At 70.6% G+C, this 54,641-nt stretch carries 56 protein-coding genes, 1 tRNA gene and 1 pseudogene (2 of these 58 cut by a window edge); 31 read left to right on the top strand and 27 right to left on the bottom strand.

The features are described 5' to 3' along the window. Positions 1-349, top strand: partial view of a dethiobiotin synthase gene (gene bioD, locus RDV84_RS02910; protein ID WP_309152384.1) — the 3' portion only. Its footprint begins 338 nt before the window's first position; only the last 349 of its 687 coding nucleotides appear in the window; the start codon falls outside the window, past its left edge; it ends in the stop codon at positions 347-349. 234 nt (positions 350-583) lie between these two features. Here the strand turns inward: bioD and RDV84_RS02905 are convergent, their stop codons facing one another. From RDV84_RS02905 to RDV84_RS02895, 3 genes are all read right to left on the bottom strand, one after another. Next, complete coding sequence (locus tag RDV84_RS02905; RefSeq protein ID WP_057946247.1) at positions 584-994, bottom strand: phasin family protein; 411 nt, start codon at positions 992-994, stop codon at positions 584-586. 313 nt (positions 995-1,307) lie between these two features. Further along, on the bottom strand, positions 1,308-1,664 hold the full coding sequence (queD, locus tag RDV84_RS02900) for a 6-carboxytetrahydropterin synthase QueD (RefSeq protein WP_057949942.1): 357 nt from the start codon (positions 1,662-1,664) through the stop codon (positions 1,308-1,310). A gap of 170 nt (positions 1,665-1,834) precedes the next feature. After that, positions 1,835-1,911: transfer RNA gene (locus RDV84_RS02895), tRNA-Met, on the bottom strand. Positions 1,912-2,036: 125 nt separating this feature from the next. On the opposite strand from RDV84_RS02895, the gene RDV84_RS02890 reads away from it, so the two are divergent. The 3 genes from RDV84_RS02890 to bfr all read left to right on the top strand — a co-directional run bounded on the left by RDV84_RS02890 (position 2,037) and on the right by bfr (position 3,730). Then, on the top strand, positions 2,037-2,663 hold the full coding sequence (locus RDV84_RS02890) for an RNA pyrophosphohydrolase (protein WP_057946248.1): 627 nt from the start codon (positions 2,037-2,039) through the stop codon (positions 2,661-2,663). Positions 2,664-2,795: 132 nt separating this feature from the next. Beyond that, positions 2,796-2,999 (top strand): (2Fe-2S)-binding protein, encoded by a 204-nt coding sequence (locus RDV84_RS02885; protein ID WP_057949943.1) that lies wholly within the window; start codon positions 2,796-2,798, stop codon positions 2,997-2,999. Between the two features lie 254 nt (positions 3,000-3,253). Further along, positions 3,254-3,730: a bacterioferritin gene (gene bfr, locus RDV84_RS02880; protein WP_057946249.1), complete on the top strand. Its 477-nt coding sequence runs from the start codon at positions 3,254-3,256 to the stop codon at positions 3,728-3,730. Between the two features lie 461 nt (positions 3,731-4,191). On the opposite strand, the gene RDV84_RS02875 is transcribed toward bfr, so the two are convergent. Further along, complete coding sequence (locus tag RDV84_RS02875) at positions 4,192-4,785, bottom strand: DUF4126 domain-containing protein (protein WP_078999304.1); 594 nt, start codon at positions 4,783-4,785, stop codon at positions 4,192-4,194. Between the two features lie 71 nt (positions 4,786-4,856). Between RDV84_RS02875 and RDV84_RS02870 the strand changes: the two genes are divergently transcribed. From RDV84_RS02870 to RDV84_RS02830, 9 genes are all read left to right on the top strand, one after another. Further along, positions 4,857-5,594 carry a DUF6776 family protein gene (locus RDV84_RS02870; RefSeq protein WP_309152383.1) on the top strand — a complete coding sequence of 246 codons (738 nt, stop codon included), beginning with the start codon at positions 4,857-4,859 and terminating at the stop codon, positions 5,592-5,594. A 3-nt stretch (positions 5,595-5,597) separates the two neighbouring features. After that, a complete protein-coding gene (locus RDV84_RS02865; RefSeq protein WP_309152382.1) occupies positions 5,598-6,041 on the top strand; it encodes a bactofilin family protein in 444 nt (147 codons plus the stop codon). A gap of 32 nt (positions 6,042-6,073) precedes the next feature. Beyond that, positions 6,074-6,856 carry a DUF6776 family protein gene (locus tag RDV84_RS02860; protein WP_309152381.1) on the top strand — a complete coding sequence of 261 codons (783 nt, stop codon included), beginning with the start codon at positions 6,074-6,076 and terminating at the stop codon, positions 6,854-6,856. A gap of 331 nt (positions 6,857-7,187) precedes the next feature. Continuing rightward, positions 7,188-7,562, top strand: coding sequence for an iron-sulfur cluster insertion protein ErpA (gene erpA / locus RDV84_RS02855; protein WP_057946254.1), 375 nt, complete (start codon positions 7,188-7,190; stop codon positions 7,560-7,562). Positions 7,563-7,593: 31 nt separating this feature from the next. After that, positions 7,594-8,538 carry an NAD(+) diphosphatase gene (gene nudC, locus RDV84_RS02850; protein WP_309153673.1) on the top strand — a complete coding sequence of 315 codons (945 nt, stop codon included), beginning with the start codon at positions 7,594-7,596 and terminating at the stop codon, positions 8,536-8,538. Between the two features lie 208 nt (positions 8,539-8,746). Further along, positions 8,747-9,661 (top strand): regulatory signaling modulator protein AmpE, encoded by a 915-nt coding sequence (locus tag RDV84_RS02845; protein WP_078999308.1) that lies wholly within the window; start codon positions 8,747-8,749, stop codon positions 9,659-9,661. A gap of 451 nt (positions 9,662-10,112) precedes the next feature. Beyond that, positions 10,113-10,868 carry an RNA polymerase sigma factor gene (locus tag RDV84_RS02840; RefSeq protein WP_309152380.1) on the top strand — a complete coding sequence of 252 codons (756 nt, stop codon included), beginning with the start codon at positions 10,113-10,115 and terminating at the stop codon, positions 10,866-10,868. Beyond that, entirely contained in the window at positions 10,865-11,881 is a 1,017-nt protein-coding gene (locus RDV84_RS02835; RefSeq protein ID WP_078999311.1) for a FecR family protein, read from the top strand. Before RDV84_RS02840 ends, RDV84_RS02835 begins: the two co-directional genes overlap by 4 nt. A gap of 92 nt (positions 11,882-11,973) precedes the next feature. Further along, a complete protein-coding gene (locus RDV84_RS02830; protein ID WP_309152379.1) occupies positions 11,974-14,838 on the top strand; it encodes a TonB-dependent receptor in 2,865 nt (954 codons plus the stop codon). Between the two features lie 78 nt (positions 14,839-14,916). On the opposite strand, the gene RDV84_RS02825 is transcribed toward RDV84_RS02830, so the two are convergent. From RDV84_RS02825 to RDV84_RS02815, 3 genes are all read right to left on the bottom strand, one after another. Further along, a complete protein-coding gene (locus tag RDV84_RS02825) occupies positions 14,917-15,336 on the bottom strand; it encodes a DUF2752 domain-containing protein (RefSeq protein ID WP_057946258.1) in 420 nt (139 codons plus the stop codon). 24 nt (positions 15,337-15,360) lie between these two features. Continuing rightward, positions 15,361-15,693 (bottom strand): CD225/dispanin family protein, encoded by a 333-nt coding sequence (locus tag RDV84_RS02820; protein WP_057946259.1) that lies wholly within the window; start codon positions 15,691-15,693, stop codon positions 15,361-15,363. Between the two features lie 98 nt (positions 15,694-15,791). Next, complete coding sequence (locus RDV84_RS02815) at positions 15,792-17,675, bottom strand: MFS transporter (RefSeq protein ID WP_309152378.1); 1,884 nt, start codon at positions 17,673-17,675, stop codon at positions 15,792-15,794. 499 nt (positions 17,676-18,174) lie between these two features. Here RDV84_RS02815 and RDV84_RS02810 point away from each other — a divergent pair, with 499 nt between their 5' ends. Next, positions 18,175-19,230 carry an alpha/beta fold hydrolase gene (locus tag RDV84_RS02810; RefSeq protein ID WP_309152377.1) on the top strand — a complete coding sequence of 352 codons (1,056 nt, stop codon included), beginning with the start codon at positions 18,175-18,177 and terminating at the stop codon, positions 19,228-19,230. A 143-nt stretch (positions 19,231-19,373) separates the two neighbouring features. Here the strand turns inward: RDV84_RS02810 and RDV84_RS02805 are convergent, their stop codons facing one another. The 3 genes from RDV84_RS02805 to RDV84_RS02795 all read right to left on the bottom strand — a co-directional run bounded on the left by RDV84_RS02805 (position 19,374) and on the right by RDV84_RS02795 (position 21,199). Continuing rightward, the gene (locus RDV84_RS02805; RefSeq protein ID WP_231784010.1) at positions 19,374-19,973 is read right to left on the bottom strand and encodes a mechanosensitive ion channel family protein; all 600 of its coding nucleotides are present in this window, start codon (positions 19,971-19,973) and stop codon (positions 19,374-19,376) included. 108 nt (positions 19,974-20,081) lie between these two features. Then, positions 20,082-20,402 (bottom strand): hypothetical protein, encoded by a 321-nt coding sequence (locus RDV84_RS02800; protein ID WP_309152376.1) that lies wholly within the window; start codon positions 20,400-20,402, stop codon positions 20,082-20,084. A gap of 170 nt (positions 20,403-20,572) precedes the next feature. Beyond that, complete coding sequence (locus RDV84_RS02795) at positions 20,573-21,199, bottom strand: DUF1345 domain-containing protein (protein WP_078999343.1); 627 nt, start codon at positions 21,197-21,199, stop codon at positions 20,573-20,575. Between the two features lie 305 nt (positions 21,200-21,504). On the opposite strand from RDV84_RS02795, the gene cls reads away from it, so the two are divergent. Then, positions 21,505-22,998 carry a cardiolipin synthase gene (gene cls, locus RDV84_RS02790; protein ID WP_309152375.1) on the top strand — a complete coding sequence of 498 codons (1,494 nt, stop codon included), beginning with the start codon at positions 21,505-21,507 and terminating at the stop codon, positions 22,996-22,998. 160 nt (positions 22,999-23,158) lie between these two features. Here the strand turns inward: cls and RDV84_RS02785 are convergent, their stop codons facing one another. After that, positions 23,159-23,599: a hypothetical protein gene (locus tag RDV84_RS02785; RefSeq protein WP_309152374.1), complete on the bottom strand. Its 441-nt coding sequence runs from the start codon at positions 23,597-23,599 to the stop codon at positions 23,159-23,161. A gap of 246 nt (positions 23,600-23,845) precedes the next feature. Between RDV84_RS02785 and RDV84_RS02780 the strand changes: the two genes are divergently transcribed. Then, positions 23,846-24,121, top strand: coding sequence for a hypothetical protein (locus tag RDV84_RS02780; protein ID WP_078999328.1), 276 nt, complete (start codon positions 23,846-23,848; stop codon positions 24,119-24,121). Between the two features lie 146 nt (positions 24,122-24,267). Here the strand turns inward: RDV84_RS02780 and purD are convergent, their stop codons facing one another. Continuing rightward, on the bottom strand, positions 24,268-25,563 hold the full coding sequence (purD, locus tag RDV84_RS02775; RefSeq protein WP_309152373.1) for a phosphoribosylamine--glycine ligase: 1,296 nt from the start codon (positions 25,561-25,563) through the stop codon (positions 24,268-24,270). 133 nt (positions 25,564-25,696) lie between these two features. Here purD and RDV84_RS02770 point away from each other — a divergent pair, with 133 nt between their 5' ends. Then, positions 25,697-27,154: an alanine/glycine:cation symporter family protein gene (locus RDV84_RS02770; RefSeq protein ID WP_309152372.1), complete on the top strand. Its 1,458-nt coding sequence runs from the start codon at positions 25,697-25,699 to the stop codon at positions 27,152-27,154. A gap of 296 nt (positions 27,155-27,450) precedes the next feature. Here the strand turns inward: RDV84_RS02770 and RDV84_RS02765 are convergent, their stop codons facing one another. After that, entirely contained in the window at positions 27,451-28,161 is a 711-nt protein-coding gene (locus RDV84_RS02765; protein WP_309152371.1) for a hypothetical protein, read from the bottom strand. A 48-nt stretch (positions 28,162-28,209) separates the two neighbouring features. Continuing rightward, positions 28,210-29,814 (bottom strand): bifunctional phosphoribosylaminoimidazolecarboxamide formyltransferase/IMP cyclohydrolase, encoded by a 1,605-nt coding sequence (purH, locus tag RDV84_RS02760; RefSeq protein WP_309152370.1) that lies wholly within the window; start codon positions 29,812-29,814, stop codon positions 28,210-28,212. 275 nt (positions 29,815-30,089) lie between these two features. Between purH and RDV84_RS02755 the strand changes: the two genes are divergently transcribed. The 8 genes from RDV84_RS02755 to RDV84_RS02720 are packed head-to-tail and all read left to right on the top strand — an operon-like array spanning position 30,090 to position 38,130. Then, positions 30,090-30,737 (top strand): CDP-alcohol phosphatidyltransferase family protein, encoded by a 648-nt coding sequence (locus RDV84_RS02755; protein WP_078999769.1) that lies wholly within the window; start codon positions 30,090-30,092, stop codon positions 30,735-30,737. Beyond that, positions 30,734-32,521, top strand: coding sequence for a bifunctional alpha/beta hydrolase/class I SAM-dependent methyltransferase (locus RDV84_RS02750; RefSeq protein ID WP_309152369.1), 1,788 nt, complete (start codon positions 30,734-30,736; stop codon positions 32,519-32,521). The genes RDV84_RS02755 and RDV84_RS02750 overlap by 4 nt, the downstream gene beginning before the upstream one ends. Next, entirely contained in the window at positions 32,518-33,882 is a 1,365-nt protein-coding gene (locus tag RDV84_RS02745; protein WP_309152368.1) for a phosphatase PAP2/dual specificity phosphatase family protein, read from the top strand. Before RDV84_RS02750 ends, RDV84_RS02745 begins: the two co-directional genes overlap by 4 nt. Beyond that, positions 33,879-34,319 carry a hypothetical protein gene (locus RDV84_RS02740; RefSeq protein ID WP_309152367.1) on the top strand — a complete coding sequence of 147 codons (441 nt, stop codon included), beginning with the start codon at positions 33,879-33,881 and terminating at the stop codon, positions 34,317-34,319. Before RDV84_RS02745 ends, RDV84_RS02740 begins: the two co-directional genes overlap by 4 nt. A gap of 41 nt (positions 34,320-34,360) precedes the next feature. Next, entirely contained in the window at positions 34,361-35,851 is a 1,491-nt protein-coding gene (locus RDV84_RS02735) for a TIGR04222 domain-containing membrane protein (RefSeq protein ID WP_309152366.1), read from the top strand. Between the two features lie 13 nt (positions 35,852-35,864). Then, complete coding sequence (locus RDV84_RS02730) at positions 35,865-36,527, top strand: CDP-alcohol phosphatidyltransferase family protein (RefSeq protein WP_057946276.1); 663 nt, start codon at positions 35,865-35,867, stop codon at positions 36,525-36,527. Continuing rightward, positions 36,524-37,156 carry a lysophospholipid acyltransferase family protein gene (locus tag RDV84_RS02725; protein ID WP_078999782.1) on the top strand — a complete coding sequence of 211 codons (633 nt, stop codon included), beginning with the start codon at positions 36,524-36,526 and terminating at the stop codon, positions 37,154-37,156. Before RDV84_RS02730 ends, RDV84_RS02725 begins: the two co-directional genes overlap by 4 nt. A 14-nt stretch (positions 37,157-37,170) precedes the next feature. Further along, entirely contained in the window at positions 37,171-38,130 is a 960-nt protein-coding gene (locus RDV84_RS02720) for a phosphatidate cytidylyltransferase (protein ID WP_231783946.1), read from the top strand. Between the two features lie 258 nt (positions 38,131-38,388). Here RDV84_RS02720 and RDV84_RS02715 read toward each other — a convergent pair whose 3' ends face one another. The 4 genes from RDV84_RS02715 to prmA form a co-directional block, all read right to left on the bottom strand. Then, positions 38,389-39,147, bottom strand: a complete 759-nt coding sequence (locus RDV84_RS02715) for a hypothetical protein (protein WP_057946279.1) — start codon at positions 39,145-39,147, stop codon at positions 38,389-38,391. Between the two features lie 46 nt (positions 39,148-39,193). Beyond that, positions 39,194-39,466, bottom strand: a complete 273-nt coding sequence (gene fis, locus RDV84_RS02710; RefSeq protein ID WP_057946280.1) for a DNA-binding transcriptional regulator Fis — start codon at positions 39,464-39,466, stop codon at positions 39,194-39,196. Between the two features lie 121 nt (positions 39,467-39,587). Then, entirely contained in the window at positions 39,588-40,736 is a 1,149-nt protein-coding gene (locus RDV84_RS02705) for a DUF3426 domain-containing protein (protein WP_309152365.1), read from the bottom strand. 28 nt (positions 40,737-40,764) lie between these two features. Further along, complete coding sequence (prmA, locus tag RDV84_RS02700) at positions 40,765-41,685, bottom strand: 50S ribosomal protein L11 methyltransferase (RefSeq protein ID WP_309152364.1); 921 nt, start codon at positions 41,683-41,685, stop codon at positions 40,765-40,767. Positions 41,686-41,871: 186 nt separating this feature from the next. On the opposite strand from prmA, the gene RDV84_RS02695 reads away from it, so the two are divergent. The 3 genes from RDV84_RS02695 to RDV84_RS02685 all read left to right on the top strand — a co-directional run bounded on the left by RDV84_RS02695 (position 41,872) and on the right by RDV84_RS02685 (position 44,521). Further along, complete coding sequence (locus RDV84_RS02695) at positions 41,872-42,837, top strand: hypothetical protein (protein ID WP_309152363.1); 966 nt, start codon at positions 41,872-41,874, stop codon at positions 42,835-42,837. A 239-nt stretch (positions 42,838-43,076) separates the two neighbouring features. Further along, entirely contained in the window at positions 43,077-44,045 is a 969-nt protein-coding gene (locus RDV84_RS02690; protein ID WP_309152362.1) for a hypothetical protein, read from the top strand. Further along, positions 44,042-44,521, top strand: coding sequence for a hypothetical protein (locus RDV84_RS02685; protein ID WP_425606315.1), 480 nt, complete (start codon positions 44,042-44,044; stop codon positions 44,519-44,521). Before RDV84_RS02690 ends, RDV84_RS02685 begins: the two co-directional genes overlap by 4 nt. Before the next feature lie 1,246 nt (positions 44,522-45,767). On the opposite strand, the gene accC is transcribed toward RDV84_RS02685, so the two are convergent. From accC to aroQ, 3 genes are all read right to left on the bottom strand, one after another. After that, complete coding sequence (gene accC, locus RDV84_RS02680) at positions 45,768-47,135, bottom strand: acetyl-CoA carboxylase biotin carboxylase subunit (RefSeq protein ID WP_057946284.1); 1,368 nt, start codon at positions 47,133-47,135, stop codon at positions 45,768-45,770. A 106-nt stretch (positions 47,136-47,241) separates the two neighbouring features. Further along, positions 47,242-47,727: an acetyl-CoA carboxylase biotin carboxyl carrier protein gene (accB, locus tag RDV84_RS02675; RefSeq protein WP_057946285.1), complete on the bottom strand. Its 486-nt coding sequence runs from the start codon at positions 47,725-47,727 to the stop codon at positions 47,242-47,244. A gap of 67 nt (positions 47,728-47,794) precedes the next feature. Continuing rightward, the gene (aroQ, locus tag RDV84_RS02670) at positions 47,795-48,235 is read right to left on the bottom strand and encodes a type II 3-dehydroquinate dehydratase (RefSeq protein WP_057946286.1); all 441 of its coding nucleotides are present in this window, start codon (positions 48,233-48,235) and stop codon (positions 47,795-47,797) included. Positions 48,236-48,644: 409 nt separating this feature from the next. Between aroQ and RDV84_RS25815 the strand changes: the two genes are divergently transcribed. Together RDV84_RS25815 and RDV84_RS25810 are read left to right on the top strand one after the other, a co-directional pair. Next, positions 48,645-48,833 carry a DUF6053 domain-containing protein gene (locus RDV84_RS25815; RefSeq protein ID WP_425608193.1) on the top strand — a complete coding sequence of 63 codons (189 nt, stop codon included), beginning with the start codon at positions 48,645-48,647 and terminating at the stop codon, positions 48,831-48,833. Beyond that, entirely contained in the window at positions 48,763-48,951 is a 189-nt protein-coding gene (locus RDV84_RS25810; protein WP_425608204.1) for a DUF6053 domain-containing protein, read from the top strand. Before RDV84_RS25815 ends, RDV84_RS25810 begins: the two co-directional genes overlap by 71 nt. Here RDV84_RS25810 and RDV84_RS25805 read toward each other — a convergent pair. The 6 genes and pseudogenes from RDV84_RS25805 to RDV84_RS02650 all read right to left on the bottom strand — a co-directional run. Then, positions 48,880-49,080: pseudogene (locus tag RDV84_RS25805) on the bottom strand (DUF6053 domain-containing protein); the annotation flags it as partial. The gene RDV84_RS25810 and the pseudogene RDV84_RS25805 sit on opposite strands and share 72 nt — an antisense overlap. After that, positions 49,010-49,198 carry a DUF6053 domain-containing protein gene (locus tag RDV84_RS25800; RefSeq protein WP_425606317.1) on the bottom strand — a complete coding sequence of 63 codons (189 nt, stop codon included), beginning with the start codon at positions 49,196-49,198 and terminating at the stop codon, positions 49,010-49,012. The gene RDV84_RS25800 and the pseudogene RDV84_RS25805, both read right to left, overlap by 71 nt. Before the next feature lies 1 nt (position 49,199). Next, on the bottom strand, positions 49,200-49,799 hold the full coding sequence (locus RDV84_RS02665; RefSeq protein WP_082644297.1) for a TlpA disulfide reductase family protein: 600 nt from the start codon (positions 49,797-49,799) through the stop codon (positions 49,200-49,202). 3 nt (positions 49,800-49,802) lie between these two features. Continuing rightward, on the bottom strand, positions 49,803-52,448 hold the full coding sequence (locus RDV84_RS02660; RefSeq protein WP_309152361.1) for a protein-disulfide reductase DsbD: 2,646 nt from the start codon (positions 52,446-52,448) through the stop codon (positions 49,803-49,805). Next, positions 52,445-52,777 (bottom strand): divalent-cation tolerance protein CutA, encoded by a 333-nt coding sequence (cutA, locus tag RDV84_RS02655; RefSeq protein WP_057946288.1) that lies wholly within the window; start codon positions 52,775-52,777, stop codon positions 52,445-52,447. Before cutA ends, RDV84_RS02660 begins: the two co-directional genes overlap by 4 nt. A gap of 91 nt (positions 52,778-52,868) precedes the next feature. Beyond that, on the bottom strand, positions 52,869-53,525 hold the full coding sequence (locus RDV84_RS02650; RefSeq protein WP_309152360.1) for an SH3 domain-containing protein: 657 nt from the start codon (positions 53,523-53,525) through the stop codon (positions 52,869-52,871). Between the two features lie 180 nt (positions 53,526-53,705). Here RDV84_RS02650 and RDV84_RS02645 point away from each other — a divergent pair, with 180 nt between their 5' ends. Then, positions 53,706-54,641, top strand: the 5' portion of a protein-coding gene (locus RDV84_RS02645) for a virulence factor family protein (protein ID WP_057946290.1). Its footprint extends 519 nt past the window's final position; 936 of the gene's 1,455 nt are visible here — the first part of the coding sequence; its start codon is at positions 53,706-53,708; its stop codon lies off the right edge, out of view.

Genomic DNA, 54,641 nt, shown 5'->3' with positions numbered 1-54,641 from the left:
CCAGGCCGACACCGTGGTGGTCGAGGGCGTCGGCGGCTGGGCCGCGCCGGTCAGCGCTCAGCTCGACCAGATCGACCTGGTGCGCGCGCTGAAACTGCCGGTGGTGCTGGTGGTCGGCCTGCGCCTGGGCGCGATCAACCACGCCCGGCTGAGCGCGCGCGCGATCCAGGCCGACGGAGCCGAGCTGATCGGTTGGATCGCCAATGGCATCGACCCGCACATGGCGCGCGCCGACGAGAACTTCGAGATCCTGCGCCGGCGCCTGCCGGCGCCGTGCTGGGGCCGGCTGCCGCATGCGGCGCAGCCCGCCCCGGCGACCCTGGCCGGTGCATTGCGCCCGGTCTTCTGAATCCCGAACTCCTCCTGTAGGAGCGGCGCAAGCCGCGACCGCGGAGTTTCCGCTCGCGTCGCAGATACCGCCGCAGTCGCGTTGCCGCAGTCGCGGCTGGCGCCGCCCCTACCGGGCGCTTCCGATCCTCCGGCCGGGGCCTGCGCACCGTGCAAACGAAAAAACCCGACAGCTCGCGCTGCCGGGTTTCTTCATCGCATCGGGCCGCCGGGAGAGAGGCGGCGGCCGCGAGGCTTACTTGGCGGCCGGAGCGGCGGCCTTGGCCGCGGCCTTGGTGGCCTTCTCGACGTTGGCCTGGGTCGCCTTGGCGGCGGTCTCGACCTGCGACTTGGCCAGCTCGGCGATCGCTTCGTTGGTCTTCAGGGTGCGGCCGAAGGCTTCCTGGCCGGTGCTGACGGCGCGCTCGACGTTCTCGCGAGCCACCTGCACGCCCTTCGGGAACAGGGTCTTGAGGGCGTCGAAGTCGCGGGCCTCGGCGGCTTCGCCGAAGAAGGCGAAGGTGGCGTTGACGCGGTCTTCGATCGCGGCGATCTGCAGGCCGAACACGGCCTCGGCGTTGTCGAGGGCCAGGCGGTTGACCTGAGCGGCCGTGTCCGCGAACTGGCGCGTGGCGGCGGCGAACTGTTCGTTGAACTGCTGGTACATGGCTTAGCTCCTGAAAAGGTGGCCCAGACGGAGGGCGACTGGATTGTGCGATGCAGCATAGACCGGCTTTTGTTGCGCCGCAACATGGTGCCGACCAGCGGTCCTGAATCGTTCAGAAAACCTGCCGGTTCAGTCAGTTACGGGGTTGCTACCTGAATAGGCAAAGCGGCTTCGCTGCGCGGACCTGCGCCGATCCGCCCGGCCACGCTGGCGGGGGCGGATGTCGATACGGTGGCGCGCGCATGACCCGACCCGGAAGCGGGCGCGGCATCGGTTTGCGTCGCAGATGCCGGCGCGAAGCGCCGGCGCCGGGTCACTCGCCGCGGTAGCGGCTGCCGGCGGTGCAGGTCTCGTGGACCACGATTTCGCTCAGCAGCGGCAGCGCCGGCTTGAGCTGTTCCCAGATCCACACCGCCAGCCGCTCGCTGGTCGGGTTGTCCAGGCCTTCGATGTCGTTGAGGTAGTGGTGATCGAGCCGGTCGTGGATCGGCTGGAACGCCTTCTTGACGTCGGCGTAGTCCATCAGCCAGCCGCTGTGCTCGCCGATATCGCCGCGCAGGTGCACTTCGACCCGGAACGAATGCCCGTGCAGGCGCGCGCACTTGTGGCCTTCCGGCACGTTCGGCAGCCGGTGCGCGGCTTCCAGGGTGAAGACCTTGAAGATGTCGATGGCGGGCATGGCGGCGAACGGGTGCGGAGCCGGCGGCGCCGGCGCGTGGAAGACCGATGATCGCGCAGCGCCGGAGCCGGCGCGAACGCGGCGGCGGGATGCAGCGGTGCGGATACGAAAAAGCCCGCTGCGCTGGCGGGCCCTGATTGGTGTTGCGGCGCGTTGTTCTATGGTGGCTATGGGTGGACTCGAACCACCGACCCCAGCATTATGAGTGCTGTGCTCTAACCGGCTGAGCTACATAGCCACGGTGAGCCGCGCATTCTTCATGCCGGGGCCGGTCTTGTCAATCCTTTCGCGGCGTTTTGCCCGGCTTGTCCTCTGGCCGACCCCGTGGCAGAGTCGGAGACAGTGAAATTAGGAGTCCGCATCGTGATCGATCCGGACGGCTACAGACCCAATGTAGGCATCGTCCTGATGCATCCCGATGGCCGCCTGTTCTGGGCGCGCAGGGTGCATCGCGACGGCTGGCAGTTCCCGCAGGGCGGGATGAACAGCGACGAGACGCCGCTGGAGGCCATGTATCGCGAATTGCGCGAGGAAACCGGCCTGCAACCCCATCATGTCGAAGTGCTCGGCGCCACCCCGGGCTGGCTACGCTATCGGCTGCCGCGCAGGGCGGTGCGGCGCAACGACCGGCTGGTCTGCATCGGCCAGAAGCAGGTGTGGTTCTTGCTGCGGCTGACCGGGCAGGAATCGGATCTGTGCCTGGACGTGACCGACAAGCCCGAGTTCGACCACTGGCGCTGGGTCGATTTCTGGTACCCGATCGAGCACGTGGTGATGTTCAAGCGCGGCGTCTACACCAGCGCCCTGCGCCATTTGGCGCCGTTCGCGCGCCATGTCGCCGGCGACCAGGCGGTGCCGATGCCGTGCCCGGTCGCCGATGCGCGGCCCGACCCGCGCCGCGATGCCGGCCTCGGCGGCCGCCAGCACCAGCGGCCGCGCGCGCGGCCCGGCGGGCAGTCGGCCTGCGGCGGCTCCGAACCCGGCGCCTGAGCCGCGGCTCGGCAGGGTCTGGGCGGCTCCACCGGCGGCTTTGCCGAATTGGGCTGCCATTAATTGACAATCATTCTCATCCGTGGCGGAATGGTCGCGCAGCCAGCCGGCTGCCAACCGAAGACCAGCGCCGTGTACGTCTGCATCTGCAACGGAGTCACCGACCGCGATATCCGCCAGGCCGCCGAAGCCGGTTGCCGCAGCGTGTCCGAGCTGACCATGCGTACCGGCGCCGGCGCCAATTGCGGCAGCTGCCTGGACCTGGCCGGCTCGCTGCTGGAGCAGGCGCGCAACGTGCGCGAACTGCCGCTGTCGGTCCTGCAACAGGCCGCCTGACGCGGCCGCGACACGCCGGCGCCGCGGCTGCGGCGGCAGGCGCTCCCGGTCCGGAAACCGGGTTTCAGCCAGCGCAACGTTCCGCCCTACGAATTCCCGAAACGGCCGCCTCGCGCGGCCGTTTTCGTGTTCGCCGCCACAGTCCGCGCGGCTGCGTGCGAGCGATTCGCGATTACCGTTGCGCACGATTCGCGTTTCGTCATGGCCCGCGCGAAAGGGCTACAGTGCCGCCCATCGCAACGCAGGAGCCGGCCATGAAGGGCGACGCCAAAGTCATCGAATACCTCAACAAAGCGCTCTACAACGAGCTGACCGCGATCAACCAGTACTTCCTGCACGCCAAGATGCTGAAGAACTGGGGCCTCAAGGAACTCGCCGAGCACGAGTACCACGAGTCCATCGACGAGATGAAGCACGCCGACAAACTGTCGGACCGCATCTTGTTCCTCGACGGCCTGCCGAACTTCCAGGCGCTGGGCAAGCTGCGCATCGGCGAGAACCCGCGCGAACTGCTCGAGTGCGACCTCGCGCTGGAGCTGGAAGCGATCCCGCTGCTGCGCGAGGCGATCAAGTATTGCGAGACCGTCAGCGACTACGTCAGCCGCAAGCTGTTCGCCGACATCCTGGATTCGGAAGAAGAGCACGTCGACTGGATCGAGACCCAACTGGCGCTGATCGAGCGCATCGGCGAGCAGAACTACCTGCTGACCAAGATCGAAGACGCCTCGTAAGCGCCACCGCAATCGCGCAGGAACCTCGCGTTCCTGCCGCGGCCCGATCCACCCGCCAGCGCACGCCAGCCAGACGGATCGACCGCAAGCCGCGCAAGCGGCGACCTTTCTCCAGCCAGCCGCGGCGACACGCATCGCCGAGCCAGCCAGACGAAACCCAAGCCGCCGGCCCCGCGCCGGCGGCTTTTTTATGGCCGTTTCCGCGACATCCGATGGTTCCGCGCGGCGCTTCGGCGGCGATTCGCGCACAGCGCCCGTCATCGCGTCGCCCCGTCGGCTCCCTGTAGGAGCGGCGCAAGCCGCGACCGCGACAACGCACCTGCTTCGAAACCGACGGTGCCAGCGGTTGCCCCGCGGTCGCGGCTCGCGCCGCTCCTACAGTGGCTTCGGCCATGTCTCTCGCGCATGCAAAAACCGCCGGCTCGGGCCGGCGGTTTTCGGGAGCGGGAACGATCGCGGCCTCAGCCGGCTTCCAGCGCCTTGGGCTCGCGCTTGCGCCGCCGGAACAGCAGCCGCCACAGCCACCACAGCGCCAGGACCAGCACGAGGGTGATCGTCGCCACGATGCCCAGGCTCAGCCAGGGGTGGGCGAAGGCCAGCGCCAGCACCCCGATCACGGCGGCGTCCTCGGTCAGCGAGGCGGTCCAGTTGCTGATCGGTTCGGGCGAGGTGTTGAGCAGGGCGCGCGAGCCGGACTTGAGCAGGTGGCTGGTCAGGGCCACGCCGGCGCCGGCGGCGAGGGCGCCGGCGCCGAGCTCGCCGTCCGGCGAGATCGTCGCGGCGGCCAGGAACGCGCCCACCGGCACCCGCAGCAGGGTATGCAGCAGGTCCCAGCCCGAGTCCACGCCGGGAATCTTGTCGGCGAAGAACTCGCCGACCGTCAGCGCGCCGCACACTCCCAGCACCCACGGCGACTGGGTCGCCTGCAGCGCCGGCGGCAGGTCCAGCCAGCCGAGCATGCCGGCCAGGCCGACCCCGAACACGGTCAGGTAGACCCGGACGCCCGACAGCCAGGCCAGAACTACGCCAACTGCGAACAGGTGCGCATCGGACATCGCGGCATTCCCGTTAAGATTGAAGGTTGAGTATAGGTAAACCGGCGGCTGCGGGCCGTCGACGTCCCCGTATGAGCAAAACGCCGCCGCCCCGCTTCGTCATCGTCCAGCAGCAGCCGGACAAGCGACCTTATATCTGGTCGGCGGTGGGCGTGGCGTGGGCGGTATCGCTGGCCCTGGCTTGGTGGTGGTCGCAGTCGCTGGCCGCGCCGCAGCTGCCCAAGCTCAAGGTCGAGCTCGACCAGACCCGGCGCGAGCTGCGCCAGCGCCAGTCCGAACTGGACAAGCTGGCCCAGCGCGAGGCCAACCTGCAGCGCTCCGACCAGATCAGCCGGGCCGCCAACAAGCAGGTCCAGAGCTCGTTGGCCCAGCGCGAGGAGGAAATCTCCGACCTGCGCGCCGACGTGGCCTTCTACGAACGCCTGGTCGGCGCGACTGCGCCGGCCAAGGGGCTGAACGTGCATTCGGTGGAGTTCCACGCCGAGGCCGGTGGCACCTGGCGGTACCAGATCGTCCTGACCCAAAACCTGAACCGCGGCGCGGTGAGCAGCGGGGGGCTGCAATTCCAGGTCGAGGGGGTGCGTGGCGGCAAGCTCGCCAGCGTGGGTTGGGACGAGTTGCACCAGAAGTCCAAGGCGCCCGCCCAGGACTACTCCTTCCGCTACTTCCAGACCCTCGACGGCAGCGTGATGCTGCCGGCCGGGTTCACTCCGCAACGCATCCGCGTTTCGTTGCGCGGAGAGAACGCCTCGATCGAGCAGCGCTTCGCCTGGAAGAGCGGCGTCACCGTAACGACTGGGGAAACCTGACAGATGTTCAAGACCAACAGCAGCAAACCGGCCCCCCTGCGCGAAGGCCAGGTCGACACCATGATCGGCTCGCACGTGGTGATCCGCGGCGACCTGCAATTCAGCGGCGGCCTATATATCGAGGGCCGCATCATCGGCAAGCTGGTCGCCGTCGACGGCCAGCCGGCCAGCCTGACCCTGGCCGAGAACGGCAGCATCGAGGGCGAAGTACGCGCGCCGGTGGTGGTCATCAACGGCACCCTGCATGGCGATGTCTACGCCAGCGAGCGGATCGAACTGGCGGCCAAGGCCCGGGTCGAGGGCAACGTCCACTACAAGGTGGTCGAGATGACCGCCGGCTCGCAGCTGACCGGGCGCCTGATTCATGCCGACGCCCAGCACGCCGACGCCGCGGCCGCGCTGCCGCCGCCTGAAGCCGCGATTACCGCCGGCGCCCTGGTGGATTGAGCCGGCCCGCCGCCGCCCTCACGCTGGGGCGGATGAGCGAGGACACCAGCCCGACCCGACCCGCGCCCGCCGCCCCGGCGGCCGGCGCCGCGCACCCGTCCCACCGCTGGCGCCTGCCGGCGATGGCGCTGCTGGCCGCGGCCCTGGCCTTCGGCGCCTGGGGCCTGTGGCGCTCGTTCAGCGGCCAGGACGCCCCCGCGCCGGCCCCGGCCGGCGCCGCCGCCGCGACCCCGCGCCAGATGCAGGCCGAACTGGAGCAACTGCGCCAGCGCGTGGCCACCCTGAGCCGTTCGGACGCGATCAGCCGCCAGGCCAACCGCGACCTGCAAAGCGCCCTGGCCGAGCGCGACGAAGAGATTTCCGGCTTGCGCGCCGACGTGGCCTTCTACGAACGCCTGGTCGGCGCCACCGGCCAGCGCCGCGGCCTGACCGTGCATGCGCTGAAGATGCAGGCGCAGGACGGCGCGCCCTCGGCCTGGCACTTCACCACCACCCTGACCCAGAACCTCAACCGCGGCGCGGTCAGCGCCGGCCGGCTGACCCTGTTCCTGGAAGGCACCCGCAACGGCAAGTTGGAGAAGCTGGCCTGGACCGACCTGCGCCAGCAGGCCGACGCGCCGGGCGTGGGCTATTCGTTCAAGTACTTCGAGCAGGTCGAGGGCGATGTATTCGTCCCCGCCGGCCTGACTCCGGTGCGGGTGACGGTGCGGCTGGTGCCGCAATCCGGCGCCGCGGTCGAGCAGTCCTTCACCTGGGCCGACGCCACCCGCGAGGCCGCCGCGACGACCGCCGAGGCCGGCCGCTCCGGGACCTGATCAGGCCCGACGGCGCCGGGCCGCCCATCGCGCGGGCGCCCGCGAGGCGGATCGCGCCTTGGCGAGAATGGCCGCCCACCGCCCACCGCCCACCGCCCACCGCCCACCGCCCACCGCCCACCGCCCACCGCCCACCGCGCCGTGCCGTGCCGTCGCTGGAGGCCGCCCGCAGCCAGGCGCCCATTCCGGCAAATCCGTCCGTCGGCTGCCATTCCGCTGCGGTTTTCGCGCCGCGCCGGCGCGCACGCCACCCGGATTCAGGCCCGGCCGCGACCCGCAGTGTTCGCCTGGCGCGCTTGAATGCGCGGCGTGCGGCCTTATTCTTTAGCGCATGGAAATCGCCACGCTCAACTCCGCGCCGGACTACCAGTCGCTGGAGCGCCCGCTGCAGTTCACCTCCTCGGCCGCGCACAAGGTGCGCGAGCTGATCGCCGAGGAGGGCAACGACGCGCTCAAGCTGCGCGTCTACATCCAGGGCGGCGGTTGCTCGGGCTTCCAGTACGGTTTCGAATTCGACGAACAGCAGGGCGAGGACGACCTGGCGGTGCAGACCGACGGCGTGACCCTGCTGGTCGACCCGCTGAGCCTGCAATACCTGATGGGCGCGGAAGTCGACTACACCGAGAGCCTGCACGGTTCGCAGTTCGTGATCCGCAATCCGAACGCGAAGACCACCTGCGGCTGCGGCTCCTCGTTCGGCGTTTGACCGCGCCCGAGTGAACACCGCCGAGGCCGCCCTGAGCCAAGCCGCGCGTCCGTTCGCCTTCGTCGAGGCCGACGCGGCCTGGCGCGCGGCGCTGGATCGCGCCGATCACCTGCGCACCCAGCCCGAGGCCTTGTCCGAATTGTGGCCGCAGGCGCGGATCGTCGTGCTCGACGCGTCCGGCAACGCCCTGGCCGACGACGACGGCGCGTTGCGCGCGCCGCTCGGCCACGAACTCAGCGACGGCCCCGGCGGCCCGGGCGCGGCGATCTTCCTCGGCCTGGACGGCGAGGGCGGCGCCTGGTTCGCCATCGACGCCGAATTGGTCGCCTTCGAAGCGCCGCGCCGGGTCGATCTGCGCGCCGCCGCCGCGCACTGGCCGCTGCTGCACGCCAGCGTGTTCGCGCAGGCCCGCGCGCTGCAGTTCTGGCGCAACCGCAACCGGTTTTGCGGCGTGTGCGGCGGCGCGGTCGGATTCGAGCGCGCCGGCTGGCTGGGGCGCTGCGGCCAGTGCGGCACCGAACACTACCCGCGCACCGATCCGGCGGTGATCGTCGCGGTCAGCGACGGCGAACGTTTGTTGCTCGGCCGCCAGGCGGCGTGGCCGCCGCGGCGGTTCTCGGTGATCGCCGGCTTCGTCGAGCCCGGCGAATCGCTGGAGCAGACCGTGGCGCGCGAGGTGCTGGAGGAAACCGGCGTGCGCGTGCGCGACTGCCGCTATCTGGGCTCGCAGCCGTGGCCGTTTCCGGGCGCGCTGATGCTCGGCTTCGAAGCGCGCGCCGAGGCCGGCGAACCGCACAGCAGCGAAGAACTCGAGGAAGTGCGCTGGTTCACCTTGGAGGAGATCCGTGCGGCGATCGCGCGCGGCGAACGCGGCGCGGACGATGGCGAGGGGTATCTGCTGTCGCCGAGCATCTCGATTTCGCGCTGGCTGATCGAACACTGGCGCCTGGCCGCCGAGGACCGCTTGCGGCGTTGAGCGGGTTGAGGGACGCGCGGCTGCGGAACGAAAGGCATCGGGCCTGAAGGCCCTCGCACAGGAGCGGGCCGCGACCCGCTGCTTTGTGGGAGGGCCTTCAGGCCCGATGCTTTCGTCTCCGCCGCGATGCCCCCGCAACGCGACCGCGCCTGCACGCGGCCGCGCTAGAATCCGGGGGCCAGATTCGCCACGCCAGGAGCGTCGCCCGATGTCCGTCACGCTGATCGCCGCCGTCGTCGCTCTGGTGCTCGGCCATCTCGCCCAATCGCTGGCCGCGTCCTTGCGTCACTTCGGCTGGTACGACGACTGGCTGCGCTGGATCGACAGCCGCTTCCCCGAAGGCAGCTTCTGGCGCGGGCGCTGGGGCATCGTCATCGCGCTGTTGCCGCCGTTGCTGGCGGTGGGCCTGTTCCAGCTGGCGCTGGTCGAGCCGCTGATCGGCCTGGGCGGGCTGGTGTTCGCGATCTTCATCCTGTTCTACGCCTGGGGCCCGCGCGATCTCGATCTGGACGTCGAGGCGCTGGCCTCCGCGCGCGACGGCGCCAGCCGGCGCGAAGCCGCGGCGCGCTTGTGGCCGGACGGCGCGACGCCGGCGCTCGACGGCGGTTCGCTGGTCGAGGCGGTGTTCCGCAGCGCGCTGCGGCGCTGGTTCGGCGTGTTGTTCTGGTTCCTGGTGCTCGGCCCGATCGGCGCGCTGGGCTATCGGCTGGCGGCGCTGGCGGCCGAAGGCGAAGCCTCGCGCCGGCTGCCCGGCGAAACCCTGGCCGGCGCGCGCACCCTGCTGGCGCTGCTGGATTGGCCGGTGGCGCAACTGTTGACCCTGGCCATGGCCCTGGTCGGCAACTTCGACACCGTGCTCGGCGCCTGGCGCGAAGCCGGCGGCGCGAGCTTCAGCCTCGACAACCGCTTCCTCGGCGCGGTCGCGCGCGCCAGCGTCAAGTGCGAGCTGGCCGAAGAGGCCGCCGACTACGTCAACGAATCCGGCGTGCCGGGCCAGGCCGTGGCGGTCGCCGCCGGCGGCGAGGTGCCCGAGCTGCGCGACGCGATGAGCCTGGTCTGGCGCAGCCTGCTGGTGTGGCTGGCGGTGCTGGCGCTGTTCGTGATCGCCGGCTTCGTCGCCTGAGCCATTACGGAGCGGGGCCGGCGCCGCCGGTCTCGCCGCGGCCCGCCCGTATCCGGGCCATCCGCCCGCTGCCCGTTACGCACGATTTCGCGGAGCTTCGCGCAATTTCCGCACGCCGCCGCACGGCGAGGTAGGGGGGCGTCCGCCGCCCTGCGTTTGACAGTTCAGGTTGCGCGTAAATCGCCAGCCGCGCGAGCCTTCCTTCGTCGGCCACCCCGGCGTCGGAACGCGGTCCTGCCGAGGGGGCTGGACCATTCGCGCGCAGCGATCGGGCGCGACCGGGCCGACGCCTTCGGGCGGCGGCCGCGACGGCAGCCAGACAGCGGCGACAGCGACGAAGGAACGCGCTTTACGCGTACGCGGGAGCCCGGCGCGAAGACCGGGCCCCGTGGCCGCCTAGCGTGCGATCCGCGATCTTGCGCCGGTCATCACGCTTGCGGAGGAGTCGGATTTGGCGAATCGCTACACCTCGGTGTTCCAGCTCGGCTTGAATGAAGCCGGCATGGGCCAGATCGCAATGGCGCCGGTCACCGGCGCGCAGGACCGATCGGGCTTCGAGATGGGCTTCGTTCGCCCGGCCACGGAGGCTGGGCTAGTATCGAAGCAGATAACCGGGGCGTGGGCGAAGGTGGACGTGGGCGAGGAGTCATCGGCGGCGAACCAACCCGCGACCGCGCACCAGGACGGCGACCATTTCGTCGGCTTCCTGCGCGACAACCGCGAAGCGTTGATCGCGTTCCTGCGCAAGTCGGCGGCCTCGCACGAGGACGCGCAGGACATCGCCCAGGAAACGATGATGCGCATGCTGCGTTATCGCGACCAGCCCGCCGACGCGTTGAAGATCCTGATGTACCGCATCGCGATCAATGCGTTGAACGATCGCGGACGCCGGCAGAAGACCCGGCACGCGCCGGAGCACGTGAGCCTGGACGAGGACTATCACGCGCTGCCGTCGCCCGAACCCAGCCACGACCAGCGCGTGGCGACCGAGCAGGAACTGGCGCTGGTGCGCACGGCGATCATGCAGTTGCCGGTGCGCAGCCGTCAGATCTACCTGCTCAACCGCATCAACGGAATGAGTTACACGCAGATCGCGAAACACTGCGGCATTTCTGTAAAGGCGGTGGAGAAGAATATCGGCCGGGCGCTCGCGCTGTTGCGCGCGCGCATGAAGGAAAGCGGCTACGAGACCTTGCAAGAGCCATGAATACGACACAGCCCACATCGACGAACGCCACCGACCACGCCCTCGCCGGCGCGGACGAAGGCAGCGCGGAAGCCTGGGTGGCGCGGCTGGATTCGCCCGAATGCACGGCGCGCGATCGCGCCGAGTTCGAGCGCTGGCTCGACGCCCGCCCGGACAACGTGACCGCGTACGTCGAGGCCGAGCGCGCGCACCAGGCCGCCGCGCAACTGGCCGGGGACGAGATGCTGCAGGCCGCCGCGCGCATCGCCTGGCGCCAGAGCGGGCGCGAAAGCGCGCGCTCGCGCTGGTGGGTGCCGACGACGATGGTCGCGTCCTTGCTGGTCGCCACCGTGGTCGGCGTGGGCTGGCTGCGTTCGCCGGCGCCGGTCGACAGCGTCCGCTACGTCACTCAGGTCGGCGAGCAGCGTTCGCTGCGGCTGGCCGACGGCACCCAGGTCATGCTCGACACCGATTCGGTCATCCTCGCGCGCTTCGGCGACGAGCGCCGCGAGGTCGAGGTCGACCGCGGCCGGGTCCAGTTCCAGGTCGCCGCCGATCCGGCGCGGCCGTTCTCGGTCAAGGCCGGCACCGGCACCATCCGCGACATCGGCACCACCTTCCAGGTCAGCAAGAACGGCAGCGAGGTCAACGTCGGCCTGATCGAAGGCGCGGTGGTGATCTCCAACGGCCTGGCCCAGGCCGGCAGCGCGCTGCGTCCGGGCCAGCAGCTCAGCTACGACCACAGCGGCCGCATGACCCCGCCCGAGCCGCTCGACCTCAGCGTCGCCCAGTCCTGGCCCGGCGGCGACCTGGTGTTCAAGAACCGGCGCCTGGACGTCCTGCTCGCCGAGATGAACCGCTACTCGGCGACCAAGCTGCGTCTGGCCGATCCGAACCTGGGCAAGATCACGGTCAGCGGCGTGTTCCACATCGGCGACCAGGCCGCCCTGCTGGAAGCGCTGGAACAGGGCTGGTCGTTGAAGGCGGAACGTGCGGCGGACGACGAAATCGTCCTGCATCGCAATCCGGGTTGAGCCCCCTGGCCGCCACGGCGGTGATATGGTTGGACAGCGCCAACGACAGGGGGCGCACGGTTCAGCTGTAGCCCGATCGATGCGGTTGGTGGATGGCCAAGATTTCCCATGCGTTCATCGTTTCCGTCGCGCTGACGTTTTCGCCCGTTGCCGGGGCTTTGCCGGCCGTCCAGGGCGATAGTCCAGCCGATGGCTACACCATTTCTCCCGGCGCGTTGGACGACGCGCTGAACGCGTTCGCCACCGGTAATCGTTTGCAGCTGATCTATTCGCCGGCCCTGGTGGCGCGCCGGCGCACCGCCGGCCTGCGCGGCCGGCCGCCGGTACGCGAAGGTTTGGCGCAGTTGCTGGAAGGCACCGGCCTCACCGCGGTGGCCGTAAAAGCCAATGTCTACTTGCTGCAGCCGGCGCCGCGGGCGCGGCCGCGGCCGGCCCCGGCGGTGCAGACCGGGACCCCGCCGGCCCCGGCGCCGCACGGGCCGACCACGACCGAACTGGACACCGTCCACGTCACCGGCTCGCGCATCGGCCGGGCCGTGTTCGAAAGCTCGCTGCCGCTGACCCTGATCACCAACGAGCAGATCCGCAGCAGCGGCCACCAGACCCTGTTCGACGTGCTGCGGCTGTTGCCGGGCATGAGCGGCCACCACCCGCGCAACGTCGCCACCGAGAACGGCGCCAGCCAGGTGCCGTCGGCCGCCGCCGCCTCGGCCAGCCTGTATTCGCTGGGCCCGCGCGCGACCTTGTTCCTGGTCGATGGCCGGCGCATGGCCAACTACGGCCTGATCTCGACCGACTACGGCGCGCTGACCGACCTCAACGGCATTCCGTTGAGCATGGTCGACCACATCGAGATCGCCCACGGCGGCGCTTCCGCGATCTACGGGGCCGACGCCATGGCCGGCGTGGTCAACATCATCCTCAAGAAGGACTACCGCGGCGCCGAGGTCGGCGCGAGCTTCGGCGTGTCGCAGCGCGGCGACGCCGAGCAGCAGCGCCAGTACGCCAGCTTCGGCGAGCAGACGCCCGGCGGCGGCAACGTGTTCGTCAGCGTCGACCACTTCACCCGCAATCCGCTGATCGGCAGCCAGCGCAAGTGGGCGACGATGGACCAGCGCCTGAGCGGGCAGGCCGACGGCCGCTACCTCGCCGGTTACTTCGACGGCTACCAGATCAGTCCGATCGAGGGCTGCGAGAACACCACCGCGCCGGGCGTGGTCGACGAGTCGGCCCGCTGTTCGCTGGACCAGGCGCGCTACGTGAGCCTGCAGCCGGGCATCACCAGCAGCGCGCTGTACGCCTATTTCCACCAGCCTTTCGGCCAGAACAAGGAGTTCTACGCCGACCTGCGCGCGACCCGGGTCGGGCTGGAAGTGCAGAATCCGCCGTTCAGCGCATCCTTGCGCCTGCCCGATTCGCACCCCGACGCAGGCGGCGGCCGCTGGCTGAACTATTGGTTCTCCGACGTCGGCCCGATCCGCAGCCGCAGCATCACCACGACCCGCGACTTCACCGTCGGCGTCAAGGGATTCCGCGACAAATGGGAGTGGGACGTCAGCCTGGCGCAGCGGCGCAACAAGGTGGCGAACCGCATCACCGGGTTGATCAACGAGCCGGCGGTGACGCAGGAAGTGCAGACCATGTCGCTGCGTTTCGACAAGGCCGCGACCAACGAACCCAAGGTGCTGGCCGAAATCGCGCCGCAGACCACGATGGGCGGCGAAATCGTGCTGGACATGTTCTCCGCCAGCGTCGAGGGCCCGCTGTTCGAGCTGCCGGCCGGCGAGGCGCGCCTGGCCGCCGGCGTCGAGGCCCGGCGCGAGGTGCTGCGCGCGCGGCCCGACGAGGACTTCGTCCAGGGGCACGTGGCCTTGGCCCAGGAGTTCGACGCGCGCCGCGCCAGCCGCAACACCTCGGCGCTGTACGGCGAGGCCAACGTGCCGCTGCTGCAGAAGCTGTGGTTGAACGCGGCGTGGCGGCTGGACCGCAGTTCCGGCTACGGCAACCAGATCTCGCCGATGTACGGCCTGCGCTGGCAGCCGCTGCGTTCGCTGGTGCTGCGCGCGACGATGGGCGAGGGCTATCGCGCGCCGACCCTGGCCGAACTGCGGCGGCCGCTGATGATCGGCCAGGACACGGTCGGTCGGCTGGCCGAGGATTTCCCCGTGCCGTGCGCGGTGTCGCTGCACGACGCGGAAGGCACCGAGTACTGCCAGGTCGACGTGCGCGCGGGGGTCAACCCCAAGCTGCGTCCGGAGATCTCCACCAGCCGCAACTTCAGCGTGGTGTGGACGCCGACCGAGGACCTCACGGTCAGCCTGGACCGCTACCGCATCCATCGCCGCAACGAGATCGTCGCCACCGCTTCGCTCGAGTACCCGAAGCTGTTTCCGAAACAGCTGGTGCTGGACGAGTTCGGCCAGGTCACCGAGGTGATCCGGCAGCTCGACAATTACGGCAGCACCGACGTGCGCGGCTGGGAGCTCAGCGCCGAGTACCGCATGCCGACCCGGCGCTGGGGCAACTTCGCCGTGCGTCTCAACGGCCACTACCTCGACACCTTGCGGCGCGGCGTGCACTCGCAGGTGCCGGAGCTGGATTACGCAGGCTTCGGCACGCCCAACCGCACCGTGCTCGGCAGCGTGCGCTGGAGTTACGGCGATTGGAGCGCGACGTTCAACGCGCGCTACATGGGGCCGGCGACGGTGCTCAAGAGGACGCCGGACCAGCCGTGCCCGAAGATGGCGTTCCGCACCATTTGCAGCACGCCGAGCGCGACCCTGCTCGGCTTGGACCTGACCTACGAAGGCTTCGACAAGTGGCTGTTCGGCCTGAACGTCAGCAACCTCAACGATCGCCGGCCGGTCAACTACGACTACAGCGCCGGCGGCTACAGCCTGGTCGACGACGATCCGGTCGGGCGCTATTACCTGGTCAGCGCGATGTATCGGTTCTGAGCCGCGCGCCGGTTCGGGCGCGGCGATGACGATGGGCGGCGGCGGTGCGTTATCTACGGCGCGCCGCCGCGACGCGTTTCAGCCCGGCGCGAGCCAGGAGAACGGCGGCCACGGCAGGTTGCGCAGCACCCAGAAGCCGCCGAGCAGCGGCAGCCAGAACTTCGCGCTGGTCAGCGCGGCGATCGCGCGCTGCGGCACGGGCAGGCGATAACCGAGGCTGTGCAGGGCCAGCAGCGGCAAGGTCAACAGCAGCAAGGGCAGCAACGGGTTCATCGCCACCGCCTGGGCGAGGTCGCCGTGCACCAGCGCGTGCGCCGCGCGGGTCATGCCGCAGCCCGGGCAGTACAGCCCGGTGAAGTGATAGAACATGCAGCCCGGCAGCGGGCTGCCGGCGGCATTGGGATCGACCCGCCGCAGCACCCACGCGCCGGCCGCAGCGACCGCGCCGGCGGCAGCGACGGTCGCGGCGAGCGCGTAATGGCGGGCGGGCGCCTGCATGGCGGCGATGCGGTAAGCGCGGGCTCAGCGGCCCTGCGCTTGCCGCACCTGCTCCAGGAATTCCTGCGACATGAACGACGCGCCTTCGATGAAGAACGACAGGATCGTCCACAACACGCCGACCGCGACCAACGCGGTGCCGATCCAGCACCACAGCTTGGCCTGCTCGGACGCGCGGCGCGCGCCGGCTTCGTCGCCGGCGGCGAGCTTGCTGCCGACCTGGCTGCCGAACACGATCGCCACCACGCCCGGCGCGGCGCCGATCAGGCAGCAGAAGCAGGCGCCCAGGACGGTGACGATGATCGACCAGACCAGGTAGTTCGGATACGGCGACCCGGCGACGACGGGCTGATTCATGGCGGACTCTCCCCTGAGCCTTCGACCCGCGCCGGAACGGCGGCGGCTGCGGGCATCCTAGCAGCGCCGGCGCCGTCGCGGCACGCCGGGTGCGCGCTTCAGGCGCGATCCCCGCGCAGCGCCCGCACCTGCGCTTCCAGCATTTGCGCGGTCAGCCCTTGCGGATCGCGCGGCGGATCGGCGACCACCTCGACCTGCGCGCGGAACCGGCGCGGGACCCGCATCCGGCGCAGGCGCGAATCGCGCTTGCTCCACATGCTGCTCCACATGCCGCGCAGCGCCATCGGCACCACCGGGACCGGGTTCTTCTCCAAAATCCGTTCTACCCCCGACTTGAACGCCGCGATGTCGCCGTCCTTGGTCAGCGCGCCCTCGGGGAAGATGCCGACCAGCTGGCCGTCGGCCAGCGCCGCCTCGATTTCCTCCATCGCCCGGCGCAGCACCTCCGGGTCTTCCTTGGCGCCGGCGATCGGAATGGTCTTGGCGGTGCGGAAGATCCAGTTCATCACCGGAATGTTGAAGATCTTGTAGTACATGACGAAACGCATCGGCCGCGACACGCTGGCGCTGAGGATCAGCGGGTCCATGTAGCTGACGTGGTTGCACACCACCAGCGCCGCGCCTTCGTCGGGAATGCGCTCGGTCCCGGACACGCGCAGCCGGTACAGCCCGCGCACCAGCACCCAGCTGAGGAAGCGCATCAGGAACTCGGGCACGATGGTGAAGATGTAGATCGCCACCAGCGCGTTGAGGATGCCCAGCGCCAGGAACACCTGCGGAATGGTCCAGTGGAAGAAGCGCTGCACGATCACGCCCAGCGCCGCGGCCAGCACGATGAAGGCGGCGTTCTGGATGTTCATGCCGGCGATCACGCGCGACAGTTCGTTCTTCGGCGAACGGTTCTGGATCAGCGCGAACAGCGGCACCACGAAGAAGCCGGCGAACACGCCGATGCCGACCAGGTCCATGACGATCCGCCACGACCCCGCGCTGCGCACGAAGCCTTCCACGTCCAGGCCCTTGGCCGTGGCCATGCCGGGATGGGCGAAATACAGGTCGACCATGAACGCGGTCATGCCGAACGCGCCCAGCGGCACCAGGCCGATTTCGACGGTGCGCGCCGACAGCTTTTCGCACAGCATCGAGCCCACGCCGGTGCCGATCGAGAACAGCGCGAGCGCGAAGATGTACAGCGTCGGCCCGCCGCCGAGATTGTCCTCGGCATAGCCCGGCAGCTGCGAGGTCAGCACCGTGCCGACGAACCAGAACCACGACACGCCGAGGATCGAGTTGCGCACCGCCGGCTGGCGCCGGGTCATGCGCAGGATCTTCACCGACTCGGGAATCGGGTTCCAGTTGATCTTGAGGTCCGGTTCGCCGGCGTCGGCGCGCGGGATCATGCGGCTGACGATGTTGCCGGTGACCGCCAGGACGACGATCGCCGCCGCCGCGACGATCGGGCCGTGCGCGCCGGCCAGGGTGAAGATCAGGCCGCCGAAGATCATGCCGGCGAGGATCGAGATCGACGTGCCCATCTCGACCAGGCCGTTGCCGCCGGTGAGCTCCTCGGGCTTGAGCACCGACGGCAGGATCGAATACTTGACCGGCCCGAACAGCGTGGACTGCAGTCCGGTGCAGAACAGCGCGACCAGCAGGACCGACATGTTCTGAGTGAGGAAGCCGACCGCCGCCAGCGACATGATGGCGATTTCCATCGTCGTGGTGATGCGGATGAGCTTGTGCTTCTCCAGCTTCTCGGCGATCTGCCCGGCGGTGGCCGAGAACAGGAAATACGGCAGGATGAACAAGGCCGGCGCGAGGTTGGTATAGAGCGTGCGCTGCTCGTCGCTGACGCCGAGGTAGAACAGCAGGCCGATGATCGCCTGCCGGTACACGTTGTCGTTGAAGGCGCCGAACGCCTGGGTGAGGAAGAACGGCAGGAAGCGCCGTTGGGTGAGCAACGCGAACTGGTTGTGCGCCATGCCGTCCTGCTGTCCGGTCGGGTCCGCACCCGGATGTGCGGCTCATGCGAAGGATTCGCGCTGGGAGCCTAGCAAAAGGGGCTTGCGGGCGTGTAGCCGGGCGCGGCGGGATCGGATGGGGATCGGGCGGGTAGCGGAAAAGTAGCCTGGGTGGGCCGTCGGCTTACACCGTTGCCGGGGGGCGGTCGGTGTCTGCCTGCTCCTGCGGTTCGCAGGCTCGACCGGGCTGCGAGAGGCGATGCGACCGCGCGACAGGGCCGCGCAGATGGCGTCTGGGCCAGCCGTTCGCAGAAGCGATGCGGGCGCTTGGCCGCGAGCGACTGCGGCGGATGGCGCGGGCGCCGCGCGCGCGGCCTGCCACGCGATTGTCCATGTGTATCCCAGTGTATCCAGGCGCCCGCTGCGCGGCGCTCGCATACAAATCCCCGCCTGGCCGGACACGCCGCAGATACCCGGCCCCGGTCCAATGCCCTGGCACGCCCACTGCCCAGGAGCCGTCATGACCGCCACCCCGACCGACCGCCCTCTCGATGCCCAGCGCCGCAGCCTGCTCGGCGGCGCCGCCCTGGCCCTGCTCGCCGGGCCGCTCGGCGCGGTCGGCGGCATCGCCCCGGCCTTCGCCGCCGCGCCGCGCAAGACCGTCGCCGCTGGCCCGGCGGCCTGGGGCGCGCTCAAGCAGATCGACGCCGGCGTGCTGCGGGTCAGCTACGCCGAGCTCGGCCCGCGCGACGGCACCCCGGTGCTGCTGCTGCACGGCTGGCCCTACGACATCCACACCTACGCCGAAGTCGCGCCGATCCTCGCCGGCCAGGGCTACCGCGTGATCGTTCCCTCTCTGCGCGGCTACGGCGCGACCGCGTTCCTGTCAGCCGACACGCCGCGCAACGGCCAGCAAGCCGCGCTCGCGGTCGATGCCATCGCCTTGCTCGACGCGCTCGGCATCGAGTCGGCGATCTTCGGCGGCTGCGACTGGGGCGCGCGCACCGCCGGCATCATGGCGGCGCTGTGGCCGCAGCGCTGCAAGGGCCTGGTGTCGGTCAGCGGCTACCTGATCGGCAACCAGCACGCCGGCCAAGCGCCGCTGTCGCCGAAGGCCGAGTTGCAATGGTGGTACCAGTTCTACTTCGCCACCGAACGCGGCGAACGCGGCTATGCCCAGAATCGCGACGAATTCGCCCGGCTGATCTGGGAACTGGCCTCGCCGCAATGGCGCTTCGACGACGCCACCTTCGCCCGCAGCGCGGCGGCGTTCGACAACCCCGATCATGTCGCCATCGTCATCCACAACTACCGCTGGCGGCTCGGACTGGCGCAAGGCGAAGCGCGTTTCGACGCCTTGGAGGCGCAACTGGCGAAAGCGCCGAACATCGTCGTCCCCACGATCACCCTGGAGGGCGACGCCAACGGCGCCCCGCACCCGCCGGCCGATGCCTATGCGCGCAAGTTCGCCGGCAAATACCAGCACCGCGAACTCAAGGGCGGCATCGGCCACAATCTGCCGCAGGAAGCGCCGCAGGCGTTCGCGCAGGCCATCGTCGACGTTACCAGGCTCTGACGAATGCCTGGCTGGCTCCCTGTAGGAGCGGCGCGAGCCGCGACCGCGGATCTTCACGCTCGCGGCGCAACTTTCGTCGTAGCCGAGGATTCGCGGTCGTGACTCGCGTCGCTCCCACAGGGAGCTCCCGCGGCTTGCGCTGCTCAGCGCCCGCCCGCGTCCTGCCACTCCGCGCTTTCGGCGGTCTTCTGCTCGCGCACGACCCGGCTCCACTCCGGCTCGTGCCGCCAGCGCCGCGTGGTGCGCTGGAAGAACTGGCTGTTGGGCACCTGCAACACCGTGTCGTCGCCGTTGGCGTGGGTTTCCTGCAGCGTGGTGTAGACGAAATTGATGTCGACCACGCGGCCCTTGAGCCCCGGCTTGTCGCCGTTCTCCAGCACCTCGATGTAGTCGTACAGGCGGAACGGCCGGGTGGTGAGGATCAGGAACGCGCAGAAGATGTTCGACAACACGCTCCACGCGGCGAAGAACGCCACCGCGCCAACCGCCACGAACCCGGTCAGCGTGGTCCACACCACCGAGCCCGAGATCCCGACCCGGTTGAGGAACATCAGCAAGGCGGTGATGTAGATCACCGTGCTGAGCCCGCGCCGCAGCCCCAGCGCGAAGGCTGGAGCGAGGTCGTAGCGGGTGGACATGCGCCGCAACAACTGGCGCAGCAGCGTGGTCAGCAGCCAGGCGATGGCCAGGATCGCGAAGGCCTCGCCGATTTTCGTGGCGATGTAGGTGGCCTGGGCGAGCATGGGGGACATTGCGGGCGCTCTCGGGTGGGAGGCCCGCAAGTGTAAGGGGCTAAGAGTGAGCGCGCAGTGCCGGAGCGGTTAGTTCGGGCAGGTCCAGGCGGCGGTCGCTCAGGCGTCCTCGTCGTACTCATCGGGCTGCCGCAGCCACGCGTGCCCGGTCGATTCGCGCACGGCCGACCAGCCGACAGGCAGGTCCGCCAACTGCAGCAACGCCGCGTCGCGATCGATCATGCAGCCCAGGCAAACCAATCTGCCGTCGGCTGTGTCCTGGGTGGTACCGCACAGGAACTGCCAGTCGCCGTCGTGATCGTGGTACACCTCGAGAATCGGCAGGCCGCCGTCGAGAACTTGCCGGGTCGTAAAAGAATGCGTATTGATCGGCGAATCGAACGGCCAGGTGGATTCGTCGAAGCGGTGTGCGTGGCTCATGGTTGCAGTGTCGATCAAGGTTCAGTGGGGCCGGAGCGGCGAAATCGCGCCGGAGCGTCGGGCGCATCGCTGCAAGCTGGAGAGCGTGCCTGTCGGGTGTGCCCAATCCGGCAGCAGTGCAAGGACGAGGGCGCAGCCGCACCTGGGCGCGACGGGAATGGGCCGATCGTTCAATTCGCCGCCACCGCCACATTCACCGCCGCCGCCACCAGCACCGCGTTGAAGAAATACGCCACGATCGAGTGCATCAGGGTGAAGCGCCGCAGCGCGCGGCCGGAGATCGCCACGTCCGAGGTCTGTGCGGCCATGCCGATCACGAAGGCGAAGTAGACGAAGTCGATCGCGGCGGGCTGCTCGTCGCCGGGGAATTCGAGGCCGCGGCGCGGTTGCTTGTCGGCGCCGGGGCGCCAGTACAGGTGCGCATAGTGCGAGGCGGCGAGCATGTGGATCGTCGCCCAGCCCAGCGGGATCGAGAGCAGGGCGAGGATCAGCCAGCCCAGGCTGGGGCGGTCGTCGGCGTTGATGGTCATGAACAACGCAGCCAGGGCGGTGGTCACGGTGGAAACGACGATCAGGAACAGGACGTAGACCGGGACGTCGCTCTTGACCGCGGCCTGGCGCAGGCGCTGGCCGCTGAGCCGGCGCAGGCTGGGCACGGCCAGCGCGAGGTAGCTCACGAAGAAAGCGTTGGCGGCGAGGATGATGGCGCGTTGCCAGCCCAGCCAGTCGGCGAGGACGAAGCCGAGGGCGTAGGCGGCGGCGATCAGCGCGAACAGGAACTTGCGGGAATCGAGCATGAGCAGCCCCAACTAGGCGCGCCGGCGGAGGCACCACGGCGGATTCAGGATAGCGCCGTGGGCGGCGGCGTCGCCAGCGCGCGGGCGGTCGGCGCGCGTGCGTCGGCTGTCGTCGTGGCGGCCTTCGTTGTGCCGGGTGCCGTCGCGTCGGGGCCGAGCCTCGTGCATCGCCGCGATCGCGGCGCGCGGCGGGGCGCTGGCTGCCATGCGCGGACGATTTTGCGGCGCCGTGACGCGCCCGCCGGCATGCTCGACCGCTGCGGCCATCGGCCGCGGCCGGCTCGGCTGGAGTACTTGGAGACCGCATGTCGTTCGAACTGAGCGGGTTGCCCGCGTCGCTGAACATCGGCCTGACGGTATTCGTGTTCGTGGCCCACCTGCTCGCCGTCGCGCGCGCGCTGACCCGGCCCAACCGCACGCCGGCCTCGCGCGCGGCCTGGGTCGCGGTGATCATGCTGGCGCCGGTGGCGGGCATGATCGCGTACCTGCTGCTGGGCGAAACCAACATCGGCCGCGCGCGGGTCGACCGGATCGAGCATGCGGGCAAGCGCATGCCGTCGCCGGACGATGCCGCCAACGCGCCGGGCGCGGTCCCCGACCATGCGGCGCCGTTGTTCGAGCTGGCCCGTTCGATCAACGGGTTCCATGCCGTCGGCGGCAACCGGATCGCGCTGCTCGGCGACGAGGACAGCGCCGCGGACGATCCCAAGCGCGATTGCCGGCTGGCGATCGATGCGCTGGTCGCCGATATCGAGCAGGCGCGCGAGTCGGTGCACATCGCCTTCTATATCTGGCTCGACGACGGCGCCGGCGGCCGCGTCGCCGATGCCGTGGCCGATGCGGCGCGGCGCGGGGTGGCCTGCCGGGTGATGGTCGATGCGTTCGGTTCGCGCGCCTTCATCGCCGGCGAGCGCTGGAAACAGCTCGGCGGGGCGGGGGTGAAACTGCTGCGCACGCTGGACGACCTGAATCGATTGCAGCACATCGCGTTCAGCCGCATGGACCTGCGCGATCACCGCAAGATCGTGGTGATCGACAACAAGATCGCCTATTGCGGCAGCCAGAACTGCGCCGATGCGGAGTTCCGGATCAAGCCCGCGTACGCGCCGTGGATCGACCTGCTGTTGCGTTGCGAAGGCCCGGTGGTGCGGCAGACGCAGTTCCTGTTCCTCAGCGGCTGGATTCCGGAGACCGGCGAAACCGGATTGGACGATTATCCCGACGCCGCCACGCCGCAGCGCTTCGACGAGGATTGCATCGCCCAGGCGTTCGAGACCGGCCCGGTCGTGCGCCACAACGCGATGAGCGACATGTTCGCCGCCTGCATCTACGCAGCGCGGCGCGAGCTGACCATCGTCACCCCGTACTTCGTGCCCGACGAATCGATCCTGCGCGCGATCTGCGCCGCGCCGCGCCGCGGCGCCGCGACCCGCTTGGTGTTCCCGCAGCGCAACGATTCGTGGTTCGTCGGCCAGACCTGCCGCAGCACCTACGCCGACCTGCTGCGCGCGGGCGTGGAGGTGTACGAGTATCCGCTCGGCATCCTGCACACCAAGGCGATGTGCATCGATGGCGAGGTCGCCCTGGTCGGTTCGGCGAACATGGATCGCCGCAGCCTGGACCTGAACTTCGAGAACAACCTGGTGATCGCCGACCGCGCGCTCGTCGCGGCGATCCGGCGGCGGCAGGACAAGTACCTGTCGGTGTCGCACCGGGTCGCGCTGGACGAGGTCGAGGCGTGGCCGCTGCGGGTGCGGCTGGTGCAGAACGCGGTGGCGATGATGTCGCCGGTGCTTTAGGCGGTTTGCGGGTGCACGCGATGCGCGCCCCTGGACGTTGCGGGAACGCGCTTGCCCCGCTTGAGGTGTTCTGCTCGCCTGACGGTCGCGCCGGTGCGCAAGAGGCGCGGTCGCCGCTTGCGCCGCTGCTACGAGCAGCGAACCGCCCGGGGCGGAAGGCTCAGCGCCAGAACACCCACCACGGCTTGGTTTCCTGCGGGGGCTCGTAGGCCGGCACCGGGCACAGCACCGCCCAGCCGTCTTCTGCGTGCGACATGAAGGTGCGCTGGGGAAAGGTGCGGCCGTCGGCGTTGCGGATGTTCTGGGTCACGGTGAAGAAGCGGCCGGCGAAGTGTTCGACCGCGACGACTTGAGTGACGACGCCGAGGAAGTCCGGCGGTCGCGCCTGCCGCCATTGCCGTTGCAGCGCGTCGGCCAGTTCGCCGCGCGGGCCCGCCGGCGGCGCGGCGCCGGCCGGGCGCAGATGCTGCTGGATGAGTTCGGCCTCGTGCTCGAAGTTGCGGCAGCGCAATGCGAGTTCGAAGTCGCCGTTGCGATAGGCCTCTTCGAGCGCGTGCAGGGTTTTCTCGGGCGTGGACCGATCGAGTTCCGGGTTGCTCAACGCGATGCCCCTGTGAATGGACGGTCGTGCGGAACGTGCTGCGCATCGGCGCGACGGCGACAGCGCCGGGATGCGTCTTTCCCGATCCTAGCCGATCGCGGCGCGACGGATACGACCTGGGTCGCATATGGCAATGTCGTTGCGGGGTGAAGACACGATGTCAACGCGGCGGCCTGCGCCGGCGTTTCGCGGGCAGCCAGCTTGCGGCGGTTAGGCTCGGGCCGTTCCCCGCACGAGGAGGCCGGTATGTCCGCCGACACCAAGACGCCGCTGGATCATGTCAACACCACGTTGAACCAGCTCAAGGAAATGCGCCACTACGCCAAGAACTACGTCGAGCAGTTGACCGGGCAGTGGCTGCTGTTCGACGGCGAGTTGAAGAAGCTCAAGCAGGCGCAGCGCATCGAGGAACTGATGGTGCGGCAGGGCGAGTTGTACGAGGCCCTGGACAAGGAAATCGCGGAGCTGGAGGAGTTGGCGACGACCTTGCAGCCGGCGCCGGAGGACGCGGCGGCGCAGTGATGCGGATCGTTCGCGCTTGCGGCCGCGGCATCGTATTTGCGATGCAAGCGCGATAGCGGTTCGCGCGGTTGTTACATTGAGCGGGCCTGAAACGAACAACGGCCGGGAGCGGGCACTCCCGGCCGTTGCGTTTTCGCCAGATGGCGTCAGGCCTGCGCGGCGCGCTCGCGCTCGATCGCGCGCCAGCCGATGTCGTGGCGGTGGAACTCGCCCTGCCAGGAAATCCCGGCGACGACTTCGTAGGCGCGGCGTTGCGCATCGGCCACGCTGTCGCCGAGCGCGCAGGCGCACAGCACGCGGCCGCCGGCGGTGACCGCCTGGCCGTCGACGAGTCGGGTGCCGGCATGGAAGACGTGGCTGTCGACCGGCAACGGCACGTCCCATTCGCTGATAGGATCGCCGGTGCGCGGGGTGTCGGGGTAGTGCTGCGCGGCCATCACCACGCCCAGCGAGGGGCGTGGGTCCCAGTCGGCTTCGACGGCGTCCAGGCGCGCGTCGATCGCGGCGTCGACCAGATCGAGCAGGTCCGAGCGCAGGCGCAGCATCACCGGCTGGGTTTCCGGATCGCCGAAGCGGACGTTGAATTCGATGACCTTGGGCGCGCCGTCGGCGTCGATCATCAGGCCGGCGTAGAGGAAGCCGGTGAAGGGCACGCCGTCGGCGATCATGCCGCGCACGGTCGGCATCACCACTTCGCGCATGACCCGGTCGTGGACCGCCGGGGTGACCACCGGCGCGGGCGAATAAGCGCCCATGCCGCCGGTGTTGGGGCCGGTGTCGCCGTCGCCGACGCGCTTGTGGTCCTGCGAGGTCGCCATCGGCAGCGCATGCTCGCCGTCGACCATGGAGATGAAGCTGGCTTCTTCGCCGTCGAGGAACTCCTCGATCACCACGCGCGCGCCGGCGGCGCCGAAGGCGTTGCCGGAGAGCATGTCGCGCACCGCGTCTTCGGCCTCAGGCAGGGTCATCGCCACGATCACGCCCTTGCCGGCGGCGAGGCCGTCGGCCTTGACCACGATCGGCGCGCCTTTCTCGCGCACGTAGGCCAGGGCCGCGTCGACGTCGGTATGCACCGCGTAGTAAGCGGTCGGAATGCCGTGGCGGGCGAGGAAATCCTTGGCGAAGGCCTTGCTGCCTTCGAGCTTGGCGGCCGCGGCGGTGGGGCCGAAGATGCGCCGGCCGGCGGCGCGGAAGCGGTCGACCACGCCGGCCACCAGCGGCGCCTCGGGGCCGACCACGGTCACCGCGACGGCTTCGTCGGCGGCCAGCTTCAGCAGGCCGTCGAGGTCGGTGGCGGCGACCGCGACGTTGCGGCATTTGCCTTCGCGCGCGGTGCCGGCGTTGCCGGGGGCGACCAGGACCTCGTCGACGCGCGGGGATTGGGCGAGCTTCCAGGCCAGCGCGTGTTCGCGCCCGCCGGAGCCGATTACGAGGACCTTCATGCCTGCTCCTGGCCGGGGCCGGCCGGAAAACGCGCGAAAACGCGGGAATAGGCGATTTTACGCGAGCCGCAGGCAGGCCGCGACCCGGCTGTTACCATCGCAGGCCGATTCTGGCGTTTGTGGGGACTGGCGGATGCAAGCTTTGCTGGACGCGATCGAAACCGCGCTGGCGCCGGTCATCGGCGCGATCAACCATGTGTTGTGGGACTACTTCCTGACCTACGGCCTGTTGCTGGTCGGCCTGTACTTCACCGTGCGCCTGCGCTTCCTGCAGGTGCGGCGGTTCCCGCACATGCTGCAGGTGATCGGGCGCGGCACCGACGGCGACTCCTCCGGCATCTCGCCGTTCCAGGCGCTGTGCACGTCGCTGGCCTCGCGCGTGGGCACCGGCAACCTCGCCGGCGTCGCCATCGCCTTGAGCCTGGGCGGGCCCGGCGCGTTGTTCTGGATGTGGTGCACCGCGATGCTGGGCATGGCCACGGCCTACGCCGAGAGCGCGCTGGCGCAGCTGTACAAGGTGCGCGACGAGAACGGCCAGTACCGCGGCGGGCCTTCCTACTACATGAGCCGCGGCCTGAAGAAGCCGTGGATGGGCGTGGCGTTCGCGCTGTGCCTGCTGCTGACCTACGGCCTGGTGTTCAGCAGCGTGCACGCGAACGCGATGGCGCAGTCGCTGCATTCCGCCTTCGGCCTGAGCCAGCTGCAGATCGCCAGCGGGCTGGTGCTGTTGACGGCGGTCATCATCTTCGGCGGCTTGCGCGCGATCGCGCGGTTCGCCGAATGGGTGGTGCCGTTCATGTCGCTGGGCTATCTGTTGCTGGCGGGCTGGGTGGTGTTGACCCACCTGCCGCAGGTGCCCGCGGTGCTGACCTTGATCGTACGCAGCGCGTTCGGCCTGGACGCGGCCGCCGGCGGCGTGCTCGGCGGGCTGGCGGTGGCGATGCTGCAGGGGGTCAAGCGCGGGTTGTATTCGAACGAAGCCGGCATGGGCAGCGCGCCGAACGTGGCCGCGGCGGCGACGCCGGTGCCGCACCATCCGTCCAGCCAGGGCCTGGTGCAGTCGCTGGGCGTGTTCATCGACACCCTGATGATCTGCAGCGCGACCGGTTTCGTGATCCTGCTGTCCGGGGTGCTGGGGCAGGGCGGCGACGGCGTGCAGATCACCCAGGCGGCGATGACGACCTTCTTCGGCGGCTGGGGCACCTACTTCGTCGCCATCGCGCTGTTCTTCTTCGCCTTCACCACGATCATCGGCAATTACTCCTACGCCGAGAGCAACCTGCTGTACTTGGGCGGCGGCGCCAAGTCGCTGTTCGTACTGCGGGTGGCGGCGCTGGCGGTGATCGTGTGGGGCGTGTATTCGAAGGTGGAGCTGGTGTGGAACGCGGCCGATGCGGCGATGGCGCTGATGGCGTCGATCAACCTGGTCGCGATCGTGATGTTGTCGGGCGTGGTGGTGAAGCTGACCCGCGACTACGACCGGCAGCTGCGCGAAGGCAAGTCGCCGGAATTCCATATCGCCCAGTACGCGGAGCTCGGCGACGGGGTGGATCACGAGATCTGGCGCGAGCGCGGCAAGCCCGGCGCGTAAGCCGGGCTTTGGGTAGGAGCGGCGCGAGCCGCGACCGCGACAACGCGGCTACGACGAGGCTTGCGCCGCGGTTGCGTTTTCGCGGTCGCGGCTTGCGCCGCTCCTACAGGGGGCTGTTGCGGCATTCGCCCGAACCCGTCATTCCGGCGAAAGCCGGAACCCATTTTGATCTTGCTGTCGCCTCGCGCAGGGCTGCAGCGCAAGAGCAACGGCAAAATGGGTTCCGGCTTTCGCCGGAATGACGGGGACAGAAGAGCGCCGGCCCCGAATCCGGCGTCCAGACCCCGCGCCGCGCGCTAGTGGATCGCCGAAGCCGGCAGCTTCCCGTCCTCGCGCAAGCGCTCCAGCGCCAGTTCCGCCAGGCTGTCCCACAGCGGCGGCGGCAGGCGGTTCTGGCGCAGGTGCCAGAGCAAGGCGATGGATTGCGAACGGCCTTCGCGCCAGGTCAGCACGGCTTGCCACGAGGGTTCCAGGCTGCGCGGGTCGAGCAGTTCGACCTTGTAGCGGTGCTGGCTGACGCTGCGGCCGTCGTAGTCCAGGCCGTCCAGCGAGACCCGCAGCACCGGCGCGGCGGTTTCGCGCAAGGATTGCAAGGTCTGGGTTTGATGCTCGATGGCGGCGCGCCGGTCGCGCAGCTGCGAGGTTTCGCCGAAACGCTCCTGCTCGCTGCGCGCGGACAGCGGCCGCACCCGGTAGCCCAGCTGCTCCAGCCGCTGTCCCAGCGCGCGCGCCAGTTGCGCGGTGTAGTCGCGGCGCAGGCCGGCTTCGATGTCGAGCGAGACGTCCGGCTCGACCAGCAACACGGTGACGGCGTCGCCGCCGATGCCGTACTCGCCGAGCATCTTGCTGTCGGCCGACTGCCGTTGCGAGTACTGCCAGCCCGCCCACAGCACCAGCACCGCGGCCAGCACCGCGAGGATCATGAGCTTGCGCGTGAGCGAGTGCAGCAGCCCGCGGCCGGAAGGCGGCGGCCCCGGCGGCGGGCGCGGTTTGAATTCGAGCGGCATGATGCGGTCGGGTGCGGCGCGGGCGCCGGGGCGCCCGCGCGCGCAGGCTCAGTGGCGGAAGTGGCGCACGCCGGTGAACACCATCGCCAGGCCGTGTTCGTCGGCCGCGGCGATGACTTCGTTGTCGCGCATCGAACCGCCCGGCTGGATCACCGCCTTGATGCCGGCGGCCGCGGCGGCGTCGATGCCGTCGCGGAACGGGAAGAACGCGTCGGAGGCCATCACCGAGCCCGGCACGACCAGCCCGGCTTCGTCGGCCTTGAGCGCGGCGATCTTGGCGCTGACCACGCGGCTCATCTGCCCGGCGCCGATGCCGATGCTGCGATGGTCGCGGGCGTAGACGATGGCGTTGGACTTGACGAACTTGGCGATGCGCCAGGCGAACAGCAGGTCGGCCAGCTGCGCGTCGGTCGGCGCCAGCTTGCTGACGACCTTGAGTTCGTCGCGACCGACTTCGCGCAGGTCCGCGCTCTGCACCAGCAGGCCCGAACCGATGCGCTTGAAATCCAGGGCATTGCGGCCGTCGCCGCCGGGAATGCGCAGCACCCGCACGTTGGCCTTCTTCTTCGCGTATTCCACCGCGCCGTCTTCATAGTCGGGCGCGATCAGCACCTCGACGAACTGGCGGTCGAGGATGACCTTGGCGGTGGCCGCGTCGAGCCTGCCGTTGAAGGCGATGATGCCGCCGAAGGCCGAGGTCGGATCGGTGGCGTAGGCCAACTCGTAGGCGTCGCCGCAGGCCACGCCCTCGGCCACGCCGCATGGGTTGGCGTGCTTGACGATCACGCAGGCCGGGCGCTCGAACTGGCGCACGCATTCCCAGGCGGCGTCGGCGTCGGCGAGGTTGTTGTAGCTCAGCTCCTTGCCCTGCAACTGGACGAAGCTGGCCAGCGTGCCCGGCAGCGGCTGCGCTTCGCGGTAGAACGCGCCGCTCTGGTGCGGGTTCTCGCCGTAGCGCAGGTCCATGACCTTGACGAAGCTGGCGTTGTGCTGGGCCGGAAACTCGAGCTTGCCGCCGTCTTCGCCGATCGCCGAGAGGTGGTTGCTGATCGCCGCGTCGTACTGGGCGACGCGGTTGAACGCGGCCACCGACAGGGCGAAGCGGGTCTTGGCCGAGAGCGCGCCGGCGTTGGCGTCGAGTTCGGCCAGCAGCGAGGCGTACTGGGCCGGGTCGGTGGCGACCGCGACGCGGGCGAAGTTCTTCGCCGCCGAACGCAGCATCGCCGGGCCGCCGATGTCGATGTTCTCGATCACGTCCTCGAACGAGCTGTTAGGGTCGGCCGAGACCTTTTCGAACGGATACAGGTTCAGCACCAGCAGGTCGATCGCGCCGATGCCGTGTTGCGCCATCACCGCGTCGTCGACGCCGGCGCGGCCGAGCAGGCCGCCGTGCACCAGCGGGTGCAGGGTCTTGACCCGGCCGTCCATCATTTCCGGGAAGCCGGTGACCTCGGCCACGTCGCGCACCGGCAGGCCGGCCTCGCGGATCGCCTTGGCGGTGCCGCCGGTGGACAGCAGTTCGACGCCGTGCGCGGCCAGGGCGCGGGCGAGTTCGATCAGGCCGGTCTTGTCGGACACGGACAGCAGGGCACGGCGGATGCGTACCGGCGGGGACGCCGGGACCGGTCGGCCGGTCGGGAGCTCGGAGGTCATTCGGGGAGGAAGGCAGCGGAAGGGCGCGGGAATTATAGCCGCGCGCGCCCGTCGGGCCGCCCGTTCAGGGCGATGCGGGGCGGCCGGCGCCGGGTTTTGCGGCCGGCGCGGCAAAGTCGCGCCGCGGCGGTGTAGCCCGGCGCGCCGGCCGGGCCACTGTGGCGATACCCGCGCGGCGACGACGCGGCCGGGTGCCCGCCGGCTCGCATCCGAGCGCGCAGCCGCTAAGCTGTGGCGGCGCCCGGTCGCGGGCGCGCGGCGAGCGCAAGGAACCGATGGCTTCGATCTACGCTTTGAAAGGACGCTTCCAGGACCTGCTGCGCCCGCTGGTGCGGCGGCTGCACGCGGCGGGCGCCACCGCCAACCAGGTCACCGTGGCCGCCGCGCTGGTGTCGCTGGCGGTCGCCGCGCTGGTGTACTGGGGCGCGCCGGCGCGGCCGTGGCTGTTCGCGCTGCTGCCGCTGTGGATGTTCGCGCGCATGGCGCTCAACGCCATCGACGGCATGCTGGCGCGCGAGTTCGGCCAGCAGTCGCGGCTGGGCGCCTACCTCAACGAATTGTGCGATGTGGTGTCCGACAGCGCGCTGTATCTGTCGCTGCTGGCGTTGGCCGGGCTGCATGCGGCGCCGCTGCTGGCGTTCGTGCTGCTGGCGGCGCTGACCGAATACGCCGGCGTGCTCGGCCTGATGGTCGGAGCGCCGCGGCGCTACGACGGGCCGATGGGCAAGAGCGACCGCGCCTTCGTGATCGGCGCGCTGGGGCTGTTGCTGGCGCTGGGCTGGATCTCGGCGTGGCCGGTCGAGATCGTGCTGGTGCTGGCCTCGATGCTGTGCGCGTGGACGGTGGTGCGCCGCGTGCGCGCCGGTTTGCGGCATGATGCCGCGCCGGGAGCGGTAAGCGTTCGACAAGGAGAGCGGGAATGAATGAAGTCGTGGTCAAGTCCGGCGGCGCGCGCGCGGCCGAGGAACGCTGGTTCGCCAGTTTCGACGGCGCCGAGCTGTTCTACCGCCACTGGCCGGCGAGCCAGCCCGGCGACGGGCCGCGCAAGGCGGTGGTTCTGCTGCACCGCGGCCACGAGCATTCGGGCCGGGTCGAGCACCTGGTGCCCGAGCTGGGCCTGGAGGATTGCGATTTCTTCGCCTGGGACGCGCGCGGCAACGGCCGCTCGCCCGGCGAGCGCGGCGATGCGCCCGGGTTCGAGGCGCTGGTGCGCGACCTCGACCGCTTCGTCGCCCACATCCGCGACAAGCACGGCATCGACGTCGAGAACCTCGCCCTGGTCGCGCAGAGCGTCGGCGCCGTGGTCGCCTCGACCTGGGTCCACGACTACGCGCCGCGCTTGCGCGCGCTGGTGCTGGCCTCGCCGGCGTTCAAGGTCAAGCTGTACGTGCCGCTGGCGCGGCCGGGCCTGGCGCTGATGCAGAAGCTGCGCGGCAACTTCTTCGTCAACAGCTACGTCAAGCCGCGGTGGCTGACCCACGACACGGAGCGGGTGGAGAGCTACCGCACCGACAAGCTCATCGCCCGGCCGATCTCGGTGCGGGTGCTGCTGGGGTTGTACGAGGCGGCCGACCGGATCGTGGCGGACGCTCAAGCGATCACGGTGCCGACGCAACTGTTGGTCTCCGGCGCCGACTTCGTCGTCCACCGCGGCCCGCAGGACCGCTTCTACGAACGCCTGGGCAGCGCGATCAAGGAACGCCACCTGCTGCCGGACTTCTTCCACGACACTCTCGGCGAGAAAGGCCGCGCCGCCGCGATCAACCGCATCCGCGCGTTCGTCCAGGCGCGTTTCGCCCAGCCGCTGAGCCGCGCCGACCTGAGCGAGGCGCACCGGCGCGGGCCGAGCTTCGAGGAATCGGAAAAGCTGTCGTGGCCGCCGGAGCGCTGGTCGCTGGCCGACCTGCGCTGGCGCTTCGTGCGCGCCGGGCTGCGCTTCGGCGGCAAGCTGTCGGAAGGCATCCGCCTGGGCCTGGACACCGGCTTCGATTCGGGCAGCAGCCTGGACTACGTGTACCGCAACGAGGCCCGCGGCGGCGGGCCGCTCGGGCGCATGGTCGACCGCAATTACCTGGAAGCCATCGGCTGGCGCGGCATTCGCGTGCGCCGCACTCATCTGCACGAACTGCTGCGCGAGGCGATGCGCCGGCTGCGCGAGGCCGGGCAGCCGGTGCACGCGGTCGACATCGCCGCCGGCCACGGCCGCTATGCGCTGGAAGCGCTGGCGGGCGAGGGCGCGCACGCCGACAGCGTGCGCCTGCGCGACTACAGCACGCTCAACGTCGACAAGGGCCGCGCGCTGATCGAGGAACTCGGCGCCGGCGCGATCGCCCGTTTCGACCAGGGCGACGCGTTCGACCGCAACGCCCTGGCCGCGCTGGAGCCGAAGCCGACCCTGGCGGTGGTGTCGGGCCTGTACGAATTGTTCCCCGACAACGATCAGGTGCGGCGCTCGCTCGAGGGCCTGGCCGCGGCGGTGCCGCCGGGCGGGTTCCTGGTCTACACCGGCCAGCCCTGGCACCCGCAGCTGGAATTCATCGCGCGCGCGCTGACCAGCCACCGCGGCGGCGCGGCCTGGGTGATGCGCCGGCGCAGCCAGCAGGAGATGGACGAGCTCGTGCGCGCGGCCGGTTTCGTCAAGGTCGACCAGCGCATCGACCGCTGGGGCATCTTCACCGTGTCGATGGCGCAGCGGGTCGCGCAATGACCGACGCCGTCGCCGCGACCCGGCGCCCTTGGGGGCGCGCGGCGCTGTGGCTGCTGGTGCTGGGGCCGCTGTTCTTCGCCACCTACGGCTACGCCAATGCGCTCGCGGCCGCGCGCGCGGACGTGCCCAGCCTGGCGTTCGGCTGGGAGCGGGCGATCCCGTTCTGGGCCTGGACCATCGTGCCGTACTGGTCGATCGACCTGTTCTACGGCATCTCGCTGTTCGTCTGCCGCGACCGCCGCGAACTGGACACGCAAGGCTTGCGCCTGCTGACCGCACAGGCCGTGGCGGTGGGCTGCTTCCTGCTGTGGCCGCTGCGCTACAGCTTCGTGCGGCCGCACACCGACGGCGTGTTCGGCTGGCTGTTCGACGTGCTGCTGGGCTTCGACAAGCCGTACAACCAGGCGCCGTCGCTGCACATCGTGCTGCTGATCGTGCTGTGGGTGCGCTTCGCCCATCACCTGCGCGGCGGCTGGCGCTGGCTGCTGCACGGCTGGTTCGCGCTGATCGGCGTGTCGGTGCTGACCACGTTCCAGCACCACTTCGTCGACATCCCGACCGGCCTGCTCGCCGGCTGGCTGTGCGTGTGGCTGTGGCCCGAACGCATCCGCGCGCCGTGGCGCGAGGCGGCGCCGGCGCGCGATCCCAAGCGCTGGACGCTGGCGGCGTTGTACGCGGCGGCCGCGGCCCTGTGCGCGTGGGCGGCGGGCACTTTGAGCGCGGGCGCGCTCGGCGGCTGGGCGCTGTGGCTGTGGTGGCCGGCGGCGTCGCTGGCGCTGGTCGCGCTGAATTACGCGCTGCTGGGGCCGCTGGGATTCCAGAAGCGCGACGACGGCCGCCTGAGTGTGGCGGCGCGCTGGCTGTTGGCGCCGTATCTGCTCGGCGCCTGGATCAATTCGCGGCTGTGGACGCGGCGCGCGCCGCAGCCGGTGCCGGTGATCGACGGCGTCTGGCTCGGCCGGATTCCTGCGCGCGGCCAGCGCGCGCGCTTCGCCGCGGTCGTGGATGTGTGCGCGGAACTGTCGCTGATGGATGCGCGCGAAGGCGATGCGGTGCGGCCGATGCTGGACCTGGTCGCGCCGACGCCGGTGCAGTTGATCGCCGCGGCCGACGCCATCGCCGCGCGGCAAGCGCGCGGCGAGGTGTTGGTCTGCTGCGCGCTGGGCTATTCGCGCAGCGCCGCCGCGGTGGCCGCGTGGTTGCTGCGCAGCGGACGCGCCGCGGGCGTGGACGAGGCGGTGGCGATCGTGCGTAGCGCGCGGCCGGCGATCGTGCTGCGCGCGCCGCACCTGCGCGCGCTGCAGGCGCTGGTCGCGGCGCCCGCGCTGGCGGCGGCCGGGTTGGGGACGCAGAACGCATGAGCGGCCCGGTCCCGCCGCCGGCCGCGTTCGGCGCATTCGAACTGCGTGCGATGGCCGCGCTGCTGGCGCAGGGGCGGACCCTGTGCGCGGCCTCGCTGCTGTTGACCGCGGTGGCGCTGGTGGGCCTGTTCGTGAGCGACTGGCGCGCGCCGCTGTGGCTCGCGGCGGCGGCCGGCGCGCTGCAGCTCTACTACGCCGTGCGCGTGGATTTCGATGCGCGGCTGCTGCAGGCGCTGGCCGCGCGCGCCGAGACCGATGCCGACGGCGGCGTCGCCCGGCTCGATGCGGCGCTGGCCGCGCTGGGCCTGCGCAAGCCCGGCGCCGTCGCCCGCGACTGGCCTGCGCGCTGGCGCGGCGCGCGCGCGTTGTTGCGCAAACAGGCCGGTTTGGTGATCCTGCAAAGCGCGGCGCTGCTGGCCGCCCTGGGGAACGCGTAGTTGTTGCGCGTGTTTTCGCCGAACGCCCGATGGATCTGGCCATGAACGAAAGCGAACAAGCGCGGCGCGACGCCGACTGGACCGCGGAACGGCGCGAGCTGTGGCAGCGCCTGCGTGACTACCGCTTCGGCGGCGACCGGGCCGAGGCCTTCCTCGACCGGGTCGGCCATGCGCTGGGCTGCGACCGCGCCGGCGCCGAGGCGGCGCTGGAGGAATACCGGCGGTTCTGCTTCCTGGCGGTGGCCGCCGGCCATGCGGTCACGCCGAGCGTGCGCATCGACAAGGTCTGGCACGCCCACCTCACCGACACCCGCGACTACTGGGGCCGCTTCTGCCCGCAGGCGCTGCAGCGCGAACTGCACCACACGCCCTCGCTGGGCGGACAGGCCGAAGACGCGCGCCATCAAGAACAGTACCGGCAGACGCTCGTCAGCTACGCGGACTTCTTCGACGAACCGCCGCCGCTGTGGTGGCCGCCGCCTTCGCCCGCGCCGGCGCAGGCGCGGCCGCGCGCGGAACCGGCTGGCGCGCGCGAGCGCTTGCTGTCGCCGTGGCAGTCGCCGCCGCGCGGCGGTTACCTGGCGCTGTCGCTGGCCAGCGGCGCGCTGGGTTTGATCTACCTGACCTGCGTGCGCGCGCAGGAAACCTTCAATCCGCTGGATTTCGGCGGCGGCGGCTTCCTCGCGCTGTACTTGGCCATGCTGCCGTGGGCTTACCTGGCCGGCACCGCGATCAAGCGCGCGCTGCGCGGTCCGAACCGGCGCAACCAGGCCCAGGTCGAGGACGAGGTCGAACTCGCGTACCTGGCCGGCGGGCCCGAGCGCGCCGTCGACGTGGCCCTGGTCGAGCTGATGCGCCGCGACCTGCTGGCGCTGGACTACAACGGCGCGCCGTTGCGCGCGGCCGAGCGCCTCGACCGGGTCTGGCTGCGCGTCGACGCGGCGCGCCTGCGCGCGCAGGCGGCGCAGTTGCCGGCGCCGGTGCTCGCCGCCGCCGAGACCGCGCAGCGCGAGCAGAGCCTGTCGCTCACCGTCATCGCGCTGGCGCGCGCGTACGAGCCGATGGCCGAACGATTGCGGCGCAAGGGCTGGTGGCTCAGCGAATCGGCCGACCTGCGCCTGCGCCAGTTGGGCAGCGCGCCGTTGCTGGCGCTGGCGGCGCTGGGCGGGCTAAAGATCTGGATCGGACTGGGCCGGGACCGGCCGGTCGGCTTCCTGGTGGTGCTGGTGGGGCTGACCCTGATCGTCGCCATGGCGCGCCTGTTGCGCCAACAACAGCGCACCCGCGCCGGCGAATGGGCGCTGCACGACGCCAGCGGACGGATCGCGCCCGGCGATCTCGCCGCGCAGGTCGCGCTGTCGGGCACGGTCGGCCTGTACGGCAGCGGTTTCGCCGACTATCACATCCTGCGCACGCCGCCGTCGGGTTCCAGCGGCGGCGACAGCGGTTCCGGCAGCAGCGGCGGCGACAGCGGCGGCGGCGGTTGTGGCGGCGGCGGAGGCGGCGGCTGCGGCGGTTGCGGCGGCGGTTGAACGGAGTGCCACGATGAGCGATCCCCAAGCTTCTTCCCGCCGCGCGGCGCGCTACGAGCGACGGCTCGCGCTGGCGGCGTGGCTGCGCGCGCGCGGCGCGACTCCCAACGGTCTGTCGCTGTTCGCGGTCGGCCTGTCGGCGCTGGCCGGCGCGGCGTTCTTCTTCGCCTTGCGCGATCCGCCGCACTACGGCGCGGCGCTGTTGCTGTTCGCGGCGCTGTGCCTGGGCGGACGCATCGCCTGCAACCGCCTGGACGGCGTGCTGGCGCGCCGCGGCGGCATGGTCGGCAAGGCCGGCGAGGTCTACAGCGACGCGCCCGACCGGCTCGCCGATGCGCTGGTGTTCCTCGGCGCCGGCTACGGCCTGACCCCGTGGCTGCCGTGGGCCAGCGACCTGGGTTGGGCGGTGTCGCTGCTGGCGGTGGGCACGGCCTATGTGCGCGTGCTCGGCCTGGCCTGCGGCCTGCGCGAACACGGCGAGGGGCCGATGCCGCGGCGCACGCGCATGATCGCGATGGCCGTGGCGGCGCTGCTGGCGGCGGCGGGATTGGCGCTGGGCCAACCGGCCGCGGTGGCCTGGCTGTTGCTGGCGGCGCTGGCGGTGGTCGCGCTCGGCGCGGCGCTGACCATCGCCCTGCGTCTGCGCGCGATCGTGCGCGAACTGGAGTCGCGATGATTTCCCACCTGCTCGCGGCCGGCTTCAGCTCGGCGATCCGCCTGCTGACCGGCGCGCGCGCGCTGTGGCGCTGCTCGCCGTCGGCCGACCACCGGGTCTACTACGGCAACCACGTCAGCCACGGCGACTTCGTCATGATCTGGTCGGCGCTGCCGCCGGCACTGCGGCGCGAGGTGCGGCCGGTGGCCGGGGCCGATTACTGGCAGCGCGACGCGCTGCGCCGCTACCTGATCCGCGAAGTGTTCAACGGCGTGCTGATCGAGCGCGACGCGGCCGCGCGCAAGTACGATCCGATCGATGTGCTGTGCGAGGCGGTGGACGGCGGCCAGTCGCTGATCCTGTTCCCCGAGGGCACCCGCAATCAGAGCGACGAACCGCTGCTGCCGTTCAAGAGCGGCCTGTACCACCTGGCGCGGCGCCGGCCGGAACTGGAGTTCGTGCCGGTGTGGATCGACAACCTCGCCCGGGTCATGCCCAAGGGCAAGATCCTGCCGTTGCCGCTGCTGTGCACGGCGACCTTCGGCGACACCCTGCGCCTGGGCGCGGACGAGGACAAGGACGCGTTCCTGCAACGCGCGCGCGACGCGCTGCTGGCGCTGTCGGAGCAAGGCAACGGAGGCCGGGATTGATGGAGCGGGCAGGTTTGGATCAGGTCGTGGAGTTCGTGCGCGCGCAGTCGCATCCGGTGTTGTTGTTCAGCGGCGTGGCCGCGGTGCTGCTGCTGGCGACGCTGGTGTCCGAATGGCTGCGCTGGAAGACCCGCGACAAGCCCAGCGCGGTGATCGCCAACCTGGTCGCGCGCATCCGCGCCTGGTGGGTGATGGCGCTGGTGGTCGGCGCCGCGTTCGCGATCGGCCGGGTCGGCATGATCGTGCTGTTCGCGCTGGTCTCGCTGTTCGCGCTGCGCGAGTTCATCACCCTCACCCCGACCCGGCGCAGCGACTATTACGCGCTGCTGGCCGCGTTCTACGTCGCCTTGCCGCTGCAGTACTGGCTGGTCTACACCGACTGGTACGGGCTCTACACCCTGCTGATCCCGGTCTACGCCTTCCTGCTGCTGCCGATCCTGTCCACCGTCGGCGAAGACACCACGCGCTACCTGGAGCGCACGGCCAAGGTGCAGTGGGGGCTGATGATCTGCGTGTTCTGCATCTCGCACGTGCCGGCGCTGATCAACCTCAAGATTCCCGGCTACGAAGGCCGCAACCTGTTGCTGGTGGCGTTCCTGGTGATCGTGGTGCAGTCCTCGGACGTGCTGCAGTACATCTGGGGCAAGCTGTGCGGCAAGCGCCTGATCGCGCCGCGGCTGTCGCCGTCGAAGACGGTGGAGGGCTTCGTCGGCGGCGTGGCCTCGGCCACCGCGCTCGGCGCGGCGCTGTGGTGGATCACGCCGTTCACGCCGTGGCAGGCCGCGGCGCTGGCGCTGGTGATCAACCTGATGGGGTTCTACGGCGGGCTGGTGATGTCGGCGATCAAGCGCGACCGCGGGATCAAGGACTGGGGACACATGATCGAGGGCCACGGCGGCGTGCTCGACCGCCTGGACTCGGTGTGTTTCGCCGCGCCGGTGTTCTTCCACCTGATCCGGTATTGGTGGGTGTGAGCGCGGGCGGGCAGCCAGGCGCTGAAGTTGGTTGAGTCCGCGGCGGCGTCGACGCTGCCCCCAAAGCCGTCATTCCGGCGAAAGCCGGAACCCATTTTGATCTTGCTCTTGCTGTAACGCATTCGCGCTGCGAAGCAAAATCAAAATGGGTTCGGGCTTTCGCCGGAATGACGGGTCTGGGTTACGGGGTTTAGGTTCCGGGCTTCGGGCCCAGGATTGCCGCCAGCGACATTGCCGCCAGCGACGGCCGCGCCGCTCTCAGCTCCAATCGAAACTCAGCAACGCCAAGCGTTCGACCGGTTCGTAGAACAGCAGGATCGAATCGGCGCCGCTGGTGCGGTAGTTCCAGCCCGGCACCGAGGCGACGTGGCGGAAGCGGCGGCCGGCGGGGCTCAGCGGCCACACCACCTCGTCCGCGTCGCCTGCGTCCGCGCCGCCGGGGCGGCCGTATTCCAGCGGGAACTCGACCGTCTCTTCCCAGTTGCCGCCGGCCTCGACTTCGCCGCCGACGGATTCGACCAGTTCGACCGCATCTTCGCTGCCGTAGCTGGGCCGGCCCTTGCGGTCCAGGCGCACCAGCTTGCCGTGGCGGCGGTAGTAGTCGCGCGAGGCGGCGTAGGCGGCCTCTTGTTCGGCGTAGTGCGTTTCCAGTTCGCGGCGCGACACCGCCAGCGCCGCGGGCGTCTGTTGCGCGCTGGATTCGAGCAGAAAGTAGCGCGCGTCGCCGAGCAGGCGATAGCGGCCGTCGGCCTCGACCTGGAAGCCGATCCAGTTCGGCTTGAGCAGTTCGCCGTCCTCGACCTGGCTGTACTGGCCGACCAGGCCGTCGCAGGGTTCCAGCGGGCTCAGCAGGTGCAGCCAGCCGGACCACTGCGGGTCGACGGCGGCCAGGTCGATGGAGAACAGCGGATGCAGGTGTCGGGCCAGGTGTCCCTGGTCGGCGGCGAAGACGTCGGCGGCGTCGGGGAACGGGCGCAGCCAGTCGCCGGCCTGGGTGAGGTCGCGTTCGGCGTCCATGTCGGCGGATTCCAGGTAAGGGCGCGCGTCGCGCGCGGCCGCGGGCTTACTCGAGCCCGTACTCGCGCAGTTTCTTGCGCAGGGTGGCGCGATGGATGCCCAGCATCGCCGCGGCGCGGCTCTGGTTGCCGTCGCAGTGCTGCAGCACTTCGGCGAACAGCGGGATTTCGAGCTCGCGCAGGGCGATCTCGTAGAGGTTTTCGGTGCCGCTGCCGTTCAGGTCGCCGAGGTAACGACGGATCGAAGTCGCGACGTGGTCGCGCAGCGGGACGCGGGGTCCGGAGCGTGCGCCATCGTTGCGGTCGTTGAGTGCGTTCAAGTGCTTCCCCGTAGCAGTCGTTCGTCCGTCGGAACGTGCAGGGACGCACAGGGCGTGGCACCGACGGGAGGGCGAGTCTAGCGCGCCTGAGTCGCTATAGACAACGCGACTCGGTCGAATTTCAACGGAAGTCGAAGGTGAACGCGACCACGCGCGGGGCCGGTTCGAGCACCTCGAACTGGACCGCCGCGCTCTGCCCCGGGGCGATCAGCTCGCCCGGGCGGTGATCGCGGCGGTACTCCCCGGGAGCGAACGCGCGCTGGCCGACCCGGCGGCCATCGACGTCTTCCAGGCTCAGCACCAGGGTCGGCCACGGCTGCGGCCAGCGCGCGTCGTTGCGGAACCCGGCCGAGGCGCGCAGCGCGCCGGCGCGTTCCGGCACCGGCAGCACGTTGCGGTTGAGCATGGTCAGCGCGGACGGTTCGCGCCACGGCGGAATCGTGCAGCCCAGCGCGCCGCACAGCCCGCTCACCAGCGGGCGCCAGCGCGCATCGGCGGCCAGCTCGGCGCGTTGCGCGAGCAGCAACTGCAAGGCCAGCGCGAGCGTCAGCGCGACGATCGCGGCCGGGCCGCTCCAGTGCGCGCGCGGCTTGGGCGCCTGCGCGCGCGCTTGCTGGCGGGCGAAGCTCGGCGCGCGCCGCGCCGAGGTCACCGTGGTTTCGGATTTGTGTTGGCGGCGCGAACGCGCCGGCGCGGCGGCGACGGGCGTCGCCGTCAGCGGCGGCAGCGCTCGGGCGGGCGCGTCGGTGGGGTTGGCGGCGTCGTTCTCGCTCGTGTCCGTCGCCGCCGGCGGCGGCGCGGCGGGCGGCGTCGGATCGGACGCGTCGTCGCCTGCGCCGGCATCGTCGCGATCCTCGCCCGATGCGGGCGCGATCGATCCGGTTTGCGCGGGGTTCGCGGCTTCGTTGCGTACCGGCGCGGCCGAGGGCGCGCGGCGCAGGCTCAGGCTGATCTCGTCGCGCACCGGCGCAGGCGCAGGCGCGGGCGCGGGCGCGGGCGCGGGCGTGGCCGCAGGCTGCGGCGCGGCCGGCGCCGCGTCCGCCGCGTCGTGCAGCGCCGGCTCCGCGATGGACGCATCCGGCGTCGACGCGTCAGGCACCAACGCATCCGGCACCGGCGCCGCGACGGCTACGACCGCCGATGCGGCCTCCTGCGCCGACGGCGCTTCGCTCTGCAGCGAGCCGCCGCAACGCGGGCAGGCGCGCGCCGGACCGTCCTTGGCGACGATCAGCGCGACCAGGTATCCGCAATGGGGGCAGGCGAGGAACATCGGCGCTTATTCAACCATGCCGCCGCGCTCAGCGACGACGCACGCCTGTGACCCGGATCCAGTCTTCGAGCCGCTCGACCTGCAACTGCTCGAAGCCCTCGGCGTAACGCGCGACCACTTCGTCTTCCTGCCCGGCGAGGATGCCGGACAAGGCGATGCGCCCGCCCGGCGCGACCCGCGCGGCCAGGGTGTCGGCCAGCGCGATCAGCGCCGAGGCGAGGATGTTGGCGACCACCACCGGATACGCTTCGACCGGCTCGTCCGGCGGCAGGTGCACCTGCAACTGCGCGGCGACGCCGTTGCGCTCGGCGTTGTCGGCGGTGGCGATCAGCGCCTGCGGGTCGTTGTCGACGCCGACCGCGTGCGCGGCGCCGAGCTTGAGCGCGGCCAGGGCGAGGATGCCCGAGCCGCAGCCGAAATCGAGCACGCGCCGGCCGGCGAGTTCGCCCGCGTCGGCGAGGGTATCGAGCCATGCCAGGCACAGCGCGGTGGTTGGATGGGTGCCCGAGCCGAACGCCAGGCCCGGGTCCAGGCGCACCACCGCGGAATCGGCCACGTCGGCGCCGTCTGGCAGTTCCTGATTCCACGGCACGATCCAGGTGCGGCGGCCGAACTGCAGCGGCGCGTACTGGTCCATCCACGCGCGTTCCCAGTCCTGGTCTTCGACGTTGGCGAAGCCGACCCGGCTCCAGTCCAGCTCCGGATCGAACGACTCCAGCGCGGCCAGGATCACCAGCGCGTCGGCGTCGTGCGGGAACAGCGCGCTGAGCACGATCGACTGCCACAGCGGGGTCTCGCCGACGCCGGGTTCGAGGATCGCGCGCTCGTTGCTGCTGTCGGCATCGGCGTCGAGCATGGTCACGGCGAGCGCGCCGACGTCGTCCAGCGCGGCCTCGAAGCGCGGTTGCTCGGCCTCGCTGCAGCGCAGGGTCAGTTCCAGGAAGGGCATGGGCGGGCGCGGGGAAGCGAAAACGGCGGCCATTATTGACCCGTTTCGGCGCGATCAGATAGCGTTCGGGCCATTCCGGAACCACGGACCTGGAGCCGCGACGGCCTGATGGATGCGATTGTTCGCCGATTTGCTTCTGATCTTCCGAGTGTGGGCCCGGCCACGGCCGGCCGCTCGCCGGCGGGCTTGCCTACCGCGCGCTTGCTCGCGCTCGGCGTCGCGCTGAGCCTGGCGGCGGCCTGCTCGCGCGATCCGGCGCCCGCACCCGCGCCCGCGGCGACGCCGGCCGCGCCGACTGCGGCGGCGCCTGCGACGCCTGCGACCGCGCCACCCGCTACCACGCCCACCGCCGAGGCCGCGTCCGCGCAAGTCCTGGGCGAGATCGGCGGCCTGCGCCTGGAGGCGTTGAGCGAAGTGCCCGCGCCGCCGGCCGAGGGCGAGGCCGACGTCGGCGGCGACTGCTCGGTCGCCGCCGAGTCCGCCGAGGCCCGCGCCGCCGAGGCCAAGGGCTGGAAGGTGTTCGCCCAGCGCGAATGGCAGGGCCATCGCGTGGTCGGCGTGGCGGTCGCGCCCGGCGTGGCCGCCGGCATGGGCTGCACTTCCGGCGGCGGGCGGCTGCTGTTCTTCCGCGACGGCCGGCCGCTGGCGCAATTGCTGGAACCCGGCGCGGGCGCGTCGCAGATCGACAGCGGCGTGCAGGGTTTCGACGACGGCGAAGACGCGCGCCGCCGCGGCGACGCCGCCCTGGGCGTGTTCGACTGGGCGGTGCAGCGCGCGCGGGTCCGGGTCGAGAACGGGGCCCTGGCCTTGGCCGCGTTGCCGGAGGCCGACCTCTACTGCGGCGGCCGCGCCGCGGTGCCGCGGGTGGAGGGCGTCGAGTTGAAGCAGGCGCGCGAACGCCTGCTCGCGCGCGGCTGGCGCGCGGCGCCGCCCGAGCGCGAAGAGCCCGGCTTCGTCAGCGGCATGGTCGAAGCCGGTTATCCCGAGGTCGAGGACTGCTCGGGCACCGGCCAAGGCTTTTGCAGCTTCGCCTACCGCAACGAGGCCGGCGACCGCCTGACCCTGGTCACCGCCGGCGAGACGCCGACCGCGCGGCATGCCGCGGTGCAGTGCGCCGGCGAGGGCGAGCCGCGCGGAGCGGACGCCGGGTAAGCCGCCGATCTGGGTCGTGGGCACCTTAAAAGTGTGAATTTGTGCACTTTCAAGGATCGCGCAGGCATCCGTCGGACACTTGACATATCATCGGCGTCTCGCAGCGCCGCCCCTGCCGGGGGTGGCGCGCCTGTCCGTCCCGCCTGCTGCCCGGCCGCGAGTCGCGCCCCTTGATGTCCGATGCCTGCCCTTCCGCCTGCCCGCAAGACCCGCGCCTGCCCTCGCGCGCGGGTGCGCGCATGAGCGCGCGCGGGCTGGCGATGGCGGCGGCCGCGGCGTTGCTCGGCGGCGCCCTGGTCTACGCCTACGCCCACCGCGGCGCGGCGGGATCGGCGCCGGTCGGGTTGAGCGACATCGTCGCCGCGCCGATGGCCGGCGACCTGCCGCGCGGCAATCCGCAGGCCGACCCGGCGCGCGAGCCGCCGATCCGCACCGCGCCGCGCAGCAACGCGCGCGCGCCGCTGCGCGCGCCCACCGCGCTGCGCCAGCAGTTCGAACAGACCCCGGACCTGTATTCGTTCGCGCAATCGCTGCGCCTGCGCGCCGAGTCCGGCGAGGCCGAGGCGATCTGGCTGCTGACCCGGGTCTACGACTACTGCGCCAACTATTCCAGCGCGCCGGTCGACTACCGCAACGACACCCGCGCGATGGAAGCGATGAAACTGCGCGGAGCGGCGGCGATGGCGAGCGCGCGCAACCGGGTCAGCGAGCGCTGCGCGCGCTTCGCCCCGGAGGACGGGTTGGACTACCCGATGATCCTGGTCAAGCGGATCGAGGCGGCGCAAGCCGGCAGCCTGGCGGCGGAGGCTTCGCTGATGAGCGCGGGCAAGCCGTTGGAGAAGACCGAGGACTATCGCCTCAACCTGATCGACCGGGTGGTGCGTTCCAAGGACCCGGAAGCGTTCTCGGCGTTGGCCGCCGGCATGGGCATCGCCGCCAACGGCCGCAGCGCCGGTTTCGACTACCAGCGCGTGTCCGGGACCCAGTTCGCCGAACTGGCCTGGCAGCTGGCGGCGTGTCGGCTCGGGCAGGACTGCAGCGCGGGCGGCTCGTTGATGACGAGCTACTGCGCCAACGGCGGCATCTGTTCGCAAGACCCGCAGCAGGATTTCGCAGACTTCGTCTACGACGCCGCGATCCCGCGGCAAGGGGCGGAGGTGGTGCAAGAGATGGTCCATTCGCTGACTGGCGAAGAGAGGATGAAATGAAACGCGAGCACTTCAAGCGCACGGCCAAGATCGGGTTCTGGGCGTTGCTGTTGAGCGCCTACTCGGTCGGCGCCGCCGGCGTGATGATCGACGTGTTCGGCGCGGACTACCGCGAACTGGGGCAGGTCGCGGTGACCTCGGTGGACTCCAAGCCGACGCGGCGCTCGCTGAGCGCGGCGCAGATCGCGGCGGTCTACCGTGCCCAGAGCGGCGCGCCGTTCTCGACCTTGCCGCCGGGCAGCACCTTCAAGGTGGTCTGGCCGGACGGCTCCAGCGAGTACGTCATGGTGGTCAGCCCTTCGTCGACGGGCGGCGTGCAGCCGATCCCGGGCACGCAGGTGCCGGCGAAGGGCAAGAAGAAGCGCGGCCCGGTCGAGGACGACGACGCGCCGCCGCGCAACGTGCCCGGCGCGACCGAGCTGAGCGAAACCGACGTCAAGGAAATGGCCGCGTGGATGGACGCGGCGGTGCGTTGATCGCTGCGGCGGCCAAGGCATGCGGCGCGTGCGCGCGAAGCGCGCGCGGCGGGACGGTGGGCGCGCTGCCGGCATAGCGGCGCGGATGGACCGCCGGCGACGCGCCGGCGTGGGTCGCGGGTTCCCGCGGCCGGTTGGGAATCCGTATGTTTCCTGCAGCTAGGCGGCTTGGTTCGCCCGATGGGGCGTGTGCGGCTTTTGCTGGCGGCGCGGTTGTCGTGAGGTTGCGGATGGCGGGAGGTTGGCGCGATTGCATCGCTTGCCTTGCCTGCCCTTGCATCGCCATCGTTGCCACTTCTGCTGTTGCTGTTGCTGTTGCTTGGTCGCTACCTTGCGCGAGGCCCTTGTTCCGCAGACCCGGAGGGCGCGCGCATGGATGCGCGCGTGCGCCGTAGGGGCATGGATGCCCCTTACGGCGCATCCCCGCGCCCGGTGCTGGACCTAGTGGCTCGTGACCTTAAACAAGCGTTTTTCTTTGGCTACTTTCTTTTGTCGCGCTGACAAAAGAAAGTAGCTCGGCCGCTTGCGGACGAAAGCTCTTGATGGTGGCTTGTCGTCGCGCGACGCATCGATAACGGCGGAAGCAACAGCAAAATCAAAATGGGTTCCGGCTTTCGCCGGAATGACAGTGGCGGGGTTGCGTACCCGACTGTAGGAGCGGCGCGAGCCGCGACCGCGACAACGCAACTACGGCGAAACGTTCGTAATCGTCGCGATGGCGCGGTCGCGGCTTGCGCCGCTCCTACAGGGGGCGTGCCGCGGTGGGGTCTGCGTTTGCGTGTTTGTACGCGTGACGACAAGCGACCATCAAGAGCTTCCGTCCGCAAGCGGCCGGGTCACTTTCTTTGTCTTAAGCCACAAAGAAAGTAACCAAAGAAAAGGCCTTGTTTTTTCGGATCAAGAGCCACTATGGCTCAAAGGGGCGCAGGGCCGCGCCATAAGGGGCATCCTGCCCCATGGCGCGCGTGCGCATCCATGCGCACGCCCTCCGGGGCTGCGAGACGACTGCATCGTGCTCGGGGGCGAGCACACGCAACAGCAATAGCAAGAACAGAATCGGTGGTGGCGGCAGTGTCGGCGACGGTGTGCACGTTGCCGCAGTCGATAAGCGCGACGCAGACGTATCTTCGCGTGATCCGCATCCAGTCCCCAATCGCAGGCCTGCTTGCCCATCGCCCCACGCAAACGAAAAACCCCTCCGGCGAAGGAGGGGTCTTTCAAGATGCAGGAACCTGGCGGAGAGAGATCAGACGATCGCGATCGTCTTTTCCTTCTGCTCCTTGAGCCGCTTCTCGAGGTAGTGGATGTTCATCCCGCCCTGCTGGAAGCCCGCATCGGACAGGATGCGCTGCTGCAGCGGGATGTTGGTCTTGATCCCGTCCACCACCATCTCGCTCAGCGCCACGCGCATGCGCGCGATCGCGGTCTCGCGGTCGGGGCCGTGCACGATCAGCTTGCCGATCATCGAATCGTAGTTCGGCGGTACGCGGTAGCCTTCGTAGATGTGGCTGTCCACGCGCACGCCAGGACCGCCCGGGGCGTGGAAGTGGTTGATCGGGCCCGGGCAGGGCATGAAGGTTTCCGGGTCTTCGGCGTTGATGCGGCACTCGATCGCGTGGCCTTCCAGCACCACGTCCTCCTGCTTGATCGAGAGCTTGCGGCCGGCGGCGATCATCAGCTGCTCGCGCACCAGGTCGATGCCGGTCACCAGCTCGGTCACCGGGTGCTCGACCTGGATGCGGGTGTTCATTTCGATGAAGTAGAAGCGGCCGTTCTCGTACAGGAACTCGAAGGTGCCGGCGCCGCGGTAGCCGATGCGGATACAGGCTTCGACGCAGACCTTGCCGATCTCCGCGCGCTGTTCGGGGGTGATGCCCGGCGCCGGCGCTTCCTCGACCACCTTCTGGTGGCGGCGCTGCATCGAACAGTCGCGCTCGCCGAGGTGGATGGCGTTGCCCTGGCCGTCGGCGAGCACCTGGATCTCCACGTGGCGCGGGTTCTCCAGGAATTTCTCCATGTACACCATGTCGTTGCCGAACGCGGCCTTGGCTTCGGACTTGGTGGTCTGGATCGCGGCGTTGAGATGCGCTTCGGTGTGGACCACGCGCATGCCGCGGCCGCCGCCGCCGCCGGCGGCCTTGACGATGATCGGGTAGCCGATCTCGCGCGCGATCTTGATGTTGGCGGCGTTGTCGTCGCCGAGCGGGCCGCCGCTGCCGGGCACGCAGGGCACGCCGGCGTCCTTCATCGCGCGGATCGCTTCGACCTTGTCGCCCATCAGGCGGATGGTCTCGGCGCGCGGGCCGATGAAGACGAAGCCGGACTGCTCGACGCGCTCGGCGAAGTCGGCGTTCTCGCTGAGGAAGCCGTAGCCGGGATGGATCGCCTGGGCGTCGGTGACCTCGGCCGCGGCGATGATCGAGGCCATGTTGAGGTAGCTCTCCGACGACGGCGCCGGGCCGATGCAGACCGATTCGTCGGCCATGGCGACGTGCTTGAGGTTGCGGTCGACGGTGGAGTGCACCGCGACCGTGCGGATGCCCAGGGCGTGGCACGCGCGCAGGATGCGCAGCGCGATTTCGCCGCGGTTGGCGATGACGACTTTATCGAGCATTGGGGCTCTCACACGAAGCGGGGAGTGGGCGACGAAGGGAACCGGGGGAACGCGCGGGGCGACGGACTCGCCGTCGCCGCGTCGCGTGTTCCCCTGGGCCCCGGCGTCACCCGATGACGAACAGCGGCTGGTCGAACTCGATCGGCTGGCCGCTCTCGGCCAGGATCTTGAGCACGGTGCCGGAGACGTCGGCTTCGATCGGGTTGAACATCTTCATCGCTTCGATGATCGCCAGGGTGTCGCCGGCCTTGACCGTCTGGCCGACGCTGACGAAGGACGGCTTGTCCGGCGCCGGCGAGGTGTAGAAGGTGCCGACCATCGGCGCGCGCACGACGTGGCCGTCGGGCAGGTCGTTGCCGAGCGCCTTGGCGCTGCCGCCGGTGGCCGCTTCGGTCGGCGACTGCATCGGCATCGGCTGCGCGGCGCGCGGTTCCGGTGCGGCGTAGACCGGCGCCATCGGCGCGGCGACGGCGTAGCTGCCCTTGGGCGCGCGGGCCAGGCGGACCGACTCTTCGCCTTCCTTGATCTCGATCTCGGCGAGGTTGGATTCCTCGAGCAGGTCGATCAGTTTCTTGATTTTGCGCAGGTCCATGAAGCGGGCCTCTGGGTTTTGGATCTTGGGTGCGGGCCGCGCGGGCGCGGTCCGGGCGAAAGGGGGCTCAGGATGCCAGCCGTTTGATTGCGGCTTCGAGCGCGTAGCGGTAGCTGTCGGCGCCGAAGCCGCAGACCACGCCGACGGCGAGGTCGCTGAAGTAGCTGTGGCGGCGGAACGGCTCGCGGGTGTGTGGGTTGGACAGGTGGATCTCGATGAAGGGGATCGCCACCGCTGCCAGGGCGTCGCGGATCGCCACGCTGGTGTGGGTGAACGCCGCCGGGTTGATCAGAATCAGGGCGGTGCCGTCCGCGCGCGCGGCCTGGACGCGGTCGACCAGGACGTGTTCGGCGTTGGACTGCAGGCTCTCCAGCGCGTGTCCGGCCTGCGCCGCGCCCGCAGCCAGGCCGGCGTCGATCTCGGCCAGGGTGGTGCGGCCGTAGACCTCCGGCTCGCGCGTGCCGAGCAGATTGAGGTTGGGGCCGTGCAGGACCAGGAGCTTGGCCATGGGGACCGGGACGGTTGCCTTCAAAGGGCGGCAGTTTGCGTGAAGGCCGGCGGGTTGTCCAGAAGTTGCCCACCAAATCGGCGAAGTTATCGCGCTTTAAGCAGTTGTTTGAGTGGCGGCTCTAAATGCCGGCACGTTCGCGGCGCAAGTGGAGCGTTCGCGGCCGGATCGGCGGCGTTGGCGGCATGCGCCGCAGGCTCGGCAAGGTTCGCGCAGGCACGCCGCCCATTCGAGCACAGCGCCCGCCGGACGGTGCGGGCGTCGGGCACGGGGATTGCGCGCTGGCCGTCGCAGCCCGGCGATTCGGACGGGGGCGGCGCCGGCCCGCTGAGTTCCGGTCTGCGACGATCCGGAACCACAGGGTCGGGCCTGAAAGGCGCTCCCGCAACTGTCCTCAAGGCCAGTTCGCGTGGGAGGGGCTTCAGCCCCGATGCCTTTCGTTCAGACCGCCGCGATCTGGAACAAGAGCGTCGGGCCTGAAGGCCCTCCCACAACAGCCCGGGCTTTGCGGAGAGCGCGCGGCTTTTGTGGGAGGGGCTTCAGCCCCGACGCTTTTCGGTCGGGTCGCGGCGAGTTGGCACAAGAGCATCGGGCCTGAAGGCCCTCCCACAACAACCCGGGCTTTGCGGAAGGGCTGCGGCTTTTGTGGGAGAGGCTTCAGCCCCGATGCTTTCCGCTCGGATCGCGGCAAGCTGGCGCAAGAGCGTCGGGCCTGAAGGCCCTCCCACAACAACCCGGGCTTTGCGGAAGGGATGCGGCTTTTGTGGGAGGGCTTCAGCCCCGATGCTTTCCGGTCGGATCGCGGCGAGCTGGCGCAAGAGCGTCGGGCCTGAAGGCCCTCCCACAACAACCCGGGCTGTGTGGAAGGGCTGCGGCTTTTGTGGGAGGGGCTTCAGCCCCGACGCTTTTCGGTCGGGTCGCTGCGAGCTGGCACAAGAGCATCGGGCCTGAAGGCCCTCCCACGCTACTGGGCCCAGCCGTCGATCTCGCCGTCCTCGAACGGGCCGATCCGCTGTTTGAGCAGGCGCCCGTCGGCGCCGACCAGCACGCTATAGGGCAGCACGCCCTTGGGGTTGCCGAGCTGGACGCCGGCGTCGCGCGGGCCGGCGGCGTCGAGCAGGATCGGGTAGTGCACCGGCACGCGCTGGAGGAAGGCGGCGACGTCGTCGCGGTTGTCCAGGGCGATGCCGATCACCTGCACGCCTTGCTCGCCCTGGCTGCGCGCGTAGCGGTCCAGTTCCGGCATTTCCTTGATGCACGGGCCGCACCAGCTGGCCCACAGGTTGATCAGCAAGGGGCGGCCGGCATAGGCCTGCGGCAGTTCGACCGGCCGGCCCTGCAGGTCCGGCAGGCGCACGCGCGGGATCGGCTGGCCGCGCTCGGCCACGGCCAGGTCGGCCGGCGGCTTGGGCGCCTGCATCTTCATCTCGGCCTGGAGCATGCGCTGGCCCAGCTCGGTGCGCGAGAACCAGCCGCCGCCGCCGACCACCTGCCCGGCCAGCAGGCCGAGCGCGCCGGCGGCTACCGCCACCGCGATCACCTTCACCGCCGAGGGAATCGCCATGGCTCAGCGCTCCCCGACCGCGGCGCGCGCGCGCTCGGCGCGGCGGGCGAAGGGCTCGGCCTTCTCGAACCCGACCAGGCGCAGTTCGCGGCGTTCGGCGCCATGGGCGTAATAGATCGTCATCGGCGGGCCGATCACGCCGAGCCGCTTCATCAGCGCCTGATCGACCTCGTCGTTGGCGGTGACGTCGGCCTTGAGCAGGACGAAGCCGTCCAGCGCCCGGTGCACGGCCGGTTCGGGGAAGGTGTACTTCTCCATTTCCTTGCAGGCCACGCACCAGTCGGCATAGAAGTCGAGCATCAGCGGCTTGCCGGCGGCCTGGGCCGCGGCGATCTCGCGGTCCAGGTCTTCATTCGACTTGATCTTGCGGAACGGCAGTTCGGCCGCTTGCGCCGCCGCGCCGCCGCGCAGGCCGGCCAGCGGCTGCAGCGGATCGTGGCCGCCGGCGAGCGCGCCGAACAACTGCGCCGCGCCGGCCACGCCGAGCAGCAGCGCCGCGACCCAGGCCAGCGCGCGCAGGCCGAAGCCGCGGCCCGCGCCGCCGCCGCCGAGCGCGATCAGCACCGCCGCGCCGAGCAGCACCGCGGCGTACAGCGCCAACGCCACCGGGCCGGGCAGGATGCGCGAGAGCATCCACACCGCCATGCCCAGGAACACCAGGCCGAACACGCGCTGCACCCCGACCATCCACGGTCCGCTGGTCGGCAGGCCCTTGCCGGCGGCGACGCCGAACGCCAGCAGCGGCGCGCCCATGCCCATCGCCAGCGCGAACAGCGCCGCGCCGCCGAACAGCGGGTCGCGGGTCTGGCCGATGTAGAGCACCGCCGCGGCCAGCGGCGGCGCCACGCACGGGCCGACGATCAGCGCCGACAGCGCGCCCATCACCGCCACGCCCGTCCACGAGCCGCTGCGCTGGCGGTCGCTGACTTCGCCGACCAGGCTGCGCAGCTTGTGCGGCAGCTGCAGTTCGAACAGGCCGAAGCTCGACAGCGCCAGGGCCACGAACAGCAGCGCGAACAGCACGATCACCCACGGTGTCTGGAACGCGATCTGCAGGTTGGCGCCGACCAGGCCGGCGACGACGCCGGCGATGGTGAACACCACCGCGCTGGCGAGCACGTACACCAGCGACAGCAGGAACGCTCGGCGCGCGCCGAGGCCCGGGCCGCGGCCGACGATCAGGCCCGACAGGATCGGGATCATCGGCAGCACGCACGGCGTGAACGCCAACAGCAGGCCGAAGCCGAAGAAGGTCAGCAGGGCGAAGTAGCGGTTGGGGCCGGCCAGCGAGGCGGCGAGCAGGCTGTCTTCGGCCTGGGCGGCGGCGGGGGCGGGGGCGGCCTGCGGCGCGGTTGCGGCGCCCGGGTTTGCGCCGGCGGCGATCGCGCCGGCAGCGCCGTCTTCGGCGGAACCGGCGGCGGCCGCACCGGTGGCGTTGGTGTCGGTGGCCGTGCCGGCATCGGTGCCGGCGACGGAAGCGGCGCCCGCATCTGCGGTAACCGGCGCGCTCGCGGCGGCGGTCGTCGGCGCATCCGCAGGCGTCGCGCTGGTCGCTGCAGCCGCGGCAGTCGTCGCGCTCGCCGCGGCGGGCGGCGCGGATGCGGGCATCGCGGCGGTCGCGGCAGTGGCCGTGGAGACGGTCCCGCGCGGCAGCTCGACCTCGATCTTGCGCGTCATCGGCGGATAGCAGATGCCGTCGGTCTGGCAGCCCTGGAAGCCCGCGGTCAGCACGATCTTGCCGGCGTCCGCGGTCTTGCGCAGTAGCGGCAGCGGCACGTCGATCTGGTCGAAGAACACCGTCACGTCGCCGAAATGCTCGTCGCGGTGCGCGGTGCCGCGCGGCCACTGCGGCTTGCCGGCGGCGATGTCGGCGCGGTCGGTCTTCAGCGACGTCTTGTCGCGGTACAGGTAATAGCCGCGCGCCGGAGTGAAGCGCAGCAGCAGGGTGTCGCCGTTCTTGGCGATGGCCTCGAAGCCGAACGCGCGCTCCGGCGGCAGCGGCAGCGCGTCGGTGCCCGCGCCGGCGCCGGCGGCCGGCGCGCTCAGCGGCGAGCCGCCGCCGAGCAGCGGATTGGAAGCGCCGCCGCGCGCGCCGAAGTTCGCCAGCGGCGCGGCCGCGGGCGCCGGGTCCTGCGCCGGTGCGGCGCCGTTGCCGAGGCCGGCGCCGAGGCCGGCGGCGGCGGGCGGCGCCGCCAGCGCGACCTCGACGGTCCGGGTCTGCGGCGGATAGCACACGCCGGCGTCGGCGCAGCCCTGGTACTTGATCGTCAGCTTGGCCGTGGCGGCCTTGGCCTGGCCGGGCAGGGTCGCGGCCACGTCCTGGTGGTAGGTCTCCACGTCGCCGAAGAACTGGTCGCGGTAGGCCTTGCCCTTGGGCAGTTGCAGCGCCTGCGCGGCGAAGCCGGCATCGCTCTTGACCGAGATGCGGTGGCGATAGAGGTAATAGCCCTTGGCCACCTTCCACGAGATCGAGATGCGGTCCGGCGCCGCCGATCGCGCGCTCAGCGCGAAGGCCTCGTCGACCGGCAGCAGGTCCTTCTCGTCCACCGCCAGGACCGGCGCGGACAGGGACAGGCCGAGCACGGCCAAGGCGAGGGCGGCGCCGGCGCGCAACCGGCGCCGGCCGCGGAAAGCGGAAAGAAGGGTCATCGGTCGGGAGTCTGTTCGTTTACCCATCGCATGTACGGCTCGGAGACGTCGCGCGGTTCGACCACGATCATCTCCGGCAGTTCATACGGATGCAGTTGCGCCAATCGTTGCAGGGTCGCGGCGCAAACCGTGACGCGGGTCTTGATCAGCAGCTGAATCTCGCTGGCGCGCTCGATCCGGCCCTGCCAGCGGTACACCGAGGTCGCGCCGGGAAGCTGGGTGACGCAGGCGGCCAGGCCTTCCTCGACCAGGGCCTGGGCGATGGCGTCGGCGCTGGCCGGGTCGGGGCAGGTGGTCAGCACCAGCAGGGGCAGGGTGTCGGAGCGCATGGCCCCAGTGTAAGCGGGCGGCGTCCCCGCGATGGCGGCTGCAGCCGGCGGTCGACCCGCGCAGGTCGCGGCCGGCCGCCGCGTGCGCCGCTCAGGCGCCGTCGCAGCTGGTTTCCTGCAAGGCGCAGAGGCGATCGACCCAGGCGCGGAAGCGGCCGCCGGCGAGGCCGGCCTTGGCCGCGGGCTTGATCTCCAGCTCGGTGTCGCCCTCGAAATCGAGCGGGCCGTATTCGACCAGGGCCCAGCGCCCGGAGCAGCCCGCCAACTGGCCCGAGGCGACGAAGGCGTCGCTGTCGAACGCGATGCCGTCGTGGCCGACCAGCACCGCCGGCGCGTTCGCTTGCGGCTGCGCGCGGCCGACGCCGGCCTGCGACTTGACCGTGAGCTTGCGTCCGCTGACCCAGCCCTCGCCCTTGAACATCGGCCGCTGCGGGCCTGCGAACAGCGCGTCGTTGTCGCGCGCGCCGCGGATCTTGAACCAGCCGCCGCGGCCGGCGACGACCTCGACTTCGACCCGCACCAGCAACGATTCGATCTCGCTGCTGCGCCGCATCGGCGGCAAGGTGCCCAGCACCTTGTGCTCGGTGCCGGGGCCGGCGCGGACGTTGAGCCCGGCCGGATCGGTCTCGCGGACGAAGGCGCCGAACGCGCACGCGGTTTCGCCGGCGGGCGGCGCGGCGACGGTCTGCGCGCGCAACGGCGCGGCGGCGGAAGCGACGATGAGGACAGCGGACGTGACGGCGGCCATGCGTGGCATCTGCGGCATTCCTTGCGGGGACGGGTTCGCTTCGGAGGGACGTGGGATCGCGCCGCGTGGCTCGCGGCGCGCCGGTGCGGCCTGGCGATCATAGGCCGTCGCGGTCCGCCGCGTCCGCCGCATTCTCTCGACACCGGTGCCGGTATAAGGTGGCGCACCCAGGAGAACCCTATGCGCGCGCCGTTCCGTTGTCCGACCGTTCTCGTCGCGGCGTTGTGCACGGCGTTCAGCGCCGCCGCGCTCGCCGCGCCCGCGTCCGCCGCTGCGAAACCGCCCGCGGCGCCGGCGGCGAGCGCGACGCCGGCCGCGGCCGAGATCAGCCACGGGCGTTTCGTCCGCACGCCGGTGCGTTTGCCGCAGGGCGAGGTCGAGCGTTTCGTGCTGTGGTTCGCCGACGGCGCCGATGCCGGCGCGCGCAAGGCGCGGGTCGATGCGCTGGTCGCGGACGGGGCGATGGTGGCCACGGTCGACATGGCCGCGCTGGAAGCGCTGCTGCGCAAGGACGGCGGCACGTGCAATTTCTCTTCCGGCGACGTCGAGAATTTCTCGCGCTACGTGCAGGCCTATTACCGCCTGCCGACCTATCACCTGCCGCTGTTGGTCGGCGACGGCGAAGGCGCCGCGTTCGCCTATGCGATCGCCGCGCAGGGCGATGCCGGGCTGGTCGCCGGCGCGGTCTCGCAGGGCTTCTGCCCGACGTTGCGCCTGCCGCGGATGCTGTGCTCCAGCGGCGCGCTCAAGCTCAACGTCGAGGACGGCCGCGCGCTGCTGCTGCCGCAGCCGCTGAAGGTGCCGTGGTTGCTGGCCGCGCGCGGGCCAGGCCCGCATCGCTGCCAGCAGGCCGAGATCGACGGCTTCGTCCAGGCCGTGCCGCAGGCGCGCACGTTCCAGCGCGACGCGCGCGGCGACGCGCTGCCGGGCCTGCGCGCGGCGCTGGTCTCGCTCGGCGCGCAGCGCCACGCCCGCCTGCCGCCGCCGCCGGCCGATCTGAGCGGCCTGCCGGTCACCGAGATGCCGGCGCAGCCGGGCGGCAACGCCGACACCTTCGCGATCTTCGTCTCCGGCGACGGCGGCTGGGCCGACTTCGACAAGAGCGTCAGCGCGCGC

The organism is Lysobacter yananisis (assembly GCF_031199375.1).
Classification (GTDB): Bacteria; Pseudomonadota; Gammaproteobacteria; order Xanthomonadales; family Xanthomonadaceae; genus Lysobacter; species Lysobacter yananisis.
Note: the sequence above shows the minus strand (reverse complement) of the source record. Positions and strands in the feature narration are given on the sequence as shown.

Bases quoted from the DNA above. Each gene is read 5' to 3' on its own strand.
- RDV84_RS02905 (WP_057946247.1), bottom strand. From the start codon at position 994: ATGTACCAGCAGTTCAACGAACAGTTCGCCGCCGCCACGCGCCAGTTC.
- bfr (WP_057946249.1), top strand. From the start codon at position 3,254: ATGAAGGGCGACGCCAAAGTCATCGAATACCTCAACAAAGCGCTCTAC.
- RDV84_RS02875 (WP_078999304.1), bottom strand. From the start codon at position 4,785: ATGTCCGATGCGCACCTGTTCGCAGTTGGCGTAGTTCTGGCCTGGCTG.
- RDV84_RS02870 (WP_309152383.1), top strand. From the start codon at position 4,857: ATGAGCAAAACGCCGCCGCCCCGCTTCGTCATCGTCCAGCAGCAGCCG.
- RDV84_RS02865 (WP_309152382.1), top strand. From the start codon at position 5,598: ATGTTCAAGACCAACAGCAGCAAACCGGCCCCCCTGCGCGAAGGCCAG.
- RDV84_RS02860 (WP_309152381.1), top strand. From the start codon at position 6,074: ATGAGCGAGGACACCAGCCCGACCCGACCCGCGCCCGCCGCCCCGGCG.
- erpA (WP_057946254.1), top strand. From the start codon at position 7,188: ATGGAAATCGCCACGCTCAACTCCGCGCCGGACTACCAGTCGCTGGAG.
- RDV84_RS02845 (WP_078999308.1), top strand. From the start codon at position 8,747: ATGTCCGTCACGCTGATCGCCGCCGTCGTCGCTCTGGTGCTCGGCCAT.
- RDV84_RS02835 (WP_078999311.1), top strand. From the start codon at position 10,865: ATGAATACGACACAGCCCACATCGACGAACGCCACCGACCACGCCCTC.
- RDV84_RS02830 (WP_309152379.1), top strand. From the start codon at position 11,974: ATGGCCAAGATTTCCCATGCGTTCATCGTTTCCGTCGCGCTGACGTTT.
- RDV84_RS02825 (WP_057946258.1), bottom strand. From the start codon at position 15,336: ATGCAGGCGCCCGCCCGCCATTACGCGCTCGCCGCGACCGTCGCTGCC.
- RDV84_RS02820 (WP_057946259.1), bottom strand. From the start codon at position 15,693: ATGAATCAGCCCGTCGTCGCCGGGTCGCCGTATCCGAACTACCTGGTC.
- RDV84_RS02815 (WP_309152378.1), bottom strand. From the start codon at position 17,675: ATGGCGCACAACCAGTTCGCGTTGCTCACCCAACGGCGCTTCCTGCCG.
- RDV84_RS02810 (WP_309152377.1), top strand. From the start codon at position 18,175: ATGACCGCCACCCCGACCGACCGCCCTCTCGATGCCCAGCGCCGCAGC.
- RDV84_RS02805 (WP_231784010.1), bottom strand. From the start codon at position 19,973: ATGCTCGCCCAGGCCACCTACATCGCCACGAAAATCGGCGAGGCCTTC.
- RDV84_RS02800 (WP_309152376.1), bottom strand. From the start codon at position 20,402: ATGAGCCACGCACACCGCTTCGACGAATCCACCTGGCCGTTCGATTCG.
- RDV84_RS02795 (WP_078999343.1), bottom strand. From the start codon at position 21,199: ATGCTCGATTCCCGCAAGTTCCTGTTCGCGCTGATCGCCGCCGCCTAC.
- cls (WP_309152375.1), top strand. From the start codon at position 21,505: ATGTCGTTCGAACTGAGCGGGTTGCCCGCGTCGCTGAACATCGGCCTG.
- RDV84_RS02780 (WP_078999328.1), top strand. From the start codon at position 23,846: ATGTCCGCCGACACCAAGACGCCGCTGGATCATGTCAACACCACGTTG.
- purD (WP_309152373.1), bottom strand. From the start codon at position 25,563: ATGAAGGTCCTCGTAATCGGCTCCGGCGGGCGCGAACACGCGCTGGCC.
- RDV84_RS02770 (WP_309152372.1), top strand. From the start codon at position 25,697: ATGCAAGCTTTGCTGGACGCGATCGAAACCGCGCTGGCGCCGGTCATC.
- RDV84_RS02765 (WP_309152371.1), bottom strand. From the start codon at position 28,161: ATGCCGCTCGAATTCAAACCGCGCCCGCCGCCGGGGCCGCCGCCTTCC.
- purH (WP_309152370.1), bottom strand. From the start codon at position 29,814: ATGACCTCCGAGCTCCCGACCGGCCGACCGGTCCCGGCGTCCCCGCCG.
- RDV84_RS02755 (WP_078999769.1), top strand. From the start codon at position 30,090: ATGGCTTCGATCTACGCTTTGAAAGGACGCTTCCAGGACCTGCTGCGC.
- RDV84_RS02750 (WP_309152369.1), top strand. From the start codon at position 30,734: ATGAATGAAGTCGTGGTCAAGTCCGGCGGCGCGCGCGCGGCCGAGGAA.
- RDV84_RS02745 (WP_309152368.1), top strand. From the start codon at position 32,518: ATGACCGACGCCGTCGCCGCGACCCGGCGCCCTTGGGGGCGCGCGGCG.
- RDV84_RS02740 (WP_309152367.1), top strand. From the start codon at position 33,879: ATGAGCGGCCCGGTCCCGCCGCCGGCCGCGTTCGGCGCATTCGAACTG.
- RDV84_RS02735 (WP_309152366.1), top strand. From the start codon at position 34,361: ATGAACGAAAGCGAACAAGCGCGGCGCGACGCCGACTGGACCGCGGAA.
- RDV84_RS02730 (WP_057946276.1), top strand. From the start codon at position 35,865: ATGAGCGATCCCCAAGCTTCTTCCCGCCGCGCGGCGCGCTACGAGCGA.
- RDV84_RS02725 (WP_078999782.1), top strand. From the start codon at position 36,524: ATGATTTCCCACCTGCTCGCGGCCGGCTTCAGCTCGGCGATCCGCCTG.
- RDV84_RS02715 (WP_057946279.1), bottom strand. From the start codon at position 39,147: ATGGACGCCGAACGCGACCTCACCCAGGCCGGCGACTGGCTGCGCCCG.
- RDV84_RS02705 (WP_309152365.1), bottom strand. From the start codon at position 40,736: ATGTTCCTCGCCTGCCCCCATTGCGGATACCTGGTCGCGCTGATCGTC.
- prmA (WP_309152364.1), bottom strand. From the start codon at position 41,685: ATGCCCTTCCTGGAACTGACCCTGCGCTGCAGCGAGGCCGAGCAACCG.
- RDV84_RS02690 (WP_309152362.1), top strand. From the start codon at position 43,077: ATGAGCGCGCGCGGGCTGGCGATGGCGGCGGCCGCGGCGTTGCTCGGC.
- RDV84_RS02685 (WP_425606315.1), top strand. From the start codon at position 44,042: ATGAAACGCGAGCACTTCAAGCGCACGGCCAAGATCGGGTTCTGGGCG.
- accC (WP_057946284.1), bottom strand. From the start codon at position 47,135: ATGCTCGATAAAGTCGTCATCGCCAACCGCGGCGAAATCGCGCTGCGC.
- accB (WP_057946285.1), bottom strand. From the start codon at position 47,727: ATGGACCTGCGCAAAATCAAGAAACTGATCGACCTGCTCGAGGAATCC.
- aroQ (WP_057946286.1), bottom strand. From the start codon at position 48,235: ATGGCCAAGCTCCTGGTCCTGCACGGCCCCAACCTCAATCTGCTCGGC.
- RDV84_RS02665 (WP_082644297.1), bottom strand. From the start codon at position 49,799: ATGGCGATTCCCTCGGCGGTGAAGGTGATCGCGGTGGCGGTAGCCGCC.
- RDV84_RS02660 (WP_309152361.1), bottom strand. From the start codon at position 52,448: ATGACCCTTCTTTCCGCTTTCCGCGGCCGGCGCCGGTTGCGCGCCGGC.
- cutA (WP_057946288.1), bottom strand. From the start codon at position 52,777: ATGCGCTCCGACACCCTGCCCCTGCTGGTGCTGACCACCTGCCCCGAC.
- RDV84_RS02650 (WP_309152360.1), bottom strand. From the start codon at position 53,525: ATGGCCGCCGTCACGTCCGCTGTCCTCATCGTCGCTTCCGCCGCCGCG.